Annotated in this window: 52 protein-coding genes, 1 tRNA gene and 1 pseudogene (2 of these 54 only partly in view); 25 read left to right on the top strand and 29 right to left on the bottom strand. The window is 58.4% G+C overall.

The window, feature by feature from the left end:
* From PVA48_RS14625 to PVA48_RS14605, 5 genes are all read left to right on the top strand, one after another.
* Positions 1 to 241, top strand: partial view of a CynX/NimT family MFS transporter gene (locus PVA48_RS14625; RefSeq protein ID WP_022396058.1) — the end only. 917 nt of this gene lie to the left of the window's left edge; the window shows 241 of its 1158 coding nt (coding positions 918–1158); its start codon lies off the left edge, out of view; it ends in the stop codon at positions 239 to 241.
* 167 nt (positions 242 to 408) lie between these two features.
* Positions 409 to 1434 carry a phenylalanine--tRNA ligase subunit alpha gene (pheS, locus tag PVA48_RS14620; protein ID WP_102728801.1) on the top strand — a complete coding sequence of 342 codons (1026 nt, stop codon included), beginning with the start codon at positions 409 to 411 and terminating at the stop codon, positions 1432 to 1434.
* A gap of 18 nt (positions 1435 to 1452) precedes the next feature.
* Positions 1453 to 3009 (top strand): phenylalanine--tRNA ligase subunit beta, encoded by a 1557-nt coding sequence (gene pheT / locus PVA48_RS14615; RefSeq protein ID WP_423231958.1) that lies wholly within the window; start codon positions 1453 to 1455, stop codon positions 3007 to 3009.
* A 20-nt stretch (positions 3010 to 3029) separates the two neighbouring features.
* Positions 3030 to 3971 carry a hypothetical protein gene (locus tag PVA48_RS14610; protein ID WP_423232539.1) on the top strand — a complete coding sequence of 314 codons (942 nt, stop codon included), beginning with the start codon at positions 3030 to 3032 and terminating at the stop codon, positions 3969 to 3971.
* A gap of 58 nt (positions 3972 to 4029) precedes the next feature.
* Entirely contained in the window at positions 4030 to 5031 is a 1002-nt protein-coding gene (locus tag PVA48_RS14605; protein ID WP_102728803.1) for a DUF4105 domain-containing protein, read from the top strand.
* Between the two features lie 10 nt (positions 5032 to 5041).
* On the opposite strand, the gene PVA48_RS14600 is transcribed toward PVA48_RS14605, so the two are convergent.
* On the bottom strand, positions 5042 to 5635 hold the full coding sequence (locus tag PVA48_RS14600) for a M15 family metallopeptidase (protein ID WP_102728804.1): 594 nt from the start codon (positions 5633 to 5635) through the stop codon (positions 5042 to 5044).
* 152 nt (positions 5636 to 5787) lie between these two features.
* Between PVA48_RS14600 and PVA48_RS14595 the strand changes: the two genes are divergently transcribed.
* Positions 5788 to 7251, top strand: a complete 1464-nt coding sequence (locus tag PVA48_RS14595; RefSeq protein WP_102728805.1) for a tryptophanase — start codon at positions 5788 to 5790, stop codon at positions 7249 to 7251.
* A 114-nt stretch (positions 7252 to 7365) separates the two neighbouring features.
* Here PVA48_RS14595 and PVA48_RS14590 read toward each other — a convergent pair whose 3' ends face one another.
* The 4 genes from PVA48_RS14590 to PVA48_RS14575 all read right to left on the bottom strand — a co-directional run bounded on the left by PVA48_RS14590 (position 7366) and on the right by PVA48_RS14575 (position 11525).
* Complete coding sequence (locus PVA48_RS14590) at positions 7366 to 8268, bottom strand: hypothetical protein (protein ID WP_102728806.1); 903 nt, start codon at positions 8266 to 8268, stop codon at positions 7366 to 7368.
* 2 nt (positions 8269 to 8270) lie between these two features.
* Complete coding sequence (locus PVA48_RS14585) at positions 8271 to 9290, bottom strand: hypothetical protein (RefSeq protein ID WP_102733160.1); 1020 nt, start codon at positions 9288 to 9290, stop codon at positions 8271 to 8273.
* A 159-nt stretch (positions 9291 to 9449) separates the two neighbouring features.
* Positions 9450 to 10499, bottom strand: coding sequence for a serine/threonine protein kinase (locus PVA48_RS14580; RefSeq protein WP_102728808.1), 1050 nt, complete (start codon positions 10497 to 10499; stop codon positions 9450 to 9452).
* 78 nt (positions 10500 to 10577) lie between these two features.
* A complete protein-coding gene (locus PVA48_RS14575; protein WP_022396066.1) occupies positions 10578 to 11525 on the bottom strand; it encodes a hypothetical protein in 948 nt (315 codons plus the stop codon).
* Between the two features lie 108 nt (positions 11526 to 11633).
* Between PVA48_RS14575 and PVA48_RS14570 the strand changes: the two genes are divergently transcribed.
* From PVA48_RS14570 to proC, 4 genes are all read left to right on the top strand, one after another.
* The gene (locus tag PVA48_RS14570; RefSeq protein ID WP_146018202.1) at positions 11634 to 12551 is read left to right on the top strand and encodes an ABC transporter permease; all 918 of its coding nucleotides are present in this window, start codon (positions 11634 to 11636) and stop codon (positions 12549 to 12551) included.
* Positions 12552 to 12562: 11 nt separating this feature from the next.
* Entirely contained in the window at positions 12563 to 13144 is a 582-nt protein-coding gene (locus PVA48_RS14565; protein ID WP_102728810.1) for a DNA-3-methyladenine glycosylase I, read from the top strand.
* A gap of 157 nt (positions 13145 to 13301) precedes the next feature.
* Positions 13302 to 13607, top strand: a complete 306-nt coding sequence (locus tag PVA48_RS14560) for a pyrroline-5-carboxylate reductase family protein (protein ID WP_423231957.1) — start codon at positions 13302 to 13304, stop codon at positions 13605 to 13607.
* Positions 13573 to 14106, top strand: a complete 534-nt coding sequence (proC, locus tag PVA48_RS14555; RefSeq protein WP_423231956.1) for a pyrroline-5-carboxylate reductase — start codon at positions 13573 to 13575, stop codon at positions 14104 to 14106. Before PVA48_RS14560 ends, proC begins: the two co-directional genes overlap by 35 nt.
* A gap of 59 nt (positions 14107 to 14165) precedes the next feature.
* On the opposite strand, the gene PVA48_RS14550 is transcribed toward proC, so the two are convergent.
* The 6 genes from PVA48_RS14550 to PVA48_RS14525 are packed head-to-tail and all read right to left on the bottom strand — an operon-like array spanning position 14166 to position 21165.
* Positions 14166 to 15593 (bottom strand): hypothetical protein, encoded by a 1428-nt coding sequence (locus PVA48_RS14550; protein WP_102728811.1) that lies wholly within the window; start codon positions 15591 to 15593, stop codon positions 14166 to 14168.
* 10 nt (positions 15594 to 15603) lie between these two features.
* The gene (locus PVA48_RS14545; RefSeq protein ID WP_102728812.1) at positions 15604 to 17046 is read right to left on the bottom strand and encodes a hypothetical protein; all 1443 of its coding nucleotides are present in this window, start codon (positions 17044 to 17046) and stop codon (positions 15604 to 15606) included.
* Complete coding sequence (locus tag PVA48_RS14540) at positions 17036 to 18058, bottom strand: prenyltransferase/squalene oxidase repeat-containing protein (RefSeq protein WP_240454316.1); 1023 nt, start codon at positions 18056 to 18058, stop codon at positions 17036 to 17038. Before PVA48_RS14540 ends, PVA48_RS14545 begins: the two co-directional genes overlap by 11 nt.
* Before the next feature lie 34 nt (positions 18059 to 18092).
* Entirely contained in the window at positions 18093 to 18758 is a 666-nt protein-coding gene (locus tag PVA48_RS14535) for a hypothetical protein (protein ID WP_022396073.1), read from the bottom strand.
* Positions 18755 to 19834 carry a hypothetical protein gene (locus PVA48_RS14530; RefSeq protein WP_423231955.1) on the bottom strand — a complete coding sequence of 360 codons (1080 nt, stop codon included), beginning with the start codon at positions 19832 to 19834 and terminating at the stop codon, positions 18755 to 18757. The genes PVA48_RS14535 and PVA48_RS14530 overlap by 4 nt, the downstream gene beginning before the upstream one ends.
* The gene (locus PVA48_RS14525; RefSeq protein WP_423231954.1) at positions 19831 to 21165 is read right to left on the bottom strand and encodes a hypothetical protein; all 1335 of its coding nucleotides are present in this window, start codon (positions 21163 to 21165) and stop codon (positions 19831 to 19833) included. The genes PVA48_RS14530 and PVA48_RS14525 overlap by 4 nt, the downstream gene beginning before the upstream one ends.
* 406 nt (positions 21166 to 21571) lie before the next feature.
* Here PVA48_RS14525 and PVA48_RS14520 point away from each other — a divergent pair, with 406 nt between their 5' ends.
* From PVA48_RS14520 to PVA48_RS14485, 8 genes are all read left to right on the top strand, one after another.
* Positions 21572 to 22201, top strand: coding sequence for a methylmalonyl-CoA mutase family protein (locus PVA48_RS14520; RefSeq protein ID WP_423231953.1), 630 nt, complete (start codon positions 21572 to 21574; stop codon positions 22199 to 22201).
* Complete coding sequence (locus PVA48_RS14515; RefSeq protein WP_423232538.1) at positions 22201 to 23625, top strand: methylmalonyl-CoA mutase family protein; 1425 nt, start codon at positions 22201 to 22203, stop codon at positions 23623 to 23625. The genes PVA48_RS14520 and PVA48_RS14515 overlap by 1 nt, the downstream gene beginning before the upstream one ends.
* 23 nt (positions 23626 to 23648) lie before the next feature.
* The gene (scpA, locus tag PVA48_RS14510; RefSeq protein ID WP_423231952.1) at positions 23649 to 25793 is read left to right on the top strand and encodes a methylmalonyl-CoA mutase; all 2145 of its coding nucleotides are present in this window, start codon (positions 23649 to 23651) and stop codon (positions 25791 to 25793) included.
* 299 nt (positions 25794 to 26092) lie between these two features.
* Entirely contained in the window at positions 26093 to 26986 is an 894-nt protein-coding gene (locus tag PVA48_RS14505; protein WP_102728816.1) for a class I SAM-dependent rRNA methyltransferase, read from the top strand.
* A gap of 95 nt (positions 26987 to 27081) precedes the next feature.
* A complete protein-coding gene (locus PVA48_RS14500) occupies positions 27082 to 27546 on the top strand; it encodes a hypothetical protein (protein ID WP_423231951.1) in 465 nt (154 codons plus the stop codon).
* Positions 27519 to 27692: a hypothetical protein gene (locus tag PVA48_RS14495; RefSeq protein ID WP_423231950.1), complete on the top strand. Its 174-nt coding sequence runs from the start codon at positions 27519 to 27521 to the stop codon at positions 27690 to 27692. The genes PVA48_RS14500 and PVA48_RS14495 overlap by 28 nt, the downstream gene beginning before the upstream one ends.
* Positions 27662 to 28168 (top strand): tetratricopeptide repeat protein, encoded by a 507-nt coding sequence (locus tag PVA48_RS14490; protein ID WP_423231949.1) that lies wholly within the window; start codon positions 27662 to 27664, stop codon positions 28166 to 28168. The genes PVA48_RS14495 and PVA48_RS14490 overlap by 31 nt, the downstream gene beginning before the upstream one ends.
* A gap of 24 nt (positions 28169 to 28192) precedes the next feature.
* Positions 28193 to 29731, top strand: a complete 1539-nt coding sequence (locus PVA48_RS14485; protein ID WP_102728818.1) for a glucose-6-phosphate isomerase — start codon at positions 28193 to 28195, stop codon at positions 29729 to 29731.
* Positions 29732 to 29887: 156 nt separating this feature from the next.
* On the opposite strand, the gene PVA48_RS14480 is transcribed toward PVA48_RS14485, so the two are convergent.
* Positions 29888 to 30151 carry a hypothetical protein gene (locus PVA48_RS14480; protein WP_423231948.1) on the bottom strand — a complete coding sequence of 88 codons (264 nt, stop codon included), beginning with the start codon at positions 30149 to 30151 and terminating at the stop codon, positions 29888 to 29890.
* Between the two features lie 460 nt (positions 30152 to 30611).
* On the opposite strand from PVA48_RS14480, the gene ppdK reads away from it, so the two are divergent.
* Positions 30612 to 33356, top strand: a complete 2745-nt coding sequence (ppdK, locus tag PVA48_RS14475) for a pyruvate, phosphate dikinase (RefSeq protein ID WP_102722298.1) — start codon at positions 30612 to 30614, stop codon at positions 33354 to 33356.
* 129 nt (positions 33357 to 33485) lie between these two features.
* On the opposite strand, the gene PVA48_RS14470 is transcribed toward ppdK, so the two are convergent.
* From PVA48_RS14470 to PVA48_RS14445, 6 genes are all read right to left on the bottom strand, one after another.
* Positions 33486 to 34049: a four helix bundle suffix domain-containing protein gene (locus PVA48_RS14470; protein WP_215709536.1), complete on the bottom strand. Its 564-nt coding sequence runs from the start codon at positions 34047 to 34049 to the stop codon at positions 33486 to 33488.
* A gap of 74 nt (positions 34050 to 34123) precedes the next feature.
* Positions 34124 to 34702 (bottom strand): leucyl/phenylalanyl-tRNA--protein transferase, encoded by a 579-nt coding sequence (aat, locus tag PVA48_RS14465; protein WP_022398223.1) that lies wholly within the window; start codon positions 34700 to 34702, stop codon positions 34124 to 34126.
* On the bottom strand, positions 34699 to 35724 hold the full coding sequence (locus tag PVA48_RS14460; protein ID WP_102728819.1) for an A/G-specific adenine glycosylase: 1026 nt from the start codon (positions 35722 to 35724) through the stop codon (positions 34699 to 34701). The genes aat and PVA48_RS14460 overlap by 4 nt, the downstream gene beginning before the upstream one ends.
* Positions 35717 to 36649: a shikimate dehydrogenase family protein gene (locus PVA48_RS14455; RefSeq protein ID WP_102728820.1), complete on the bottom strand. Its 933-nt coding sequence runs from the start codon at positions 36647 to 36649 to the stop codon at positions 35717 to 35719. Before PVA48_RS14455 ends, PVA48_RS14460 begins: the two co-directional genes overlap by 8 nt.
* Before the next feature lie 162 nt (positions 36650 to 36811).
* The gene (locus tag PVA48_RS14450; protein WP_102728821.1) at positions 36812 to 37519 is read right to left on the bottom strand and encodes a DUF5131 family protein; all 708 of its coding nucleotides are present in this window, start codon (positions 37517 to 37519) and stop codon (positions 36812 to 36814) included.
* Positions 37520 to 37623: 104 nt separating this feature from the next.
* Positions 37624 to 41172: an adenosylcobalamin-dependent ribonucleoside-diphosphate reductase gene (locus PVA48_RS14445; protein ID WP_423231947.1), complete on the bottom strand. Its 3549-nt coding sequence runs from the start codon at positions 41170 to 41172 to the stop codon at positions 37624 to 37626.
* Positions 41173 to 41588: 416 nt separating this feature from the next.
* Between PVA48_RS14445 and PVA48_RS14440 the strand changes: the two genes are divergently transcribed.
* The gene (locus PVA48_RS14440) at positions 41589 to 41816 is read left to right on the top strand and encodes a hypothetical protein (protein ID WP_146021168.1); all 228 of its coding nucleotides are present in this window, start codon (positions 41589 to 41591) and stop codon (positions 41814 to 41816) included.
* Between the two features lie 86 nt (positions 41817 to 41902).
* On the top strand, positions 41903 to 43276 hold the full coding sequence (locus PVA48_RS14435; protein WP_146021169.1) for an NADase-type glycan-binding domain-containing protein: 1374 nt from the start codon (positions 41903 to 41905) through the stop codon (positions 43274 to 43276).
* Between the two features lie 103 nt (positions 43277 to 43379).
* On the opposite strand, the gene PVA48_RS14430 is transcribed toward PVA48_RS14435, so the two are convergent.
* A complete protein-coding gene (locus PVA48_RS14430) occupies positions 43380 to 44099 on the bottom strand; it encodes a TIGR02206 family membrane protein (protein ID WP_022398231.1) in 720 nt (239 codons plus the stop codon).
* Positions 44100 to 44389: 290 nt separating this feature from the next.
* On the opposite strand from PVA48_RS14430, the gene PVA48_RS14425 reads away from it, so the two are divergent.
* Positions 44390 to 44674 carry a thioredoxin domain-containing protein gene (locus tag PVA48_RS14425; RefSeq protein ID WP_423232537.1) on the top strand — a complete coding sequence of 95 codons (285 nt, stop codon included), beginning with the start codon at positions 44390 to 44392 and terminating at the stop codon, positions 44672 to 44674.
* 251 nt (positions 44675 to 44925) lie between these two features.
* On the opposite strand, the gene PVA48_RS14420 is transcribed toward PVA48_RS14425, so the two are convergent.
* Complete coding sequence (locus PVA48_RS14420) at positions 44926 to 45051, bottom strand: hypothetical protein (protein ID WP_257229062.1); 126 nt, start codon at positions 45049 to 45051, stop codon at positions 44926 to 44928.
* Between the two features lie 112 nt (positions 45052 to 45163).
* Between PVA48_RS14420 and PVA48_RS14415 the strand changes: the two genes are divergently transcribed.
* The 3 genes from PVA48_RS14415 (at position 45164) to PVA48_RS14405 (ending at position 46730) form a co-directional block, all read left to right on the top strand.
* A complete protein-coding gene (locus tag PVA48_RS14415; RefSeq protein ID WP_423231946.1) occupies positions 45164 to 45643 on the top strand; it encodes a PA14 domain-containing protein in 480 nt (159 codons plus the stop codon).
* Positions 45644 to 45705: 62 nt separating this feature from the next.
* Entirely contained in the window at positions 45706 to 46041 is a 336-nt protein-coding gene (locus PVA48_RS14410) for a hypothetical protein (protein ID WP_423231945.1), read from the top strand.
* A 188-nt stretch (positions 46042 to 46229) separates the two neighbouring features.
* Positions 46230 to 46730, top strand: a complete 501-nt coding sequence (locus tag PVA48_RS14405) for a hypothetical protein (RefSeq protein ID WP_423231944.1) — start codon at positions 46230 to 46232, stop codon at positions 46728 to 46730.
* Between the two features lie 202 nt (positions 46731 to 46932).
* Here PVA48_RS14405 and PVA48_RS14400 read toward each other — a convergent pair.
* The 9 genes and pseudogenes from PVA48_RS14400 to PVA48_RS14360 all read right to left on the bottom strand — a co-directional run.
* Positions 46933 to 48148 (bottom strand): annotated as a pseudogene (locus PVA48_RS14400) (aspartate kinase).
* Positions 48149 to 48169: 21 nt separating this feature from the next.
* On the bottom strand, positions 48170 to 49498 hold the full coding sequence (locus tag PVA48_RS14395; RefSeq protein WP_022398237.1) for a homoserine dehydrogenase: 1329 nt from the start codon (positions 49496 to 49498) through the stop codon (positions 48170 to 48172).
* Positions 49499 to 50156: 658 nt separating this feature from the next.
* Positions 50157 to 50231, bottom strand: a tRNA-Gln gene (locus PVA48_RS14390).
* Between the two features lie 95 nt (positions 50232 to 50326).
* On the bottom strand, positions 50327 to 50830 hold the full coding sequence (locus tag PVA48_RS14385) for a threonine/serine exporter family protein (protein WP_022398238.1): 504 nt from the start codon (positions 50828 to 50830) through the stop codon (positions 50327 to 50329).
* Positions 50827 to 51603 (bottom strand): threonine/serine ThrE exporter family protein, encoded by a 777-nt coding sequence (locus tag PVA48_RS14380; protein WP_022398239.1) that lies wholly within the window; start codon positions 51601 to 51603, stop codon positions 50827 to 50829. The genes PVA48_RS14385 and PVA48_RS14380 overlap by 4 nt, the downstream gene beginning before the upstream one ends.
* A 31-nt stretch (positions 51604 to 51634) precedes the next feature.
* Positions 51635 to 52408, bottom strand: coding sequence for a vitamin B12 dependent-methionine synthase activation domain-containing protein (locus PVA48_RS14375; RefSeq protein ID WP_423231943.1), 774 nt, complete (start codon positions 52406 to 52408; stop codon positions 51635 to 51637).
* Between the two features lie 63 nt (positions 52409 to 52471).
* The gene (gene metH, locus PVA48_RS14370; RefSeq protein WP_423231942.1) at positions 52472 to 55393 is read right to left on the bottom strand and encodes a methionine synthase; all 2922 of its coding nucleotides are present in this window, start codon (positions 55391 to 55393) and stop codon (positions 52472 to 52474) included.
* 1555 nt (positions 55394 to 56948) lie between these two features.
* Complete coding sequence (locus PVA48_RS14365) at positions 56949 to 57107, bottom strand: hypothetical protein (RefSeq protein WP_423231941.1); 159 nt, start codon at positions 57105 to 57107, stop codon at positions 56949 to 56951.
* A gap of 67 nt (positions 57108 to 57174) precedes the next feature.
* On the bottom strand, positions 57175 to 57348 hold the final stretch of the coding sequence (locus PVA48_RS14360) for a PA14 domain-containing protein (protein WP_423231940.1). The gene runs 216 nt beyond the window's last position; only the last 174 of its 390 coding nucleotides appear in the window; its start codon lies beyond the right edge, outside the window — the gene reads right to left on this strand; the stop codon is at positions 57175 to 57177.

Genomic DNA, 57348 nt, shown 5'->3' with positions numbered 1-57348 from the left:
AACCGTTTTCAGCCGCGGAATGGCGCTGATGGTGGAACGGGCCAGAACCCCGTCGGAGGCGATCAGGCTTTCCGGCATGTCCCAGGGCATCGGCTTCACCATGGGCGCCGCCCTGAGCCTGCTGTTCACCTCCTTCCTCCACCAGGGCGGTTCCTTCCTGCCGTTCTGCCTGGTTTATACCTTTTTCTGCGTGCTCGGCATGATTTCCGGCCGCATGTCCGCCCAGCCGGGGTATGTGTGATATGTTCAGGGAGATGTTAGATGTTAAGAATTAGCGGTTAGATGGAGGGAAACGGTGGTTTTCCCCTTCTTCTTTCCGCTTCCTGCCTTTTGTTTTTTGGAGAAGGGCCGCCGTCCGAAGGGCTTGACGCTGGCGGGGGAGGGGTAAGCTCTTGCCCGTCAAATTTTATGAAGGAAGAGATTGTACGCATTCAACGGGACGCCCTGGCGCGCATCGCCCAGGTGTCTGACAGGCGCGGCGTGGAAGACGCGCGCGTAGCCATCCTCGGCAAGAAAGGGGAACTGACCATGGCCCAGACGGGCATGAAGGACGTTCCCAGGGAGGAAAAGCCCGCCGTCGGCCAGTTGCTTAACGAGGCCCGCAAGGCCATTACGGAAGCTCTGGACGCCAAGCTGGAGGAAGTGCAGGCCCTGGCGGACAAGGCCGCCGTGGCCGGCGTTGACCTGACGCTTCCGGCCCGCTCCCTGCAGCCGGGCGGCCTGCATCCCCTCACAATCGTGCGGGATGAAGCCATCCGCATTCTGCGCCACATGGGCTTTGCCCTGGCGGACGGCCCGGAGATTGAGGACGAGTTCCACTGCTTTGACGCGCTGAATACGCCGGAGGACCATCCGGCCCGCAATGAGAAGGATACGTTTTACTTTGATTCCGGCAAGCTGCTGCGTACGCACACCTCCACCGTGCAAATCCGTTCCATGGAGAAGCAGACGCCCCCCGTGCGCGTGATTTCCCCCGGCTCCGCCTACCGCCGTGACGAGATTGACGCCACGCACCTTTCCGCCTTCAACCAGCTGGAAGGCCTGTATGTGGATACGGACGTTTCCGTAGGCGACCTGAAAGGGACGCTGGAATATTTTCTGCGCGCCCTCTTCGGCTCCGATACGGAAGTGCGCTTCCGCCCCCATTTCTTCCCGTTCACGGAACCCAGCTTTGAAATTGACGTGAAGCTGAAGGTGGACGGCCAGGAACCGCGCTGGGTGGAGATCGCCGGCTGCGGCATGGTGGACCCGAATGTTTTTGAAGCCGTGGACCGCGAACTGGGGCTGGAACCCGGCGTGCAGGCCCGCTATACGGGGCTGACCGGATTTGCCTTTGGCATCGGCCTGGACCGCCTGGCCATGATCCGCTGGGGCATCCGGGACATCCGCGCCCTGATTGAGAACGACATGCGCTTCCTTGCCCAATTCCAATAATTTTTACCTTACCCAGATATGAAAATTTCCCTTAACTGGCTTTCCCAGTATATTGACCTGGCCGGCCTGAGCGTGGATGAAATGTCGGACATGCTGACCTTTGCCGGCATTGAAGTGGAAGACATCCGCCAGCAGGGCGTGGACTCCCCGTACGTGGTGGTGGCCCGCGTGGCCTCCGCGGAACAGCATCCCCAGGCGGACCGCCTGAAGGTCTGCCAGGTGGACGTGGGAGACGGCACGCTGCACCAGATCGTGTGCGGCGCGCAGAACTACAAGGTGGGGGACAAGGTTCCCTGCGCCCTGCCGGGAGCGGTGCTGCCCGGCAACTTTGAAATCAAGGTGGGCAAGCTGCGCGGCGTGGAATCCCGCGGCATGCTCTGCTCCGCTTCCGAACTGGGGCTGCCCGACAAGGAGCACGGCCTCTGGATTCTTCCGCAGGAGCTGGAAATCGGCACGCCGATCTCCCAGGTCGTCAAGGCGGATACGATGGTGGAAGTGGAAGTGACGCCCAACCGTCCGGACCTGCTTTCCCACAACGGCATGGCGTATGAACTGGCCGCCATCTCCGGCCGGGAGTACAGGCCCGTTTCCATTGATGACGCCGGGGTGGAGCTGGAACCCGCCGGGGACTTCGTGCGGCTGGACCAGCCGGACCTGAATCCGTACTACACCGCCGTGAAAATCAGCGGCGTGAAGGTGCAGGAAAGCCCGGAATGGCTGAAGGAACGCCTGGTCGCCATCGGTCTGCGCCCCATCAACAACATCGTGGACGTCACCAACTACGTCCTGCATGAACTGGGCACGCCCCTCCACGCGTTTGACGCGGCGAAGGTGCAGGGCGGCATCGTCACCCGCACCGCCTACGAAGGGGAAACCTTCAAGGCCCTGGACGGGCAGGAATACACCCTCAACTGCACGGACCTGGTCGTTGCGGACCAGTCCGGCAAGGCGCTCGCCATCGGCGGCGTGATGGGCGGGGAGGAAAGCGGCGTGACGGACGCCACTACGGACGTCATTCTGGAATCCGCCTGGTTCAAGCCCTCCTCCGTGCGCGCCACGTCCCGCAGGCTGACCCTGTCTTCCGACTCCTCCTACCGCTTTGAGCGCGGCACATCCGCCTGGAACGTCCTGCGCGGTTCCGTGCGGGCCGTGGAACTGATTCTTCAACTGGCGGGCGGCACGGCCTCCCAAACGTATGTAGCCGGGGCTCCCGTTCCCAATCCGGCCCATGCCTGCATGCCTTCCTGCGGGGAGCCGGACGGCCCCGTTTCCGCGTTCGCTTCCCTGAAGCAGGGGAAGGGCGCCGCAGTGACCAATGAACTGGGTTTCGTGAAGCTTCCCTGGGAGGCTCTGGACCAGATGTCCGGCGGTTCCATTTCCCATGAGGAAGGAGCGCGCATCCTGGCGGCGCTGGGCCTGACGCAGGTTCCGGACGCCCCGGAATGCTGGCTGATCCCCCCCACCGCCTGGACCTTACGCGCCCGTGCGACCTGCTGGAGGAAATCGTGCGCGTCTTCGGGCTGGACGGCATTCCGTCCCGCTTCTCCGGCCCCTTCGTCGCGGAATCCCCGGTAGACGTGGCCCACAATTTCCAGATGGGCCTGCGCCGCAAGCTGGCGGCCCTGGGGTTCTATGAAACCCAGACCATCAAGCTCATCGCCTCTGAAGCCGCTGACGGCACGATTGCCCAGGTGAAGGACGCGCTGCCCCTGCGCCCCCTTCAGGACGGTGACCTCATCCGCGTGTCCCTGCCGCTCAGCGAGGACCACTCCGTGCTGCGCCCCGCGCACACACCCGGCCTGATTGCCGCCGCCGTGCGCAACAGCAACCAGGGCGTCTCCGGCCTGCGCTTCTTTGAACTTGGCCGCGTTTTCCGCAATACGGGCGGCGGCAAGGGCCGGGACATTGAAACGGATACCCTGGGCATCCTGGTTTCCGGGGACCGCACGGCGCGCTCCTGGGCGGACCCCAGGCCGGAACAGGCCTCCTTTGAAGACCTGCTGGCCGTGATGGAAGCGCTGGCTCCGGGCCACCGCTTTACGCTGACTCCCGCCAAACCGCGCGAACAGGCCGCCCTGGGGGCGGACGTGCAGCTTGACGGGAAGGCCTGCGGCTACTTCGCCCGCCTGTCCCTGGCGCGCTGCCGGGAGCTGGGTCTGGACCAGCCCGTTTACGTGGCGGAACTGGACCTGCGCAAGATGCAGGAAGTCCTCACCGCGCCCGTGAAGGCCGCGGAATTGCCCCAGTTCCCCGGCTCCTCCCGTGACGCGGCCATGGAACTGCCCCTCTCCACGCCCAATGCGGACATCGTGAAGGCCATTGAAGCCGCACGGGAAAAACTGCTCGCCGGCTACTCCTGCTTTGACGTATTCACGGACCCCTCCGGTGAAAAGCTCCCGGCGGACCGCAAATCCATTGCCTACACCTTCCTGTACAGGGACCCGGCCAAGACCCTCACGGCTGCGGAAGTGGACGCCGCGCACCAGCGCGTGCTGAAAGTCCTGGCAGACAAGGTAAAGGGCCTTTCCTTCAGATAACCCCCCAACAGGCCGCGCGTTTCATGAACCGGAACGCGCGGCCTCCTTTTTATCTTCCATGCACCTGCCTACCCTGCGCCATGCGGGCCTGATAGCTGCCCGTGTCCTGATGTTTGCGGCGTGGTTCGGCCTGTCCGTGTGGGCGGCCGGGGTAGTGTTTTACAATGTATGGGGCGGCGCCGTTCTGGTATGGCTTTACGTAGCCGCCATGGCCTGCGCTTTTGTTTTCCGCAGGAAGCGGCCCGTATTCTGGCGCGCCTCCTGGGGTGTGCTGGCCCTGCTGCTTGTGTATTACCTGTGCATTCCGGCGACGAACGGCAAGAAATGGCAGCCGTCATGGAGCCGCCTGCCCGCCGTGGAAATCAACGGAAATGAAATCCTGGTGAAGGACGTGCGCAGCTTCGTTTACCGGACGGAGCAGGACTTTGACGTGCGCTACGTGACGCGCCGCTTTGACCTGGACAAGCTGGCCACGCTGGACTTTGCCGTGAGCCACTGGGACGGCATGGAATTTGTGGCCCATACCATGCTCTCCTTCGGCTTTGAGGATGGGAAGCATCTGGCCCTGTCCGTAGAGACGCGCCTGCCGGAAGGGGTGGAGCAGGGGACCATCCCGGGCCTCTACAAGCAGTTCAACGTGATTTACATTCTGGCGGACGAGGAAGACCTGTTCGGCTTGCGCACCACCTACCGGAAGGAGGACATGTACCTATACCGCATCAACATAGACAGGGAGAACCTGAAAAAGGCCTTCCTGGGGTTTGCGGAGAAAATCAACAGCCTCCATGAACGCCCGCGTTACTACAACACCGTCACTGCCAACTGCACGACGGAACTGGTGGATACGTTCAAGAATTACCTGGGCGTGCGCCGCTGGCAATGGACTCCCGTTTTTAACGGCATGTGCGACCAGGACGCCTATGACCGGGGAGAGCTGCTCCATCTGCCCGGAGAAAACTTCCGTGAACTGAAAAAACGCTCCTTCCTGGGGCATGGCGGGGAAGGGCTGGACTGGGCAGCCCTCCGCCGCCGCTGGGAGGAGGGCTGGCGCACGGAATAAGCCGCACCGGTTAAAGGGTGGCGAACTGGAAGTGCATCCAGTCGTAATCCCGTGCGCGCCCCAGGGATACGGCCCCCTCCGCCTCCACGAACTGCCAGAAGGCCGCGTACTCCGGTCCGGACAGTACCGCTTTCGGTGCAGGGATGTTCAGGCCGTTCCTGTCTGGGTCCATGTCCACGGCGATGCCCCAGGCATGCATGGACGTGGCCTTGCCGCCGATGATGGAGCGGTTGTTGAAGCAGCCGCCGTACAGGTCCAGCCCCAGTTCCCGCACCTTCTCCATGCCGTAATGGTCCAGGGTGGCCTGGAAAATGCGGGTGAGCGGTTCCGCCACCAGCTTGTGGCAGCGCATGGTGGAAACGGTCGTGTCCCTGTCCCACGCAAGTCTCATGATGTAGGGCAGCCTGACGCTGGTCAGGTTGCTTTCATCCCCCGCCCGGCCGAAGATGGATTTTCCGGAGCGCACCTCCTCCTGGCTGGGCCAGGAATGTTCCGGCTGGCGGATGTCCAGTTTTTCCATCAGGGCCTGCGCCGTCCGGGGGCCGGGGATGCCGTCCGCATCCAGTCCCAGATGCTGTTGAATCAATTTCCAGTGTTCTTTCATAGGAGTTCACGCTAGGGGTTTCCTCCCGTAAGTTCCACATTTTTCCTGCCAGCGGCATTCCTGCCTTTCCGGAAGGGGAGAAAAAGAAGCGGGGTGTCTTTTATGTTGCGGAAAGGACTCATTCTGCTACACTTTTATTCACCTTTTATTTTATGAATTCAGAACCATCCAACGTTGTCAAATTTTACAATGGGGAACAAATTCCCCTGGAACTGCATAAAGTCCGCGTGGTGCAGAAGCTGCATCTTGTCCCCGTGGAACGCCGTCTGGAAGCCGCGCAGGAAGCCGGGTTCAACACGTTCCAGTTGAGCACGAACGACGTTTATCTGGACATGCTGACGGATTCCGGCGTCAACGCCATGAGCGACAACCAGATCGCCGCCATGTTCCGTGCGGACGACGCCTATGCCGGTTCCCAGAGCTTTGACCGCCTGAAGCAGGCCGTATGGGACGTCTTCGGCAAGGAATACCTGCTTCCCGCCCACCAGGGCCGCGCCTGTGAAAACATCATCGCCCGCACCTTCGTGAAGCCCGGGGACGTGGTTCCCATGAACTACCATTTCACCACCACGCACGCCCACATTGACCTGAACGGCGGCAAGATTGAGGAACTGGTGGCGGATGACGCCGTCAACCCGGTCAGCACCAACCCCTTCAAGGGCAACCTGGACCCCGCCAAGCTGCGCGGCTGCATCGCCCGCCATGGGGCGGACAAAATTCCCTTCGTGCGCATGGAAGCCTCCACCAATTTAATCGGCGGCCAGCCTTTCTCCATTGCCAACATGCGTGAAATCCGCGGCATTTGCGACGAATTCGGCATCATGCTGGTGCTGGACGCCTCCCTGATCGGGGAAAACGCCTACTTCATCAAGATGCGTGAAGACGAGTTCAAGGACTCCTCCTGCGCTGACATCCTGAAAACCATGTGCGGCCTGGCGGACCTGGTATACTTCTCCGCCCGCAAGGTTTCCTCCTCCCGCGGCGGCGGCATCTGCACGAACGACCGCTCCATCGCCAAGAAAATGGAGCACCTGGTTCCCCTGTTTGAAGGCTTCCTGACCTACGGCGGCATCTCCGTGCGTGAAATTGAAGCCATGGCCGTGGGCCTGTATGAAACCACGGACCTGACCGTGATTTCCCAGAGCCCCTCCTTCATTGAATACTTCATCGGCCAGATGGTGGACATGGGCATTCCCTGCGTGACCCCCGCGGGCGGCCTGGGCGCCCATATTGACGCCGGGCGCTTCCTGCCCCATATTCCGCAGGAGGACTATCCTGCCGGGGCCCTGGCGGCGGCCTTCTTCATCGCCTCCGGCGTGCGCGGGATGGAACGCGGCACGCTCTCCAGCGTCCGCGACGAAAACGGCGACGACATTCTGGCGGATGTGGAACTGCTCCGCCTGGCCTTCCCGCGCCGCGTCTTCACGCTGTCCCAGGTCAAATACGTGGCGGACCGCATGAAATGGCTCTACGACAACCGCGACCTGATCGGCGGCCTGGAATTCGTGGAGGAACCGCCCGTGCTGCGCTTCTTCATGGGCAAGCTCCGCGCCAAGAGCGACTGGCCTGAAAAACTGGCCGCGAAGTACCGCCAGGACTTCGGGGAAAGCCTGTAAAAAAATCTCACGATCTACTGGAATAAAAAACAAGGCCGGATCCACGCGTCCGGCCTTGTTTTTCTAAAGAAAAATAATTTAAAAAATATTTTCCGTTTTTTGATAAAAGAAGTGTTAGCGCAAGTCGTTTTTACGGAATCCCTTGTAGATGAAGTCTGTCTTTGGGCCGCGGCCCACCGTCCTGTCAAACAGATCTACCATTTCCCCGTCCCGGTACCCTGCCATGCGGATGAATTTAAGAATATCCGCTTTGCTGTTGGAAAAATGCTTTATAAGAATTGTCATCCAGAGTTTTTCCATGCGTTCCAGATTAGATTTTGCACTTAACTGGCGGTTTTGGGCAGTGACATACATGTCACTGTAACGTCTGCGTGCTTCAAACTGTCCTCGGATATATTCTTTCCCGAATATCTCGTCTTCCGTTGGGAATGTATCGCTGAATCCGTTATTGGCTACGGAACGGAACTGCTTAATATAAGCTGAAGCATAGGATGCAGTAAGAAGATTTATCTCCCTTTCTCGAATATCAAGTTTTGATGCGATCTTTGAATGATCTAGGAAAAGCATAGAATCAAATACCCAATGCTTTAGTAGAATATCGTTTTTGGAACCGATGAAAGGAGAAATATTTTCCTTAGAAGGATGGCTCAGGTCTTGATAACCAATAGGAGCTGCTCCCAAATAGTAGAAGAGCCATAATTGATATGAAATCATTTCTTTACTGGCGGAAGTCTCATTTATACAACCGATTTTTCTGTATAATTTCTCAGCCGTATTATAGAAACTCTTCATATCGCCCTGGCTGAGTAATTTTTCAAATTCTTTGAATTCTTCAGGGCGCGGAGGAAGATTTTTTAAGGATGACGGTGGCTTCAGGAATGGATCAAGCTTGACAGGATTGAGCTTGGCAGGCTCTGGATTAACGGGAACAGGATGAACGGTCTTGATCTTGACGAGATTGGCGTTTATCGGTTCGGTCATACCCAGAGCAAGCAAAATGAAAAAAATACTTTTCATGATCAGTTATTTAAATTATTCGGAATAGGGGTTGTTTTTTGTACCTTAACCGGATTTTTCTCAGAGTGGAATTTATCAATTTCTATTGTAATATCCTTATTTGTTTTGGAAATACTGCAATTCATAATACCACGTGCGACGCCCGCACATAACTCTGGATCATTACCGTTTGATTGTGCCGACACTAACCTGAACCAGCATTTGTGTCCCCATGTCATCGGGTTTTCCTTATCCAGAATGTTTAATTGATCTTTGGTGATCGGCAAATCAAGAGCTATTTCGTCCTTAAACTGGTTAGTCTGCTGAATTTCCACGGGCTTGGGATTGGGGTTATGTGGTGGACGATTGTTTTTATTATGCTGGGGATTGACATATCCTTCGTCTATTTCCTTGATTTTCATTTTTGAGAAATTTACGTCAAGAGGATGAATGGTTAATTGGATAATCATCCAGGCTGAAGCAAAGGGAACTCCCGGCATTTGTTCCTGAATTTGAGGAGGAGTATCCTGGCCTTCCTTGAGTTTTTGTACCTTTGCTCCCTCAGGGATGACAATCTTAAGAGAATATGGTTTGGATACTAATCCCCCTTCTGTTTTTACTGTAACCGTAACCTGTCCGTTTTTTTCTGCTGTTGGTTTAGCTTGAGCATCAAAAGATGTGATTCCTTTCATTTTTTCAGGAAGAATCAATACACCTTCTTCATCCGTGACAATCCATTCCAGTTTTTTAGGGTCTCCCATCAAGGCTGGTTTCGCTTCCAAACTAATGGTGATTGTTTCTCCTACTCCAATGGTTTGGCGTTTTAGGTCATCTTCTTTGGAATCCTTGCTGATTCCCATATTGAATTTTGCGGAATGAAGTTCCGTCTTCGATACAATTTTAAGACCTTCTATTTCTTCGTTTTCAGCATCTTCTGCCCCAGCTGTCGACCATAGAACAAATAGAATGAGAATCTTGCAGACATATTGTATAGTAATTCGATTACTATTGGTGTAACATATTGGACGAGAAAACATAGTCATTATGAGAAGGCAAAGGCTAAGAAAAAATGATGCATTGATCAATATAAAATTTCATCAATAGTGAATGTATAACATTTGCCCCGGCGAAGGAATCACCCTTTTTCTGTAATAACAGAGGCGATTTTTATTGTTTTTGACAATAAAAAGTCAGGATAGGATTTAAAATTGAAGCAGGCCCTGCTTCCAGCATATCCAGACGGCCGCCGCCGCGATGAGAAGGATGATGACGAAGGCGGTGCCTGCGGAAGATTTCTTTCTGGCCTTGGGCAGGGCTTTCCGCGCCACTCCTCCGGCTTGCAGGGTTCCTGCGGCCGCCATGGCGTTGATGTAATCGTTCCATGCTTTGGCGGAATGGAAGCGGCTGCGTTCATCCGGAGACAGGGCCTTGTCAATCCCGGAAAGGAAGTTCATGGGGTATGTCTTCCGCAGGGCCGCGTAACTGGTCACCTTCGGGTTGCGGTCCACCACGGAACGCTGGTCCGCCGGGTGGGGAACCTGGCCCGTAAGCAATTCGTAGAACGTGGCGCCCAGCTCGTACATGTCGCACCAGGGGCCGATTTCGCTCCGGCGTCCGGGGTAGAATTCCGGCGGCGTGTAGCCGGGAGTGATCTGGACGAGGCCCTGGTGCTGGAGGGTCTTGGTGCGCACGGCGCCGAAGTCGATCAGCTTGGGCGTGCCGTCCGGCTGGATGAAGATGTTTCCCGGCTTGATGTCGCAATGGTAAACTCCCATGGCGTGAAGGTAGTGCAGGATGTCCAGCAGGCGGAACAGAAGGTCCGTGGCCCGTGCCGGCTCCATGCTCTGTCCGGTGGCGTGCATGGTGGTCATCAGGTCGAACAGGGTCTGCCCCTGGATGTTTTCCATAACGTAATAGCAGGTGCCGTTGGCATCAAACATGTCGAACACCTGCACGATGCCGGGGTGGTTGAGCTGGGCCAGGACGGAAGCCTCCTGCCGGGAGTTGGAAATGCTCTGGGCGAAGTTGACGGCGGCCTGTTCGTCCCGCGGGTGGACGAAGCCGGTTTCCATGTCCCGGAAGGCGTAGGCGTCCGGCATGCATTCCTTGATGACGACGTACCGGGAATGGGGATTGTCCAGCGCCAGGTACGTAATGCCGAAGCCTCCGGCGTTCAGCACATTCAATATCGTATACTTGTCTTGCAGAACGGTATTGTTCGCAAGCGGGTAAACCAGGGTTTCTTGTTCCATGTCAGGGGGAGGGCGGGTTGGGGCCGGGAAAATCTTTAATTCAATACGCAAGTTCTGTCAAGAATCTCTCTGCCGTATTCAATAACAGGAAACCCGGAATTCGTATTCCTCCACGCTGCCGCGTTCCAGGCAGGCGGCCAGCCAGTCGAACAGGGCGCCGAATTCCCCGCCCAGGGTTTCCCCGGTATCGGCCTCCAGCGCCTTCAGGCGGCTGGAAGCCAGGCGCACGGGCGTCAGCTCCGCCAGCAGGGCGGCGCATTCCTCGTCCCCTGCCTTGAAAATCTCTTCCGCCCCCGGCAGTTCGCACAGGCGTTCGTCTGCAATTTCCAGGCACACGACGCCTACGCCGAATTCGGCGGCCAGTCCGCGCAGGGCGGCGCATTCGGAATCATCCGGAAGTTCCCCCACGATGACCAGTTCCCCGCACTGCGCCCAGCGGGACGTGGCCAGGGTCCTGAAAAACTCCCTCCTGCCGTCTTCTCCTCCGGGCATGCGGGCCACGCAGACGCTGCGGATGCCCATCATGGGCGCTCCGATCATGCGGCGGCGCTGGAGCGCGCTTTGGTCGAAGACCAGCGCGTTCCCCTCCCATTCCCCATCCGGCCATTCCACGACGGCCAGGTCCGGCTTCACCCATGAGGTTCCCGTTTCACTGGTGCTGAACACGAAAACCCCGCGGCCCGTGGTATCATACTGGCGCACGGCCAGGGCCAGCGCCTTGGCGCGGCAGTTCAGCGCGTCCGGTTCGTTTTCCCCCAGAAACAGGGGCAGCAGCCCCCTGGCCGCCGGTTTGCCGTCCCGGTCCCGAACGCGCCTGTAATAGCCCTGGCCGCGCTCCACCTTGGCGATTTCCGAGTCCGGCTCGGAGGCCATGAAGGAGAAATGGTAGCGCAGGGAGGCGTCTGAATACTCCTCACCCAGCCTCAGGCGCACCAGGCGGATGAGTTCGGTCCCCTTGATGGCCTGGGCCGGGTCGGAAGGCAAAAGTTCCGGAAGCAATTCTTCCAACTGGGATCGTAGACTCATACGCGCCCCATGAGAACACGGGAGGGAAGCTTCTTCAAGGCGGAAGGAGTTCAGCACATGAAATAAAAAGCTCTTTTATTTGTTCCGGAATACGGCAAGATGGTCCGCATGGCATGGATTACCTCCGGTTATATACCTTCGCCCAGGCGCATGGCCGTAATCGCCGGTACCACCTTCACGCAGCTCGTGCGGATGAAGGTGTTTCTCTTTCTGGGCCTCTTTGCCGTGGCTCTGCTGGCCCTGAGCTCCTTCCGCCTGAGCGCGGTGCTGGGGCCGGAAACCGGGGGAATCAATGAACTCGTTCTGCTGAAAAACTCCGCTTACGGCGCCATGCGGGTGTTCGGCCTCTTTTTCTGCGTGGCGGCCACGGCTCTGATTATCCCCAAGGACGCGGAAGACCGCATCCTGTACACCATCCTGTGCAAGCCGGTTCCTCGCATCGACTACCTGATGGGGAAGGTGCTGGGGGTGCTGGCCCTCACCCTGATCGCCGTGCTGCTGATGGACGCCGTGATGACGCTGGTGCTGTGGCTGCGGACGGATACGGTGGTGGCGGAGCAGATCGCCTCCCTGAAAGGCCGCTATACGGTGGAGGAAATGCAGCCGTACCTGGACAGAATCCGCCTCCAGGGCGCTACCTGGAACGTGCAGACGGGCCTGGGCGTCATGATGTGCGAATTCGTGGTCCTCTCCTCCCTCACGCTGCTGATGTCCTGCATGACGAACGGAACCATCATCAGCGCGCTGCTGACGTTCATGGTCTATCTGGCGGGGCTGTTCCAGACGCAGGCGCTCTCCCTGTGGGTGGGCTCCGGAACGGGAGGCATCTCCTGGTGGGAAATGGCGGGCAGCAGGCTGTTTGCCCTCATCTTTCCGAATTTCCAGATTTATTCCGTAACGGATTCCGCCCTGAACGGGCAGACCATTCCCCTTTCCCTGTTCGGCAGTCTGGCCCTGATTACGCTGGGGTACTTCGTCTTTCACATGACGCTGGCCGCATGGCTGTTCAGGAAAAAGGAATTTTAACCTGGAAAAGTATGGAAGACATCATCAATGCACGTTGCGGTTGGGCCGGAACAGACGAACTATATATAAAATACCATGACGAAGAATGGGGCAAACCCGTTACCGACGACAAAACCTTGTTTGAATTTCTGGTGCTTGAAAGCGCCCAGGCAGGCTTAGCCTGGATTACTATCCTCCGGAAACGCGAAGGATACCGGGAAGCCTTCCATGGCTTTGATGTGGAGAAAGTAGCGCAAATGACGCCGGAAGACATCGACCGGTTGATGCAATTTGATGGAATCGTCAAAAACCGTTTGAAAATCAATAGCACAGTCAATAACGCGAAACTGTTTATGGTTGTTCAGAAAGAATTCGGCAGTTTCTACCAGTATGCCCTTTCATTCTTCCCCGGCCGTCAGCCTGTTGTTAACAATTTCAAGACCCTAAGCCAAATCCCCGCCACATCTCCCGAATCTGACGCCATGAGCAAAGACATGAAAAAGAGAGGCTTCAAATTCTTCGGTTCAACGATGTGCTACGCTTTTTTCCAGGCGGCCGGCTTTGTGAACGACCATGTGGAAGGCTGCTTCTGCAAAGTAAATCAGGCGGAATAGACTGGAGCGTAACCGTTTACAATTTTTACGAATAATTTGCCACTGAAAGCTGGAGGAAACAGGTGCAAAAGTTTATCTTTCACTTTCACAGGTTGTAATTAATATCTTTATTTTCTATAAACCGTTTATATTTTTGACCGCAAGAAAATCATCAACCATGAAAACAGGTATCATTGGACTGGGAAAAATGGGCGGCGCCCTCCTGCGCGGCATGCTGAAAGCCGGAGCGGTGTCCCCGGAGGAAGTCTGGGTGTACGACCACCACCATGAAAACGTGCAGGCCCTTCAGCAGGAATACCCCGGCGTGCATGAAGCGGCCACGGAGGCGGATGCGGCGGACGCTGTGGAGGCCCTGATTCTGGCCGTTAAGCCGCACGGCGTACTTTCCCTCATTTCCTCCCTTTCCGAACGGGGAGGAGCTGCCGCTGTTGATCTCCATCGCTGCCGCCATCTCCCTGGATGACATGGAAGCCTGCGCCAGCGACGGAACGCGCATCGTGCGCGCCATGCCCAATACCCCGTGCATGGTGCTGGCCGGGGTCATCGCCTACAGCACGGGAGCCGCCGTGACGGATGAAGATGAGGAGGCGGCCCGGCGGCTGCTCTCCGGCTGCGGCTCCGTCTACAAGGTGGAGGAAGCCAGGATGAACGCTGTTTCCGCCATTTCCGGCAGCGGGCCCGCCTACATGTTTACGGTGCTGGACGCTCTTTCGGACGCCGGCGTAGCCATGGGACTGCCCAGGAAAACCGCCCTGGAAATGGCCGTGGAAACCATGCGGGGCTCCGCCCTCATGCTGGAACAGACCGGGAAGCATCCCATGGCGCTCCGGGATGAGGTGACTTCCCCCGGAGGCACCACGATTGCCGCCCTGAACGCGTTGGACGAATGCGGATTCCGCAATGCCTGGATTCAGGCGGTGAAAAGCGCCGTGCGGCGGGCGGAGGAAATGGAGGAGCATTGACGCATGCGCTCTTAAACGCTCCCGGGAACCGGATTGGCTAAAACGCGTGCGGCGCGCCTTTACCTGTTCCGGAACGGCGTTTCCCTCTGCTTCCGGAGCTCCGGGCTTTGCAGGTTGAACTGGACTTTCCGGATGGATTTCAGCGGGATTCTGACTTTTCCCAGCGCTGCGGAACGCCCTTCCATGAAGCCGTTCCTGAGGGTCTCCAGGTTCAGTGAAAGGATGCTCTGGTCCGTCAGGAAAACGCGGGTGTCCGCGCCGTCCTCCGGCAGTTTCTTCTCCTCCTGGCTTTTCTGGTCCAAGGCGCGCACCTTGGCGGTGGGGATGGTCACGTCATAGTGGTCCGACTTGATGCGGATGGAGCCGTTTTCCTGGAGGGAAATGGCTCCCCGGAGCACGTCTCCGTTCACCAGCAGGGCCTTGTCCCTGGAGGCGTCCGTGTCGTACTTGGAAATGATGTCCTGTTCCTCCGCCAGGTAGGGGAGGGCGCCGTTCCAGTCAAACACGTTCAGGTTGAACACGGCCATGTTCAAGCCGTCGTAACCGCTCACGGCAAGAGTATTGCCCGGTTTGAATTCATGCTTTTTGGAGGCTTCCCCGTCTTCTTCCTCATCGTCCCCGCTTTCATTCTCAAAGATATTGTCCATGTCCTTGACCTCCTCCCACCGGCCAACCTGTTCTCCGTTGACGTATAGGTAGTAATTGCCTTTTTCCGGGTCGGCGTAAAAATGAACGTCGGAACGCTTGACGCTCTTGTCGGCATACCAGTTCCGCTCCGTGTTCCTTTTGACCCTCCCCAGCGTCCGGTACTGGCCAGAACTATTCTTGGAGAGCTCCGCCTTTTCCAGGGAGAGGCCCAGGTCAATGCTGCTTCCGGAGTTGGAGTCCTGCCAGAGGGAGAGATTGATCCGGAACGTATTGGTATGGTAAAGGGAAAACTGTACATGGAGGCGGGACGGCATGGGGAAGGAGGTTTGCAGTTCCGTATTGTTGGAGCCGCGCATGATCCAGTACCCGTTGCGGCATTCCGGGAGCATGCTGTTGGCGGAGGACTTCCAGCCCTGGAGGGATTCCGTCGCGTTGCGCAGGTAGGCTTTCTGGGAGTCGAACCCGATGTGCCGCACGTACTTCCTGTTGACGGGAAGCAGGCCGCCCCACGCGGTTTGCAGTTGAAGGCTCTCCGTATCCAGCGCCTTCAGGGTGCCGTAAAACTCGTCCCCGTTGGCGAGCCTGATGACGGAAAACTGCTCCGGTATCTCCAGCGGACGGGAAGAAACCAGCTCGTCCAGCTCCTCTAGGTTGACATCCACGGGTTTGGAAAGAATGCTGGAGCGGACTTTCAGGTACGGGCTGTCCAGCGTGTCCAGGCTGCCCGGCAGTTTTTCCCCGGATTTAAGCGTAATGACCCCTTCCGCCCGTGAGCCGGGCGGAAGGACGGCGGCCAGCAGGGCGCAGGCGCCCAGGAAAAGCGTTATTGCTTGTTTCATGGCGGATATATCAGGGGGTGGAGCGGGATGGCTGTGCGGAATTCAGAAACTCCACGCGGGTGATGTTTTTCAGGGGCAGGGAAATCTGCCCGAGCTGCGGATGCCGCAGGATGATTCTCAGGGAATCCATGCTCAGGATGTTGCCGTGCAGGCGGGAGCCGTCCTTCATCAGAATGCTGTGGCATGCCGCAGAGCGGGAATCGTCCTTCTTGTTCTGCTCCGCGAAAAAGACGGTATCCAGATACTTGGCGGGGATGGAAAGCTCCCGGGGAATGCCCGGATATTCCTTGTCCGTGGAAAGAGTCAGCGTCTTATTCCTGCTGTTGTAGCTGCTGATGGAACCGGGAATGGCGTCCTCCTCCTTCGTCAGGACAAGGTCCGTTGCGGCATTTCCATTCTTGGTCACGGATTTGGCGCTCAGGGTAATGGAGGAAAGGGCCAGCCTGCTGATGGTCAGGGAGACGTGCCCTTCCATCTGGAGGCCGAAGGCGTCCCCCTGCAACGGTTGTTCCGGGGGGCTGGGGTCCGTCATCAGCTTGGGCGGCAGGTCTCCCACCAGCAGCTCGTAAACCTGCTCGTTCTCTCCCTGCCGGGAGGCCGTCAGCCTGATATCCACGCCTTCCGTCAGGGTAGGGGTGGGGATGTCCACTTCCCCCAGCACGATGATGCCGGACTTCTGTTCCCGGAGAAGGATGCATTTGCCGGGAGCGATGCTGAGCATGAGCCTGTTCAGGCTGCTGCCGGAATTGGACCGGAAGGGAATGTTCTCGTTCCCTCCGAAGCAGAAGACAATGCCGGCGCGATCGTTGTTGCCGTCCATCGTCATGGTGGTGCGGAAGGTGAAGGAGGAAGGATCCAGGCCGATGTTCTTGTACAGGGGAATCCAGGTGGGGTAGTCGCTGTTGCCCAGCCGGTACTGGTACTTGTCTCCCTGGATTTTCGGTTTCAGGGCGTTCATCAGTTTTCTTCCGGACTGGGTGCGGTAATCGTCCTCCCGGTTGCCGGAATAAACCCAGCTGTTGTCGAAAATCAGGGGTTCCTGCCAGAAGCCCTTTTCCTGGAGCGTATCCAGCCGGAAGCCGGCCACCTGGTCGCGGGGGATGGAACGCTCGTTGCCCAGCATGTCCCGGTACTGCACCTTGTCCTGCGTGATGGAGATGATGTTGCACGGGATGATGTCCCGATGTCCCGTAGCCATGAAAATCTTGTCCCTGGCTCGCAGGTCCGGGGAGGAGGTGCCTGTGAAATAAAGCGCGCGGATTTCCGACGGGAGGATGACCGCGTTCTGGCGCATGGCCGGGTGCTTGATGACGATGCCCTGTTTGCCGTAGGAGACGATTTCCCCGCGGAGGCGGTAATTGCTGTCCGTGACCACGTCCACAACGGAATTGGCCCAGGCGGTCAGCAGGCAGGCCGGAGCCAGCAGAAGGGAAAGGCGGATTCTATTGTTCATAGATGGGTAAAAATCTGTAATTGAGCGCCAGGGAAAGCAGGGCCGCGGAGGTGGAATACGCTGCGGAATGGTCTGAGAGCCAGGAACCGTTGGGTGCCTGGGAGGCGCCCAGGTAGCGCATGTTCTTGTAATTCCATTCCTTCCATACCTCCTGGTCCGCATGGAACAGGGCCTGGGACATGTAATACTCAAAATAGAAAGGGTAGGAGGAATCCCGGTAATTCAGGTTCTTTTTCAGGTAGGCCAGGGAATCCTTGAAGGACGGGTCCGTCTTAAGGCGTGCCAGGGACAGCGTCAGGGAGCCGATGGCGGTGAGGGTGACGCGGGGGCCCGCCGGGCCGGTATAGCCGTAGGCGCCCTTCTTGTCACGGCAGGAAGCCATATACTTGAGGCCGCGTTCAAAGGCCTCGTCCGGCACGGGAATGCCCGCGTTGCGCGCCGCGAACAGGGAGACGATCTGGCAGCCGGTCACCGTGCTGTCCGCATCCGTGGACTCCGGGGAATAGCGCCAGCCTCCCGTCTTGTTCTTCTTCTGGGCGGTCAGCGTCAGGGCCACGGCCTTCCGGAGGGCGGGGCCTATGCGGTCGTCCCTCACCATGCCGTAGGCCTCCGCCAGCGCCAGCGTGGCGAAACCGTGGTTGTACATGGAATCCCCAATGTAGCCGGATCCCCTGTTCTGCTTGGAAAGGATGTAATTCACGCAGCGGCGCACCATGGTGGCGTACGGCCCCGTGTTCGGGTCGTCCCCGTGGGCCAGCACGGACATGAGGCAGAAGCCGATGATGCCGGGCTCCTGCCCGTAGGTGCCATCATAGGTGCCGTCCGTCTTCTGGGCGTTCTGGAGGTAACGGAGTCCCTTCACGTACATCAGCTCTACCTGGGGCGGCACGGGGGAAGACGTTCTCATGGAGGATTGGGCAGCGGCGTTCTGCGGCGCGGCCGCCATGCAGCAGAGAAGAACGGTAAGGAGGATGAGGGCCTTTTTCATGGGGGAAAGGGAGTTATTGTTCATTCACGGGCGGGAGCCGCCCGGCGGGCGTGCATGTTTACTTCTGAAGGGTTTTGTTGTAGGCGTCCAGCGCCTTGCGGAATTCGGAGGGCATGTCGTCCGCGGACATGCCGGTGGATTTGGGAACGGAGCGCGTTTCCGTAGCCATGTCCGGATTGGAAACGCCCTTCTCCTGGGTGGAGGCCATGTTGGATTTTCCGTCCGCTCCGTGTCCGGGATTGTTTCCCTTGCCTTTCTGGGAGCCGTTCTGTCCTTCTCCTTCGCCTTCTCCCTCCCCGTCCTGCTGTTCCGCAGACTGGGAATCGTTGTCCATGCCCAGTAGCTGGCGCAGCATGTCCATCAGGGCCTGTCCTCCGGGCTTGGGTTGTCCGCCGGCTCCGGTCATCTTGGCCTTGGCGGCCTGGTAGATCAGCTCAATCACGTCCGACTGGGCGGCCAGCGTCTGGCCGCCCGTATTGTAAACCTCCAGCAGGTCCACGGCGTCATTCATGGCATGGCGGCACTTTTTCAGCAGGTCCACCACATTCTCATTGGTTTCTCCCAGGATCAGGTCGGAGGTGTCCGCCTGGAGTTCGTCCTGTTGTCCGGCCAGCTTGGAGGCCGTTTCCTTGTGCTTGGCGGAATATTCCGGAGCGGGCTCCGGAGCGGCGGCGCAGGGCAGGGAAACTGCCAGAATCAGGGCGGAAAGGTTCACGGTATTCATGGGGCTGGCGCAGTAAGGGTTTTGCGGTGTTCCTGCTCGGCGGCGCGGGTGCGCATGCGGATGTCCTGTTCCTGCTGGATCATGCGGATGATTTTCAGCATGAACTCGAACTCGGCGTCGGAAATGGAGGCCTGGTCGCCACCGCCGCTTCCGCCACCGCCGCCGCGGCTCTTCTTGTAATCGTCTATCAGCTTGGCCCAGTGGCGCAGGGTGGAGGCATACAGGCGGGATTCGTCAATGGAGCGGGCCGTAATCGCGTTTAGGATGTTGCCGTGCACCAGGTCCAGCTTTTCGCGGAGGGAGAAGGCGCTCATCTGGTTGTACAGGTCGCTGTAAATGCGTTCCCCGGTGCGGGACTTGTAATAGCTGAGGTCTTCCAGAATCCAGCCGATGTCCTGCGTGGAGGCGTTTTGAAGGGTGGCGATGGTTTCCATCTCCCGTTTGGTGGAGGGGTCAAGTTCATCCATGGTCATGCCCACAATGATATTGATCTGGCCAGCAAGCGCGTTCGCGATGGAATCCTCCTTGGCGGCGGCCTGCTTGAGCCGCGCCACGAAGGTGCTGGCCTCCATGTCCTGCGCGGACTTGGAAAGCTGGTTCATGGCGTCTTTAAGCGCCTGGGTGGCGTCCGAATGGGAGCTCTCCCCGTCGTCCAGGTCCTTCCGGCTCTCCTGTTCGGAGCGGTTCTCGGAGGCGGAATCCCGGAACTGCTTCTGCGCCTTCTTCATGGGGCCGTTGGGAATGGGCTTGAGCATGGAGATGCCCTTCATGAACTCCTTCATGCCGGAGGGGTCTATCTGGGGGTTGCGGGAAGCCTCCTTGAACAGGTCCTCCGAGCGGTTGAGCAGGTCGCTCAATTCGCGCCTGTTGGTCTGTTCTTCATCCGCCAGGGCGTGCAGGCGTTCCTGGGACTCCGCCTTTTTCAATTCACTGCCTTCCATTCCTTTCAGGCGCTTCGCCTCGTCCGTCATGGCGTCCATGCGGCGGATCATCCCCTCCAGCTCGCTGGTGATGCGTTCCAGTTCATTGCGGATCATCTGGGCATGCTCTGATTTGGAAAGGACGAAGATGATCATGGGTTCCGAATAAACGCGTTTTCCCCGGGCTTGTAATCCTGCGTGAACCCGCGCACGACGACGCGCTGGGGGGACAATTTCAGCGCCCTGGCCTGGAACAGGTACGTCTCTTTCAGGCTGGCCTGGGTGGGATGGCCGTCCGCCAGAACCTTTTCCCCGCGCAGGCCGGGAACGGGCTTGCCTGCCTTGGCCGGGTCCGGAGCGGCGGTGTTCTCTTCCTCATCGTCATAAAAAGATTTTTCCCCCTGCCATTCCACCCCCATTTCCCGGAGGCCGAAATCGTCCGCCGCCTCCACCTCCAATTCAATGCTGGTGTCTTCCAGCACGTAGCGGTCATTCTCCCCTCCTCTCAGGTAAATGGAAGGCTGCTTGTCCTCAATGGGTTCCAGGCGTATCCGCACAGGCTGGGAGGTCGCAAGGCCGTCGCTGTCCGTCCAGGTGAGTTCTATTTCCCTGGGGTCTTTTTCCAGGCGGATATCCGGAATGACAACGCTGCTCCCTTCCACGCGGAGCGGCTTACCCTGCGCGTCCGCCGCGGATGCCAGGTTCTGGGAGGCAGTCACCTTCAACGTCAGCGTGGAGCCTTCCGGGGCGGAAATGACGCCTGCGCGCATGGCCTCCTGCCCGTCGGGGCGCGCCATATAGGCGGGGTAGGCCACGGTGGCCGTAGCGCCCAGCAGGGAGGGGCGGGCCTTCGGAATGATTTTCAGCCGCCGCACGACGTCCCCCGCGAAAAACTCCAGCCTGTCCGCCTGCTGCATGGGAGGAATGTGGATTTTATACACGCCGTCCGTCAGGGGGGCCTGCTGGCGCACCCTGTTGCGGAAGAAATACTCTGCCGTCTGCGGGCGGGACTTGGTGGCGTTCGCCAGTTTGAGCTCATACAGGTAGCTTTCCCCCAGGGGAATGACCAGGGAATCCGGCGTAGGGTCCAGCTGGGTGAACGTATAGCGTTCCGGAGGATTGAACGGTTGGAGCCAGCGTTCCAGGGCGTTCCCCGCCGCTTCCGGGCTCACCAGGCATACGCCTGCCGTGCATAAGGCCAGGATGGCCAGCAGGACGAACAATTTCTTGTGGCTGGGCCTGGGGATATTCACCGTCAGATCCCGCGCGGACACTTCGCGGGCCACCTGTTCCATGGCGGCCGCTTTCAATTTTTCAGAACTGTACTGGCGCCCGTACTTTTCGGAATCCAGTTCGATGACGCCCAGGAGCCGGTCCCCCAGCGCCGCATCCGTCCGGGAAATCAGGCGCGCCAATTGGGCCTCCGTGCGCCTCTGCCACACCCACCGGAAGCTCCACCACGGGATAAACACCGCCAGGCCGGCCATGGCGGTGAAAAAGAATCCAGCCCACGGCGGAGGGCGTTTCCCACAATCTGTCGGAGAGGTACAGAAGAACGTAGGAAAGGATCACGGCAATGCCTGCAAGGCATACGGCTTCCAGCATCTTAACCGTTCTGAGGCGGCGGCGGAAGGAGTGAAGCTGCCTGACCAGCTGGGCAGGAAGTTTGACGGTAGTTGAAGGGGGCATGCTTAATCCCGGTATTTACGCTATTTACATCGTTTTTGCAAGCTCGCCGCGCGTGATGTGGTAAATTCGCGTTCATTGGGCTTGGAGTGTTTTTCTCGCTGGACTTTATAGTTTGATTTCCTAAAATAACGCTGCGCTTTAAATCTGGCCTGGTTTGCGCATGACTAAAAACCAACATATTAGGCCTTACCCATTGACTTCGCCATGCAACAGGGAAACAAAACAACGGCTCCGGAGGTTGACTTCGGAGAATTCGCACCAGCCACATACGCCGAATGGCGTGAGGCAGCCGTCGCTGCCTTGAAAGGGGCTGACTTTGACAAGAAGCTTTTTACCAAGCTTGTGGAGGGAATCACTCTGCATCCCATCTATAACAAATGGGATGAACACGCTCCGGTGGCGCCTGCCGGGCAATTCCCGTACCGCCGCGGAACGCGCGCCCTGGGCTATATGGAAAAGCCCTGCGAAATTGCCCAGAGCATTCCCGCCTCCACTCCGGAAGATTTCAACGGCAAGCTTCTGCACGATCTGGACCGCGGCCTCACTGCCGTGAACGTCCAGCTCAACTGCAAGTGCGGCTTGAAGCTGCGCAAGCAGGCCGACTGGGATACCGCTCTCAAGGGTGTGCAGCTTGACAAGCTGCCCGTGTACATCACGCCCGGCTCCTGCGGCCTGGGCACTTTCTCCATGTTCCTGAACACGTACAAGGCGGCCGGATTCAACACGGCGGACCTCAAGGGCGGCGTTCTGTACGACCCGGTGGGCAAGGCCGTGATGAAGGGCTCCCTCTGCGGGGGAAGGGCATCTGCGCCTACTATGACCAGATGGCGGTGATGACCAAATGGGCCGTCGCCAACGCTCCCGCCTTCCAGACCATCGGCGTCAGCGGACTGCCTTATGCGGACTCCGGCGCTTCCTCCTTTGAAGAAGTGGGCTCCATGCTCTCTACCGCTGTGGCCTACCTGCGCGCCATGGAGGAACGCGGCATCTCCGTGAATGAAGCTGCCGCGCACATGCGCTTTACGGTCTCCATTGGAGCCAACCTGTTCCTGGAAATCGCCAAAATCCGCGCCCTGCGCGAACTCTGGGCCATCATCGTGAAGGAATGCGGCGGCAGTGAGGAAGCTGCCAAAATCAAGCTTCATGCCCGCACCTCCTTCTGGACCCTTTCTAAGGTGGACCCGTGGGTCAACCTTCTGCGCGGCTCCGCCCAGGCCTTCTCCGCCATCATGGGCGGCGTGGACAGCATTGATGTGCTGCCCTTTGACGCGGCCGTGCGCATGCCGGACGAATTCTCCCGCCGCATCGCCCGCAACTGCCCGCTGATTCTGCTGGGCGAATGCAACCTGGACAAGGTAGTGGACCCCGCCGGCGGTTCCTGGTACCTGGAAAACCTGACGGACGAAGCCTCCCGGAAAATCTGGGACGTCTTCCAGGGCATTGAAAAGGAAGGCGGCATCATCAAGGCCCTCAAGGCCGGTTCCATTCAAAAGAGCGTGAACGCTACCGCCGCCAAGCGCTATCAGCTGGCCGACCAGCGCCGCCAATCCATCGTGGGCGTCAACCAGTACGTCAACCTGGCGGAGAAAAAGCTGGAAACGCCGGAAGGCGCCGCCTGCGCCGCTCCCAAGGGACACGGCTGCTGCAAAAATGCGGACGTGCAGCTCCCGGAAGTGGAAATGAGCGTGGACTCCGCCTGCAAGGCCGCCAGTGAAGGCTTCTCCACCTGCCTTATCAACAAGGCTCTCGTGGCCGGCGCCGACTGCAAGTGCGGCGAACCGCTGGAAATGGAAGCCCTGCCGAAGCGCCGCCTGGCGGAACGCTTTGAATCCCTGCTTGCCAAGGCCGATGCCTGGGTGGAGGAAAAAGGCTCCCGCCCGATGGTATTCTTCGCGAACATGGGCCCGCTGCGCCAGCACAAGGCCCGTGCGGACTTCTCCCGCGACTTCCTGCGCGCCGGCGGCCTGGACGTGGTTTACCCGTCCGGCTTCCAGACCCCGGAAGACGCGGCCAGGGCGGCTGCGGAAAGCGGCTGCGCCGTGTGTGTGATCTGCTCCACGGACGACACCTATCCGGAAATCGTTCCCGCCTTCTGCAAGGCGCTCAAGGAAATCAAGCCGGACATGATGGTGGCCCTCGCCGGTTATCCGGCCGACCATGTGGAAGCGTTCAAGGAAGCCGGCGTGGATATCTTCATCCACGTCAAGGCCAACTGCTACAACACCGTTGAAGCTATCCAGAACAAGATCGGCCTCTAACAACCACCAACCTATTTCATTCAATGAGCAATATTCCTGATTTTGCATCCGCCTCCTATCCTGAAATCAAGGCCGGCGCCCCGGCCACGGCTTCCGGAACGGAAACCTGGATGACCAATGAACAGATTCCCGTGCCGCCCACCTACTCGGAAAGCGTGTACGACGACTGCCTGCACTTGGACTTCACGGCCGGTGTGGCCCCCAACCTCCGCGGACCGTATGCCACCATGTACGTGGCTCGTCCCTGGACCGTGCGCCAGTATGCCGGCTTCTCCACGGCGGAGGAATCCAACGCCTTCTATCGCCGCAACCTGGCGGCGGGCCAGAAGGGCCTCTCCATCGCCTTTGACCTGGCGACGCACCGCGGCTATGACTTCGACCACCCCCGCGTGGTGGGTGACGTGGGCAAGGCCGGCGTGGCCGTGGACTCCATCCTGGACATGGAAATCCTCTTCAAGGGCATTCCGCTGGACAAAATGTCCGTTTCCATGACCATGAACGGCGCCGTGCTGCCCGTGCTGGCCTTCTACATCGTGGCCGCCCAGGAACAGGGCTGCACGCTGGACCAGCTCTCCGGCACGATCCAGAACGACATTCTCAAGGAATACATGGTGCGCAACACCTACATCTATCCGCCTGATCCCTCCATGAAGATCATTGCGGACATCTTTGAGTTCACCTCCAAGTACATGCCCAAATTCAACTCCATTTCCATCTCCGGCTACCACATGCAGGAAGCCGGCGCTACGGCGGACCTGGAAATGGCGTACACGCTTGCGGACGGCCTGGAATACGTGCGCACCGGGATCAAGGCCGGCATTGACATTGACGCCTTTGCCCCGCGCCTCTCCTTCTTCTGGGCCCAGGGCAAGAACTACTTCATGGAAGTGGCCAAAATGCGCGCCGCCCGCGTGCTGTGGGCCAAGCTCATCAAGCAGTTCAACCCCAAGAACCCGAAATCCCTGGCCCTGCGCACGCACTCCCAGACTTCCGGCTGGTCCCTCACGGAGCAGGACCCGTTCAACAACGTGACCCGCACCTGCATTGAAGCCCTGGCCGCCGCCTGCGGCCACACGCAGTCCCTGCACACGAACTCCCTGGACGAAGCGATCGCCCTGCCGACGGACTTCTCCGCCCGCATCGCCCGCAACACCCAGCTCCATCTTCAGGATGAAACCACCATCTGCAAGGTGATCGACCCGTGGGGCGGCTCCTACTACGTGGAATACCTGACCAATGAGCTCATCCGCAAGGGCTGGGCCCACCTTCAGGAAGTGGAAAAACTCGGCGGCATGGCCAAGGCCATTGAAACCGGGCTGCCCAAGATGCGCATTGAAGAAGCCGCGGCGCGCCGCCAGGCCGCCATTGACTCCGGCAAGGAGCCCATCATCGGCGTCAACAAATACCGTCTGGAACAGGAAGCCAAGATGGACATTCTGGAAGTGGACAACACCACCGTCCGGGACGCCCAAATCGCCCGCCTGCAGAAGCTGCGCGCGGAACGTGACTCCGCCGCGTGCGAAGCTGCGCTGGAAGCCCTGTCCGAATGCGCCCGCACGGGGGAAGGCAACCTCCTTGACCTTGCCATCAAGGCGGCCAAGGCCCGCGCCTCCCTGGGTGAAATCTCCTCCGCCCTGGAAAAACACTTCGGGCGCCACAAAGCACCAATCAAACTCATTACCGGCGTGTACGCTCAAACCTATGGTCAAGATCCGCTGGTGGAGGAAGTCCGCAAAATGACGGACGACTTCGCCGAACGCACGGGGCGCCGTCCCCGCATCCTCGTCGCCAAGATGGGCCAGGACGGCCACGACCGCGGCGCCAAGGTGGTCTCCTCCGCCTATGCCGACCTCGGCTTTGACGTGGACGTAGGCCCGCTCTTCCAGACGCCGGAAGAAACCGCCAAAATGGCGATTGAAAACGACGTGCACATGATCGGCATGAGCTCCCTGGCCGCCGGCCACAAGGTGCTGCTGCCCGCCCTGGTGGAGGAACTCGCCAAGCAGGGCCGTCCGGACATCCTGGTCTTCTGCGGCGGCGTCATCCCCGCCCAGGACTATGACTTCCTGAGGGAACACGGTGCGGTGGCCATCTTCGGCCCGGGCACCAACATCCCGGAAGCCTCCAAGGAAATCATGGAAGCCCTCAACGAGCAGTACGCCGACTAAGGCCCTCGTTGGAAAAACAGCATCAATCATCAGGGAGCCGGATCACGGGATCCGGCTCCCTTTTTTGTGAGCTCCCCGGACTCTCTCCATAGGGAGCTTTCATCCGGAATGGCAGTGAATGGACCTGATGAACAGAGTGGACTTAATCTTTACTTTGTCCATGAAGTCCATGAAGTCCATGAAGTCCATTTCCGCGGCAATGGAACAACACTGCCTCCACAGAACCCTCTGGTCCAAAACCCCCCTTTTCTTGCTTTTGCATTGCCCCTTGCGGTCAAATTCCGTAGTCTCGTCCCGCCGTGAGCCGCACCTACCGCCATTGCCTGGACTGCAAAAAAGGATTGATTCCTGCCGAGACCGACATCTTCCGCGTGATTGACGGGGAAGGGGACGGGCGCCTGGGCGTATTTGTGGACCAAATGGGGGACCGCGTTCTGGTCTCCACGCGGGACTGCCCCATCCCCACGGATTTGGAACGCGAACTTCGTGAACTGGGCATGCCCGTATTCCACAAAAAGCTGGAACAGAACCAGAAAGAAGCGCCCGTGCAAATAGCCGGACCGGAACTCCCCCTGCAATTTACGGTCACGGAGCAGGGCGTGCGTTTCAAAATAGACATGTCCACCGGTTATTCCCAGGGAATCTTTCTGGACCAGCGCGACCACCGCCGCCAGGTGAGGGAACGGAGCAGACCCGGCATGAGGGTGCTGAACACCTTCGCCTATACCGGGGCCTTTTCCGTATATGCCGCCCTGGGAGGGGCTCAGACGACCACGCTGGACCTGGCGCAGCCCTGCCTGGACTGGGCCAGGGAAAACTTCAGCCTGAACGGCATTGATCCCTCCACCCAGTACTTCTGCAAGGGGGACGTCCGCCGCTGGCTGGAACGGTTCGCCAGGCAGGGCCGCTCCTTCCACGGCATTATTCTGGACCCCCCCACGTTCTCCCGGGATGACCGGGGAAGGGTGTTCCGGGTGGAATCCCACTACGGGGAACTGGTGGCCCAGGCGCGCGAATGCCTGGAACCCGGCGGCTGGATGCTGTGCACCAGCAACTGCCGCAAGCTGAGCCATGAGGACTTCCGCAGGATGGTGGCGGAGGCTCTTCCCGGCTTCCGGCTGACCCATGATCCCATGCCTCCGGACTTCACCGGAGAGGATTATCTGAAAAGATTGTGGATAGATTGGAAATGAATATTTTATGAAAAATTTTCCTCACCTCCGCTGACGCATTTTATCCTTTTGAAAGCCCTCCCGGTCTGGTAGGAAACCGCCCAATTACTTTTTCTATGAAAAAACTAGCCTATGTTGCGGGACTCTTCGCGCTTACGTGCGCCCCTCTGCTTGCCGCCCTCTATGAAAACCTGGAGGTGGGAATGGACAAGGACCAGGTGCTGAAAACCCTGAGGCAGAGCAAGCAGCTTGAAGGGCCGCCCACGGACGCCCTCCTTTCACGCACCGGCCTCAACGGCGTATTTAAGACCAAACAGTCCATCGGCGGCCAGACCTTTTCCCTGAACTTTGACTATGACCCCTCCGGCGGCTTGAGGGCCGTTGTCTTCTACTCCCGGAGCAAATGCCGCGGTTCCGAGTATGAAACCAAATTGAAATCCGCCTACAAGGCTCTTCTGGTGGGCCTGACGGAAAAATTCGGGGAACCGGCGAACATGCCGGAATGGGTGGCCAAGGAATCCCTTCAGGAAGGCCGCATCCAGTACATGCACATGTGGAGGGTATCCCCGGCGTCTTCCTGATGTCCGGCCTGGGCAACATGGGAGCCATGGAAGGGTATTTCCCCCTCTTCCGCTTTTCCGGGCCGTCCGGCATGCCCCCCAAATCCAAAAGGGACCGGGAGGAACTGAAGAGGGAATGGGCCGCCATCCCGGAATTCCCGGATTGAAGGAGGCGGAACTCCACATCTCCGATGCCGTGCGCGCCATGGGCACCAAAAAATATGAAGACGCCTTTGAATGCTTCCAGCAGGCGGCGGAACTGGGCAGTCCCCGCGGCTACTGGGGCATGGCGTTCCTGTCTGAGCTGGGCAAATACGGCGTGAAGCGGGACAAGAAAAAAGCGGATGAAATGAACCGCAAGGCCGCTGCTGCGGGCTATGCCGCCTCCGCCTCCAAATTTGGCGCCACGTGGCCGGATGCCGCGCGGGCCCTGGGCCTCTCCGCCACGGCAGCCAGGGAACAGCTCCATATGCGCCAGCGGGCGGCTGCGGAAGGCTATGCCTCGGAACAATACAACATGGGCATCATGTACCACACCGGTTTTGGCATGCCCAAGGACCCTGCCAAAGCCCGTGAATGGTTCCAGAAGGCGGCGGACCAGGATGACGTGCAGGCCAAAAGCATCCTGAAAAAACTCCAGTAACTCTTTTTCCAATCCATTACTATCATGAGCCTATACGCACAACAACTCGTTCGCTACCCTGAACTGGGCATCTCCCTTGACTTTTCCAAACTTCCTCTGGACGACGCCTTCCTGTCCTCCATGCAGGGGCGGATAGACAGGGCGTTCGCCGACATGAAGGCGCTGGAATCCGGCGCCATTGCCAACCCGGATGAAAAACGCATGGTGGGCCACTACTGGCTGCGCAACTCCGCACTGGCTCCCACGCCGGAACTGAAAGCCGCCATTGATGGACCTCTGGCGGACGTCAAGGCCTTCGGCCGGGATGTTCTGGACGGCAAAATCACGCCTCCCCGCGCGGAACAATACTCCGCCGCCCTCGTCATCGGCATCGGCGGTTCCGCCCTTGGCCCGGAACTGGTGGCGGACGCCATCCCTGCCGCTGGGCTGGACATGTTCTTCCTGGATAACACGGACCCGGACGGCATGTACAAGGTGCTGGAATCCCTGCCGCTGGAAGAAACGCTCGTCGTCGTCATCTCCAAATCCGGCGGCACGCCGGAAACCCGCAACGGCATGCTGGTGGCCCAGGACTTCTTTAAAAAGAACGGTGTGGAATTCGCGCCCCAGGCGGTTGCCGTCACGGGGGTGGGCTCCAAACTGGACAAAACGGCTGAAGCGGAAGGCTGGCTCAAGCGCTTCCCGATGGAAGACTGGGTGGGCGGCCGCACGTCCGTCATGTCCGTGGTCGGCCTGGTTCCCGCCGTGCTTCAGGGCGTGGACGTGGATGAACTGCTGGAAGGCGCGCGCCTGATGGATGAAAAGACCCGCCAGGACTGCGTGAAATGCAACGCCGCCATGAAGCTGGCGCTGGCCTGGTACAAGGCCACCAACGGCAAAGGGGAAAAGGACATGGTGGTTCTCCCCTACAAGGATGCCCTGGTGCTCTTCTCCAAATACCTTCAGCAGCTCATTATGGAATCCCTCGGCAAACGGCTGGACCTGGATGGCAACGAAGTCTGCCAGGGCATCTCCGTATACGGCAACAAGGGCTCCACGGACCAGCACGCCTATGTGCAGCAGCTCCGCGACGGCGTGAACAACTTCTTCGCCACCTTTATCGAAGTGCGGGAATGTTCCGCGGACGCGGTGGAAGTGGAAGCGGGCGCCACCTGCGGAGACTTCCTCCAGGGCTTCCTGCGCGGCACCCGCCAGGCGCTGGCGGAATCCGGCCGTTCCTCCATCACCATCTCCATTCCGGAAGTGAACGCCAAAACGCTCGGCATGCTGATCGCCCTGTTTGAGCGCGCCGTCTCCTTCTATGCCTCCCTCGTGAACATCAACGCCTACCACCAACCCGGCGTGGAGGCCGGCAAAAAGGCCGCGGGGACCTTCCTGGCCCTGCTGGGGAAAGTAAGGGCGGCCCTTGGCTCCACCCCGGAAACCGCCGCCCAGGTAGCTGCCCGGCTGGATGCGGACCAGGAAGCCGTGTACCACTGCCTGGTGCATATCGCCTCCAGTGATTCCTCCGTCAAGTGGGTCCAGGCCGCCTGCGCGGATGAAGACACCTTCTGCAAGGCGTAAAAATAAAAAACATATTCCTTCCGGCGGACGCTTATCTGGTTGATAAGCGTCCGCTTTTTATTTACAAGGAAACGCCCCTGTGAAGCCTGCCACCGCTGCCGGCGTCCTCGTGAATCCTTAAAGCTGTCTTGAAGAACCCCAACTTCAGTCGGAGACTTATACGTTCCGAAAAACTCGGATTAATTTAATATTCTCTCTCAAAATCATGAAACCTATTCTTCTGGCGGGAAGCTCCTTGCTGGTTCTTTCCTCCTGCTCCATTACCCAGGAAAGCCCTGTGAACATAAAAGGCCTTTCCAACGTTTTGTCCTCCACAGCCTCGCAAGAATTGCAGAGGGCGGGGAGGAAGCATGCCGCAAGGCCGGGTACAGCAACTTCAGTTCCAATATTCTGGTTTTTTCCACGGATGTATCCTACCATTTTACGGGCCGCGCAATCCTGGACATCGACCGGGTGACAAGGAAGCAAATTCAGGATATCTGTTATATTTCGGAACCTCCCAATGTGCGGATCAAGGGTAAAATGACGGTAGCCCGCACCCGGAACTATAGAATCCCGGGGATCATTCTTCCATTACTCCGTTGGACGGGCGGCACCATTTATGTGGAATGTCCCGTAGATATCCTTTATTACGAGCCGGATTCCTCCTTCCGGGAATCGCTTTGAAAAATGCAGCCGGGAGCACGGAGACGGGGAGAAAAAGCGGAAGATATTTTTCCCTAAAAAACATAAAAAACATTTCCGTTTTCCGTACAATTTCGAGTTGACAAAGCGAGGGGCGGCGGGCATCCTTACTCGACCCTAACTCGCTATCGGGTCTTTTGTTGGCTCCTGTGGTTGATGTTTGGGCAGAATCATTAATTCGACTACAACAATCGATATGTCCACCAATTCCTGCGCATGCAGCGCATCTACTGACAAATTCGTCTATTCCTTCGGCGGAGGGTCCGCCGACGGCAATGGCAGCATGAAAAATCTTCTGGGCGGCAAGGGCGCCAACCTTGCGGAAATGGCCCGCATTGGCCTTCCTGTTCCTCCCGGATTCACCATCACCACGGAGGTCTGCACTTACTACTACGATCACGGCTGCACCTATCCCGCCCAGCTTGACGCGCAGATCAAGGAAGGCATTGCCAGGATGGAACAGATCCTGGGACGCAAGTTCGGCGATACGGAAGCCATGCCCATGCTGGTAGCCGTACGTTCCGGCGCCCGCGAATCCATGCCCGGCATGATGGACACGATTCTAAACCTCGGCCTGAATGAAAAATCCGTGGAAGCCATGGTAAAGGCCACCGGCAACCCCCGCTTCGCATGGGACTGCTACCGCCGCTTTGTCCAGATGTACGGCGACGTGGTGCTGGGCGTGCAGAAGAACCCGGATGAAGACCACGAACCCTTTGAAGCCGCCATCGCCGCCATCAAGGAAGAACGCTACGGCAACGCGGACGTGGAAGACACCAAGCTCTCCGCGGATGACCTGAAGGAACTGGTCTCCCGCTTCAAGGCGCTGGTGCTGGAACGCACCGGCCATGAATTCCCGGAATGCCCCTGGGAACAGCTTCAGGGCGCCATCGGCGCCGTGTTCGGTTCCTGGAACAATGACCGCGCCATCGTTTACCGCCAGAAATACGGCATCCCGTCCGAATGGGGCACCGCCGTCAACGTGCAGGCCATGGTGTTCGGCAACACGGGTGAAGAATCCGGTTCCGGCGTGGCGTTCACCCGCAACCCCGCCTCCGGGGAAAACGAATTTTACGGTGAATTCCTGATGAATGCCCAGGGTGAAGACGTGGTGGCCGGCGTGCGTACGCCTGCTCCCGTAGCGGCCCTTCACGACGTGATGCCCGCCGCCTTCAATGAACTGATGCGCATCCGCGAAGTGCTGGAAAACCACTTCCACGACATGCAGGACTTTGAATTCACCATTCAGGACCGCACCGTGTACATGCTCCAGACCCGCAACGGCAAGCGCACCGGCGTGGCCGCTTTCCGCATCGCCTGTGAAATGGTGGAGCAGGGCCTGATCGACTGGAAAACCGCCGTGCGCCGCATCCCCGCGGACCAGGTGGACCAGCTGCTGACCCCCATCTTTGACCGTGAAGCCATCAAGCAGGCCAAGATGCTCACCCGCGGCCTTCCCGCCGGCCCCGGCGCCGCCACCGGCCGCATCTACCTGAATGCGGAACGCTGCGTGGAAGCTGCGGACAACGGTGAAAAAGTGCTCCTGGTCCGTCTGGAAACCTCTCCGGAAGACCTGCGCGGCATGATTGCTGCTGAAGGCATCCTGACCGCCCGCGGCGGCGTTTCCTCCCACGCGGCCCTCGTTGCCCGCCAGATGGGCAAGGTCTGCGTCTGCGGCGCTGATGAAGTCATCGTGGACTACAACAACCGCACCGTCACCGTTGGAGGCATGACCTTCAATGAAGGCGACTACATGTCCATCGACGGAACGAGCGGCCTGGTGTACGCCGGCAAGGTGGAAACCTCCCCCTCTGAAATCATCCAGGTGCTGATCTCCAAGACCATGAAGCCGGAAGACAGCCGCACCTACCAGAACTTCGCCAGGCTCATGCAGTGGTGCGACGACTGCACGAAGATGAAAGTGCGCACCAATGCGGACTCCCCCAAGCAGACGGAAACCGCCATCGCCTTCGGCGCTACCGGTATCGGCCTCTGCCGCACGGAGCACATGTTCTTTGAAGGGGATCGGATCGACTTCGTCCGTGAAATGATCCTTTCCACCAAGAAGAGCGACCGCGTGGCCGCCGTTTCCAAGCTCCTTCCCTACCAGAAGGGCGACTTCAAGGGCATCTTCAAGGCGCTCAAGGGCCTGCCGGGCACCATTCGCCTGCTGGACCCGCCCCTGCACGAATTCCTTCCCCAGACGAAGGAACAGCAGCTTGACCTGGCTCAGAAAATCTGCATGCCCGTGGAAGTCATCATGCGCCGCGTGGCTGAACTCCACGAGTTCAACCCGATGCTCGGCCACCGCGGCTGCCGCCTCGGCATTGCCTATCCGGAAATCACGGAAATGCAGGCCCGCGCCATCTTTGAAGCCGCTGTGGAAGTCTCCCAGGAAGAAGGCTTCGCCGTGGTGCCTGAAATCATGGTTCCCCTGGTGGCTTTCAAGAAGGAGCTGGACATCCAGAAAGCCATCATTGACAAGGTGGCCAAGCAGGTATTTGAAGAAAAGGGCGCCAAGGTGGACTACCTCGTCGGCACCATGATTGAAATCCCGCGCGCCGCCGTCACGGCTGACGAAATCGCGGAAACCGCCCAGTTCTTCTCCTTCGGCACCAATGACCTGACCCAGACGGGCCTGGGCATGAGCCGCGACGACTCCGGCTCCTTCCTGCCGCAGTACCAGGAACTGGAAATCATCAAGAAAAACGTCTTCGCCTCCATCGACCAGGAAGGCGTCGGCAAGCTGATGAAGATTGCCGTGGAACTCGGCCGCTCCACCCGTCCGGACATCAAGCTGGGCATCTGCGGCGAACACGGCGGCGACCCTGCTTCCGTCAAGTTCTGCAACACGCTGGGCCTGACCTACGTGAGCTGCTCCCCCTACCGCGTCCCGACCGCCCGTCTGGCCGCCGCCCAGGCAGCTTTGGAACAGGCGTAAGCCTTTTTTGTTAAGGGTTAATAGACAGCCCGTGGTTCTCCGGAACCACGGGCTTTTTTGTGGAGACGGGGGAGGGATGGACTAAAGGGACTTGATGGACGGAGTGGACCAAAATATTAAATAAGAAGATTATTTGCCTCTGTGTTTGCGCTGTTCCAGCCGTGCGCGGGTCATGCGTTCACGGATGCCGCCGTTCTGCATGAAATCCTTTTCCTGGGCTTGAATCAATTTAGCAAGCAGGCCAAGGGCTACGTTAATGAGGATAACGGCTGTATTTGCTCCAAAATGGTCCGAGCGGAAATTCCTGTGCTTGCCCACCCACCGGATAACTTCCTGTGCAGAAGAAAACCTGGCCCTGATCAGCTCTTGCGCGTAAAGACTGTTGTTTTCCCACTGTTCCAATCCCCGCTGGCGCAGATAGGAAAGGTAGTCTTCCTTTAGTTCCTGAAGGCTTCCCTTGGCAATTCCCGTCAGTTTCAATTCAGACGCTTTGCTGACTCCTGAATCCACGCTCCCTTCCGCGATATTCTGCATGCCGGAATGGGCTGCCTGAACCATCTGGTCATAAGTCCGGCCTTGATTTTTCACGTATTTATTGCAGAACCGGAACGTGAAATCATAAATGATCTCCGCAACCCGGTATACCACCAGATTCCGGTATCCTCCATGCTTGGGAATAAATCCATGAGACATTCCGTCCATGGAGTTCATCCTGTTCATTTATTCCCATTTTGTCCATTAAAATAAATAAACTCCAAATTTTCTCCTCACCCCTCCAGCGCCCTCTTCAGCAGCTTCCGGTATTCCCCCGCCGGAACCTCGTACGTGCCGAACTTCAGCAAATGCGGCGTAGTCCACTGCGTATCCAGAAAAAGGAACTGGTGGGCCCGCAGGTACTGAACCAGGGCTACCAGGGCAATCTTGCTGGCATCCGTTTTCCGGTGAAACATGCTCTCCCCGAAGAACGCCTTCCCCAGGGAGACCCCGTAAAGGCCCCCCTGCAATCCTTCCTCATCCCAGCACTCCACGCTGTGGGCAAATCCCATCTCGTGAAGCCTGCCGTACACTTCCTCAATCTGCCCGTCTATCCATTGTTCCTCCGGTTCGTCCGTCCGGGCGCAGGCATGGACCACATCCGGAAAAGCGGTATCCATCCGGAGTTCAAAAGGTTTTTTATTCAGGACGCGCTTGAGACCGTGAGGGATGTGGAAGCGTTCGTCCAGCGGAATCAGGGCGCGGGGATCCGGTTCGTAAAAGGAAATTTCTCCCGTTTCCGGGTCCGCCATGGGAAAACACCCCTGGCAGTAGGCGGAAAGAACCAGTTCCGGTGTCAGTCTGGGATTCATCTGATATGGTCCAGCAGTTTGCCGAGGACGGGGGAATTCAGGGCCTTGCGGTCCGGGGAGGCCATGGGCAGCTCGTGCACCTTATCCAGAGGAACCAGTTCCTCCCCCTCCAGAAAAGCCGGGGATTCCGTCACATGGTGGATGTAGCGGGTCACCTTGTAGCGGGTGACGCTGTAGGTCTGTTTCAGCACATGGGGCAGGGAAAGGGTATGGTCGTCCTCCCGCTGGGGGAAACGGTACATGCCGGCGTGGCGCTTCCCTTCCGGGCATCTTGCCAGCAGGATGGATTTACCGCGGAGGTAGAGAACGTCGTGGTGTTCCACCCGGGTAATTTCCGGCTTGGGATTCTTGACAGGCAGCATTTCCGGCTGCTCCGCGGAGCAGAAGGAGCGGACGGGGCAGAGCAGGCAGTCCGGCGCGCTGATCCTGCAGTAGGTCTGCCCCAATTCCATGATGGCTGAATTGAATTCGCGGGCATGTTCCGGATCCACCAGATTTTCCGCGCGGGTCCACAGGTACTTCAACCCTTCCGTGGAATCCACAGGCACGGAATAATTGTCAATGCGGGCCAGCACGCGCGCCACATTGGCGTCTACGATGGGGGCGGCCTTGTTGAAGGCGAAGGAAAGCAGGGCCCCAGACGTATACGGGCCGATGCCCGGCAGGCGTTTCAGCCCTTCCGGGTTGTCCGGGAACTCTCCGCCGAATTCGTGGACAATCTCCCTGGCGATGGCCTGGAGGGAACGCACGCGGCGGTAATACCCCAGCCCCTCCCAGGAGCGCAGGGCCGTCTGTTCGTCCACGGAGGCCAGGTGCCCGGGAGTGGGGAACTGGCGCATCCACCGTTCATACCTTCCCAGAACGGTGGGAATGGTGGTCTGCTGCAGCATCAGCTCGGAAACCAGGATGTGCCATGGGTCCGTGGTCCGGCGCCACGGGTAATCCTTCCCCTCCCGCCGGAACCACTCCACCAGCGCGTTCCGGAAAGCCCGGATGTCAAAATCGGGTTTGGTGTCAGGCATGCTTTTGTTCAAGGGCTTGGCGCATGACGGAAATGTCCGGCTTGATGCCGAACCAGCGTTCAAAGGAAAGGGCCCCCTGGTGAATCAGCATGGAGAGGCCGTTGGAGACCCTGGCTCCCTGGAAGCGGGCTTCCATCTGGAAAGCGTCGTCATGCGTCTGTAAATCATACACCAGGTGGTGGGCGGAAAGCAGGGCGGACGGCACGGGGGACGGGTCCGTAGGTTTCAGTCCCAGGGACGTGGCGTTGACAATCAGGTCCGCTTCCGCCACGGCGGAATTGAACCGCGGCGTGTTGTTCAGGTGGGCCGCCAGACGGTCGGATGGTCCTTCCAGCCTGTGTTCGTCAATGAAAAAGGAACTCAGTTTGTCCTTAAGGGCCTGGAGCTTTTCTTCTGACCTGCCTGCCAGCGTCAGCCGCTCGCAGTGCTGCATGGCGCAGGTGTAGGCCAGGGCCAGCCCGGCCCCGCCGCAGGCGCCCAGAAGCACTACCTTCAAATCGCGCAGGTCCACGGAAAATTCTTCCCGGATGGCGCGTCCAAAGCCCGGACCGTCCGTATTGAAGCCGGAAACGGAGCCGTCCTTTTGAAAGACGAGCGTATTGACGGAACCCGTAGCGCGGGAGAGGGCGTCCGTATCATGGCACAGGGAGCAGGCGGCCTGCTTGTGGGGCACCGTGACGTTGGCTCCCAGGAATCCTTTTTCCCGGAGCAGGCGCACCACGTCCGCAAACTCTTCCGGAGAAGCCTGGATGCGGATGTAGCGCGCACGGATGCCCGCGGCATCCAGAGCGGCTTGCTGCATGGCGGGAGATTTGGAATGGGCGATGGGGAAGCCGATCACGGCCAGTCTGGCGGGAACGGATTCTCCGGCATCAAACGGATGTTCTTCATCCAGAAGATCGGCCAGGGTGTAGTAGGGTTTCATGGAAAGATAGAGGAACGGGCTCAGGCGTTCACGCTGTACTATGAATGAAATTACGCCGGATTTCAAGGCAAACGCCTATCATTCCTTCTTCCGGGTGTTTTTTGCCGGTGGCCGGAACGCGTGAAGACGGCGCTGTTTTTTAGCCGCACGCCGGGCGGGAGGTCAGCAGTTGATCCCGGCTTTCTTAGCCTGGCTGCATAGCTGCCTGACGTGCAGACGGTACATTTTCCCGTCTTTGATGAAGTTGGTCCCGCATTGCCTGAATTCAAAATGGACCTTGTTCCGGATGCATTGTTCCCGGATGGATAAGACCCATTCGTAGTTCAGGGGCCTGGCGCAGCTGTTGGATTCCCCGCCTGCGACAACCAGTTCGATCTGCTGTAAATACGGGGCCAGGTCCACCTGCTCAAGAAGCGGCTGGCAGATGATATTTTTATGCTTGATGGGCAGACTGTTGAAGATGGGGAGCCTGAAATCCGCCCTGTCCTGGTTTTCCACCGTGCAGCCTACGGTGACGTTGTCATAGCCGTCCCCCCAGTCACCGGGGAGGCATTCCATGAACCGCTCTATTCTTTTGGTCAGGAAAATAAAGTTCAGGTCCCGGCGCTCCCGGATCATGTCCCAGCATTCGCCGCGCCACGGGTCCGCCTCCCGGATGAGAAAATCCGTAGAGAAGCCCAGATACACGGTCTGGCCGGGTTTCATTCTGTAATCTCCCTTTTTATTCTTCAGCACGGGGGCATGAAAATTGTCCGTTTTCACGATCTCGTCCGTATCCATTCCCCGCCGTCTGTCGGCCTGATGGATATAACAGAATTTGCACCCGGCGCTGTACCGGTGGCATCCGCGCCATGGGTTCCACATAGCCATTTGATTACTTCCGATTAATTGGAGCTGGGGAAAGCATCAGCAAGGCGGAACCCGGAAGTTGTCCGGGTTCCGCCTTGAAATAGGGGGGTACGGGAATAATCCGTTTACCGTTTATTCCCCGCAGCCGCCGTCCTTGTAGCCGCAGGAACGGCAGGACTTGCACTTCCCGTCCTGCACGTAGGCCAGGGAATGGCACTGCGGGCACAGGGAAGCGCCGTTGAGCATGGTGCCTTCCGGCGCCTTGCCGGCGGTAATCTCCGGAAGAGCCGGGGTCTGGGTGTGAACCGGAGTGGTGATGATGCGGGGGGCAGCACGCTCACCGTGGTGTCCGGAGCCTGGCCGGGCAGGCTGACGCTCGGGATGGAGAACACGTCCCGCAGGCGGTAGCCGTTGCTTTCCGGGAAGAGCCACGCCAGAATCTTGGCGATCAGGTCCACCACGGAGGCGCAGGAGCGGATTTCCGTGCAGGTGTCCGCCTCCGTATCGTCCCCCACGCGGCAGAAGCCGGAGGGCTCAAAGGAGTAATTGCGGAAGCCCTTGACCACTTCCTTGAGCGGCACGCCGAACTGGAGGGCCGTGGAGAGCAATTTGCAATAGGCTTCAAACATGCCGGAGGCGAAGGAGCCCACCTGGCCCAGGCGGCCGAAGACTTCCCCGCAGGTACCGTCCGCATACACGCCCACCGTCAGATAGCCCGTCAGCTGGCCGCCCACGGAGAACTTCACGGTCTGGCCCAGGCGGCGGCCGGGCAGCTTGCGCTGGCGCGGCTTGGACGCTTCCGCAATAATTTCGTCAATGGCTTCCGTTCCGGCGTTCACCAGCTGTTCCCATACATGGTTGGCCTTGAACATGCGGGTTTCTGGCGTGTCTACCACGTAAACGGCGTTCGCCTTGGAGCCGGCGCGGAAGATGGCGATGCACTTCACGCCCAGGTCATGGGACATGATGAGGGAATCGTAGACTTCCTGCACGGTGGCGGAGACGGGCATATTCACCGTCTTGGAGCACGCCCCGGAAATGAAGGGCTGGAGGGCGCCCAGCATCAGCACGTGGCCGGCGGGGGAGATGGCGCGGATGCCGTTGCCGTTGGTGGCGGCGCAGTCAAAGACCGGAAGGTCCTTCTTGTCCAGCCACGGGATGGACTCAATGTGGGCGGAGCCATTGATGACGGTCAGTTCATCCGCCGTCAGCACGGACATGTTGGCCGGGTTGCTGATATAGGCCACCTTTTCCTGAATCTCGCTGCGGGATTCCGTGCCGGAGAGCAGGCGGCGCCACGCGAGGCGCACGGGTCCGGCCTGGTCGTTGCAGGGGTCCACGATGAGCTGGTTCACGACGGCGTCCATATTCCCCTGGAACGCGGAAATCAGGCCGTCCAGGCCGGCCACTTCCAGGGCGGCTTCATTGACGAAGTCTTCCGCATAGCCCAGGGAGCGCAGGCCTTCCAGGGCCAGGCGGTTGAACATTTTCAGGGAGCCTCCGCCCGCAAGTTGCTTCCATTTCACCAGCGTGTAATCCGGTTCAATGGAGGTGGTGCCTTCATCATAACAGCCCAGCGGGGCGGAGATGGTGCCCGTGGGGGCCATCACGGAAACGAAGGCGTTGCGGTGCGCCGTAGCCTTGGCGACCTTGGCCCACATCCCGGAGGCGGCTTCCGCCAGCTTGGCGGCGGGGGCGATGCGCTCCTTGTTCATCAGGGTTGGAGCCTTGAAGCTCTTGAGATAGGCGTGCAGGGCGTAGGAGGCGGTCAGCCCCTGCGCTTCCGGCAGCACTCCGCCGGCGTTGGCGATGATGTTCTCAATCAGGTCGTCCAAAGTCTTGGAATCCTTCTGGGCGGGCAGGGCGGTCGCCAGCTTCTGGGCCGCGTTATGCAGGCGCAGCACGGCCAGCAGGTCCTTCTTGCTGGCGGGGTATTCCACGTAGGAACCCAGCTCCGCGCCCATCTCCGCGGACGCCGTCCAGCAGGCCGCCGTCAGGGCGCTGCAAAGCTGGGAGGCAATCCAGCGGCCTTCGTCGGAATCGTACGGAACGCCCAGCGCCATCAGGGAGCCGCCCACGTTGGCGAAGCCGATGCCCGTGGTGCGGTACTTGTAGGTGCCTTCCGCGATTTCTTCAATCGGGAAGCCGCCGCGTTCCACGTTCAGGTCCGCGCAGACCATCGCCAGGCGCGCGGCATGGGTCAGGGCGTCCGCGTCGAAGACGGGCTTGCCGTCCTCATCCTTCGTCAGGAAGCGGTAGGCGTTGAAGGAGGAAAGGTTGCAGCTCGTATTGTTCAGGAAGACGTACTCGGAGCAGGGGTTGGAGGTAGTGATGGAGCCGATGGACTTGACGGGGTTCCAGAGGTTGATCACGTCATTGTTGTGCACGCCGGGCTCCCCGTTGTCCCAGATGGACTTCGCCATGGCTTCCAGCAGTTCCTGGGCCCGGAAAGTCTGTTCAATGTGGGCCGGGTTCGTGACCCAGCGCGTGTAGGTATTGCCGTTGTTGGCGAGGGCCTGCCAGAAGTCGCCTTTCAGGGAGACGGAATGGTTCGCGTTCTGGTGGGAAAGCGTTTCCCCGTACAGCAGGGCGTCCATGTGCGGGTCAAAGCTGTTCCGGGTAGCCAGGGGCAGGGAAAGAATGAGGCGCGCGGCGGCTTTTTCCGCCGGGGTTCCCGCCACCAGCTTGGTTTCCGCAATCTGCTTCAGCTCCACGTGCACGTTATGCTCGCGCAGGATCACCTTGGCGATGTCTTCCTGGCGGTTCTTCGTGCTGATGAACTCGAAAATGTCCGGGTGGTCGCTGAACATCAGCACCATGCGCGCGGCGCGGCGCGTCTTGCCGCCGGACTTGATGGCCCCGGCCATGCAATCCCAGCCGCGGTCAAAGGAAATGGGGCCGGAGGAGCGTCCCTTGCCGCTGATGGGTTCCTTGGAGGAACGGAGGGTGGAAAGGTTGATGCCCACGCCGGAACCGGACGCGAAAATGCGGCCTTCCGTGGTCAGGTGATCCAGGATGTCCTCCATGCTGTCCCCCACTTCCGTCAGGAAGCAGGCGGAGCACTGGGGATATTCATACGTGGACTGGACCGTGAAGGTCTTCAGGTTGTTCTTGGTGCCCTTGGTGTGGTAGGCCTTGTTGCCGTGGCCGGTATAGCTTTCCCGCAGGTCCGGGCGGCCCCAGCGCCACTGTTCCCAGTGGCCGATGTTGAACCATACGGGAGAGTTGGGAGCCCAAATCTGCTGCACCAGCATGGCCTTGATTTCCTCGTTGAAAATCTCCGCGTCCTCCAGCGTGGCGAAGTAGCCTTCCTCCCAGCCCCATACGGTGTAGGTGTTGGAAATGCGGTCGTAAATATTGCGGAAGCTGTCTTCATATTCCAGGGACCCCGGTTCACTGCCGAAAAGGTACTTGTCCGCCGTGATCTTGACGGCGTTGTCATCCCAGTGCGCGGGCGCTTCCAGGCCCAGGCGCTCGTAAATGGTCTTGCCGGTCTTCCAATCCATGATGCGGACGTCGCGGCGGGTCCAGTCCACTTCATCATAGGGATGGACTTCGTTGTGGGAAAATCTTCTGGTGAATTTCAGACCGCCTAGAAGGTCCTTCCTCTGGGGGAGGATGATTTCCTGTCCTGTACGCAGTTTGAGTATGGTTTGCGAGTTGTCTATAGTCATGGCTTGCGAAGTAGAAAGCGTTTGGGAGAAATCCCGTGAGGCAGCGCTCCGTCGCGGGGTTGGGGCGGCGCGTAGCGTTTGCATTATCTACTGAAAAATAATCGCGATGAAAAGGAAATATTGTACAGTCTTTTTTTCTGTATCCCACATGTTGTGTTTTATCCCGGTTTCCGAGAACTTTTGCTCCTGTCTTGCGTGAATTTTTTTTGTCTGCCTGACACTCCATTTTTTTTGCTTGACGGGCGCCTTCCTGCAGAACGTTATTCGCCTCTCGCGGAGGGGGCTTTTCCATGGGAAACCCCCGGCAATAAGAAGGCGTTAAGGGGCCGGATGGATGGGTATTGCAGCGTGTATTTCCTGTTATGTGAAAATTCCTGTTGATTATTACCAGTGAATGAATTTTATTGATTAATAACATGGTAAAGCATCTGATGTCCATGCCGGTTTTCTATCCGGTTGGGAGCGGCCTCCTTCTGCTCCCCTTCATAAGGGCGCCGCTCTTCACCCATCCGGCAAAAAGTCGTTCCGGAAAAGTCTCAACAAGCCCTTTTAAAAAACATGGGACAACATTCCTGGGCTTGAAACGAATGCCTGCCGGCTACGGATTTTACGGATTAAAAAATGGCTTCTCCCTTGTTTTTTAAGGCGGGAAGCAGGAGGAGGAAAAGGCTTTTCCATCTGCCTCAAATGAGCCTTGATGAACGTGCTGCAAGGCGTTATTTTAACGGCCATGAGATTGGCTACCCTGATCTGGTTGACCGGCGCCGTGTGCTGCATGCCGGTTCTGGCCGCAGACCCTCAGCATAAGGAACAGAGCGCCGCAGAAAAGGCCCCGCAGCCCCGGTCGCGGAACGTCTCCCTTCAATGCATTGCTCCGGCGCCCGGCTTGCCGGTCCCCATGGATTTGACGCAGGCGGACGGAATCCGGCTGAACGCCCTGGACGTTACCGTGTCCCTGAAACAGCACCAGGCCTTTCTGATTTACACCTGCGCGCTGGACATCCCCAAAGGCGTCAAGGGCAAGACCATCTCCGTGGGCGTGCCGTTCCAGTATGATCCGCCGGATGAACAGGCCAATGCCGCAAAGCCGGAGCCCATACGCAACCTGCCTTTTACGAAGGCGGTGCAGGACGTCGTGACGTCCGTGGACGATTTGAAATGTGATTCCTCCCTGGTGGAAGGACGGCATCTTCAGGCGGACGCTCCCACCATGTCCCCCGTTGCCGGAATCACCCACTGGCTGGTGGCCCAGGTTCCCAACAAGGCGGGTACTCATGTGCTTACCTTCCAGTTTTCCGTGCCTTATACGCAGGATATTGCCATTACGCCGGAACCGAAGGTCAACATGGGGGAACCCCGTCTGACGCTGCTCGCCTCTCCGGTGATGACCTGGACGGGAGGCACCCCCAGGGCGGTCGTGAATGTATACAGCTCGGAGATGACCAACCAATCCGTCAAGCTGGACCCGTCCGCAGATGCCAAATCCATTGTGACTACGCCCAAAGGCGTTTATACCTGGTCCCTGCTGGGAGCGGACGGCAGGCCCTATGCTTCCTCCGTGGTGCTGACGCCCGGCCCCGGCTGGGTGCTGGACAAGGACGGCCAGGTCACCATCCGCGGTGAAAAGGGAACCCTGACGGACCAGTATGATGTGACGGCCAGCTCTACTCTGGAGAAGGACCCCTACGGCGCACTGTGCTCCCCGGATAACCTGAAGAACGGCACCGGCTATTGGGCGGAAGGCGTTTCCGGAGACGGGCAGGGGGAAACCCTGGAAATCAAGCTCAAGAATCCGGGACGGCTGCTGGGCATCATGCTGGAAACCGGCATTTCCCCGGTGACCAATCCGGAAAGGGATACGGAAGCGCGGCGGCATCCGAACATAGCCTATTCCATGTTCAGCCGCCCCAAAGTCATCCAGGTAACGCTGAACGGTAATTACACCTTTGACGCCACGCTGCGGGATGACTGGACGCCCCAGATCGTCGTGCCGCCGTACTACAGGCAGCCTGTGCACACCATCAAGATCAGGATAGATTCCATCTATCGCGGAACCGGAACGTCGGACACCTACATCGGCATCCTCAAGCCTATTGTCCAATAAAAGGCTCGTTCCGGCCCTTCTTGTCCGGAATCGGGAGTCCGCGCCTTTCCTCTTTCGCAGTAGTTCCGGCATGAACAGCCTGGCGCGGATGGTGGGGCCTTTCTCAATGATGGAACAGGGAACTGCCCGTGCGTCCTCTGGGATAATGGCGGAAGGGAAGCGTGAGCAGGTACATCAGCACGAGCGCCGGAATCTGCATCCACAGCAGGTACCAGGGCCACGGCCCGAACAGGTCCAGCACGGAGCCGCCCGCAGGCGTAGCCACAGTGAACCCGTAATTGGTTTCCAGAAGCATGTTGACGGGGTGGACGGCGGCCAGATATACGTTCGCCAGCAGAAGGGCCCACAGGAAATCCCACCGCGCCGGCTTCCATTCCAGGGCCAGCGGCAGGTAAAGGGCCGTGATGACCGTTACGCCGTGGGACAGGAAAAAGGCGAAGTACGTCCACGACGGGAAATCGTGGGCCACGGATGGGGTGAGCAGCCCCTGCAAGGTGGCGCACAGCACGCAGTAGTACACCACGGAGCGCAGCAGGCGGGAGGGAATCCACAGGCTCAGGGCGCAGAGCACCTGCATGACGGAGCAGAAATGCAGGGGAAGCATCCACGTCCAGCTCTTTTCCGGTTCATCCGCCAGCATGGCGGCCAGGTCCGGAACCAGGCTGAACAGGCAGGCGACTCCCAGCCAGAACGTGGTGCGGTTCCTGACGGTTTTCTTGTAGGACTGCCCCAGTTCCATGATGCAAACTCCCGCCGCCAGAAGAACGGCCAAAGCCGCCCAGTGGGAAACCCCTGCAAATTCCAGTGGAGGGACGCCGTTCATGCAACGGCTACCATAACAGAGAAGGGGGGCGGGGGCAACGCGAAAAGCGGGACGGGTTTCAGTCTTGCAAATTCGCCTTCCCCGGGCATACTTGCCTGCGGAATGAAACAGGGCTTGTTCATATTGGTCAGCGGCCTGCTGATGGCCGGCCTGACCGGATGCGACGATTCCAGCGAACGGCGCGCCCGCTACGCGGAGAAGAAGCCCGCTCCGCGCCCCCTGGAAAGAACGTTTGACCCTCCCAAAAAAGTTCTCCCCCCGCGGAGCCTAAAAAGAAGGCCCCCGTGTGGATGGACTACAAGGGGGAGGACATGCGGCAGCTCACGGAACTCTCCGGCCGCAAGGTGCTGATTGTCTTTTATGCCCCTTGGAGCCGCCCGGCCACGGACTACGTGCAGGCGGTCAAGTCCTACGCCGCGGCGCAGGACGGCAAGGCGTTCGCCGTGCTGATTGACGCAGACGCTTATCCGGACGTGGCCCGCAAGTACGGGCTGGAAGCCGTTCCGCTAACGGTCCTGTATCTGGAAGGCATGAAGCTGAAGGAAATGGTCGGCGGCGTTTCCGCCCCCGCCTGAACGAACTGATTGAACAGACCATACGGGTGCAGTAAAGGAATTTCCTTTGCGGCCTCTGCATGGTTACAGGGAAAAATGACCAATTCCCTGTAGATGAACACTCGTCAATAGTCCGGAGAGGTATATTCCTTCTGGAGGCGCCTCTTATATTTCGTATTGGAGACGGTTTGGCAAAATTCCGGAATGTGCAGGCGGAAGGCGCATTTATTTCCTCCCGGGACGGAGAGATTGGAATGTTTAATTATTGGCCATCAATGCTTGTATTTTTGATGCCCTTTATTTTCACCTGATTCCTGCGCCGTTTCGGCCCTTTCCCTGTCTGCCGAATACGCGTTGAACGTGTTGATGGGGAGAAGGAAATCTTTCAAGGTGACCATGGACTGAATGACCAGTTCATTCAACAATAAATGAATTGAAAACATAAACACTATGGCTATATCAACTATACCATTTCACCCGCTCGACGCTGAAAATAATCCTCGTTACAAGGTGAAGAAAAAAGACGCTCCCAAAATCGTCTGGCACAAGACGGAAGAAACCGGCGTCCATGACTGGGAAGGATACATCCGTATCCCCTTTGACAAGGAATATGCCTTTACCATTCAGATGGACGACAACGGCTACCTGGAAATAGACAACCAGAAAGTGGTGGAACTCAAGGACGGCAACTCATCCAAGAAGGCGGAGGGCAAGAAGGAACTCAAGCAAGGTTACCATTACGTCAAGCTCCATCATGAGAACCTGAAGGTTCCGGATGCCATTGCCCCCTATCCCAATGCGGAAGAATTCGTTCCTCAAATGGATGGGGCTGACCTGGAACTTTGGGAAATTGATGCCCCCGTCAATCTTTGGAAGACGGAGGATGCCCAAAAACTGCTGAAATGCTACAATGTGGTGGATTATGTCACCATGCCCAATCCCGGACAGGTTTGGTCCTACATCGGGGGTGGCTCTATCAGGCCCACCTGAAGGAAATTGAGGACAATGTACCTGAGCAATTGCGCAGCTATTATAACAGCTGCGCCCTGCGCATGAGTATCGCGCTGAGTTCCTTCGGAAAGGACTTGAAGAACGAAGCAGGGGCGGAGCTCATCGGAGACAAGGCGAATGCCGGCGCATTGGGAGGTAAAACCCACGTGATCATCCGTGCAAGGGACATGGCCGCTTATGTGCAAAAGCTCCTGGGCGACCCGGACTATGCCGACGGCCAGGATACAGGCTATTGCAGCCCGCAGCCGGGCGACATTATTGTGTTTGCCGGAAAGGGTCACGCAGGAATGTGTCCGGGAGACAACATCTCCATTGGCAGTTTCCTGACTGGCCCCATTTGGTTAATCAACCGGGCGACATTGAAAGACGCTGAATAATTCATCAACTTCTTTTTTACGGAGCGAATGCTTTAAAAGCATTCGCTCCGTTTTTGAACATAATGGGAAAGAAAGTAATCTACCCATTTCTATGGATAAAACACCACTCTTTTGTTGTTTGTTTTCCGGACTGATACCCGTATCGGCCAGCGCAGCGCCATCTTCCCCCCTTTCCCACGCAGGCTGAAGTGGCCGCGGATGCTTCTCTTTACAGCCCGGCCATGTACCTGCGGAGAAGCGACATTCTCCTGGCGGTTATTATTTATAAGACGGTAGAAACGGACCAGGAGATAACGTACTACGCCCGCGTCGTCCAATCTCTCCGGGGAGACATTCCTGTGGAGGCTTTGATCCAGTGGAGCTGGGCTGCCCATAAACACTCTGCGGTCAGCTTCTCCAAACCGGAACCGGGCAGCTCCCCTAAAACGGAACTGTATTCCGGTAATTATATGTATTATACCCTTGCCTCCTCCAAGGAGGTAAAAAAACTGCCGGACACGCCGGAATCTTTTGCTCCGGCGGACAGTATCCCGGGCCTGGATTCCTATGATCTGGGAGACGACGTCATTTACTTCCCGATGACGGAGAGTGATCGGGGCCGAGCTATAAGGAAACTCCTTCATATCGAACCCGCCAGGATCACCGCAGAATCGGAGGCCGCCCGCTTCCGGCCCTCTTCCGGCAAGTAACGCCTTACTCTTTTTTCTTTCCCTCTTTCCGGCAGGCCCTTCCTTGTTGCCCGGGCATGTTTCATCTCCCCGTCCGGTTCCTTTCAGGAAGCAGGCCTTTTTTTGTATTTCAGCATTCCCCTCCCTGTCCCGGACAGGGGGGAAATACATGAAAAAACCGGTTCACGTTTCCGTGAACCGGGCCTGAAAAAAGGGGGAAGTGTTAGACGCCCAGGTTGAACGCCCTGTGCACCACCCGGGCCGCTTCCTCAATGTCTGACTCGTCCACCATCACGGCAATCTTGATCTCCGAGGTGGAAATCATGCCGGTCTTGATGTTGGCGTCCGCCAGGGCCTTGAACGCGGTAGCTCCCACGCCGGAGTGGGAGCGCATGCCGATGCCTACCAGGGAAAGCTTGGCAAGACCCGCTTCCGTTTCCACCTTCACGGTGGAACCCAGGGCGGCCATGACCGGCTTGAGGGCAGCCTGGGCGCGGCCCAGTTCGTTGGAGGGCATGGTGAAAGACTGGCGGACGTAGCCGTCATGAGCGGTATTGGCCAGAATCATGTCCAGGTTAATTTCCGCTTCTGCCAGGGCGCCCAGTATCTGGGCCGTGTAGCCAATCTGGTCCGGAATGCCGGTAATGGTAACGCGGGCCTGGTTGCGGTCAATGGAAATGCCGCGGATGACGACGGCTTCCATGGAGGGAGTTTTCTTGCACGATTGTACCGGGGTTGGTGTTCATGGAGTTGCGAACTTCAAAGACGACGCCGAATTTTTTGGCGAATTCCACGGAGCGCGACTGCATCACCTTGGAACCGTTGGAGGCCATCTCCAGCATCTCGTCATATGAAAGGGTTTGTATCTTCTTGGCGTCTTTCACCACGCGGGGATCACAGGTGTACACGCCGTCCACATCTGTAAAAATCTGGCACACGTCCGCTTTCAGCGCGGCCGCGATGGCGATGGCGGAAAGGTCGGACCCCCCGCGGCCCAGCGTCTGGACCATTCCTTCTTCCGTGGCTCCCTGGAAGCCGGCGCAGATGAGGATGTTGCCTTCCAGCAGGTACTTGTTCATCAGCGTGGGGTTGATGCTGTGGATGCGGCCACGCGTATGGCTACCGAAGGTCGTGATGCCCGCCTGCGCCCCCGTGAAGGACATGGCTTTTTCCCCCAGCTCGTGCAGGGCCATGCAGAGCAGGGCGATAGACTGCTGCTCTCCGGTGGCCATCAGCACGTCAAGTTCGCGTTCGCAAGGGGATTCGGACAACTCTTTGGCCAGGCCGATCAGCTTGTCCGTCACCCCGCTCATGGCGGAAACGACGGCGACCACCTGGTTGCCGTCTTTGGCGGTGTCATGGATGCGGCGCGCCACATTGCGGATGCGGTCAATGGTGCCGACGGAGCTGCCCCCGAATTTTTGAACGATAAGAGCCATGTAACAGGATGATGATATAGGTTAGGATTGAGGAAGAAGGTGTTCGATGCGGAGTACGCGGGGTTCCGCCGCCACGCAGGAAATGCGGGCAATTTCCTCCAGGGCCTTCTGAAGCTGGCCCCACGGGCAGGAATGGAGGATGAAAACGAGGTCGTTCCACTGGGCTCCGTCTTCAGCGATATGGCTGGGAGCGGAGGAGGTGGCGGAAATGCCGATGCCGAAGGTGGCCAGAATGCGGGCTATCTCCGCAATGACGCCGGGCTGGTCCGCCACCTGGAAGCGGACGTAATACGGGGTGACCGTATCATTGATGTGCATGATTCCGCAGGACTTGGCATACGGATTGAACCCCGTATGGTATTCAGGATAGCGGCTTTCACGCATGGCGGTGATCACGTCGCTGATGACGGCGGAGGCTGTGGGATTTTTGCCCGCTCCGCGGCCGTAAAACAGCGTTTCCCCTACAATGTCTCCGTTGACGGAAATGGCGTTGAATACGCCGTTCACGGAGGCCAGGATATGCCAGTCATGGACAAAACAGGGCTGGACGCGCAGTTCCAGGGCGTCTTCCTGCCCTTCATGGTAGCGGATGACGACGAGGAGCTTGATGGTATACCCCAGCTTCCTGGCGAACTCGAAATCCCGGCTGGTGATGTTCTCAATGCCGCTGACGTAAATCTTGTCAGGGGAAATAGTGGTTCCGTACGCCAGCATCGCCAGGATGAGGGCCTTGTGGGCGGCGTCCCAGCCGTTGACGTCCAGGGAGGGATCTTCTTCCGCAAAGCCCAGCTTCTGGGCCTGGACCAGGGCGTCCGCGTAATCGGCCCCGTGTTCCCCCATGGCGGAGAGGATGTAATTGGACGTTCCGTTGATGATGCCGACAATGGAATTGATATGGTTGCAGATCAGGGAATTCTGCAGGCTCTGGATGATGGGGATGCCGCCTCCGGCGGAAGCTTCAAAATAAATGGGCGTGCCCATTTCCGCGGAAAGCTTGAAAATCTCCGCGCCGTACTCCGCCAGAAGAGCCTTGTTTCCCGTGACGACGGGTTTCCCGGCGCGGAGGGCCAGCGTCACCAGCTCGTAAGCCTGGCGCGTGCCGCCGATCAGTTCGATGACGATGTCTATTTCCGGGTCATTCACCAGGTCCTGCCAGTCGTCCGTCAGCAGCTCCTGGGGAACGGCGGTTTCCCTGGGTTTTTCCAGATTGCGCACGGCGATGCGCTTGATTCTGAAAGGAATCTTGCTCCGGGCTTCCAGAAGGGAGTGGTTGCGGCACAGCGTTTCATAAACGCCGGAACCGACCGTTCCCAGCCCGGCAAGCCCAAGTTGTATAGGTTTTTCCGTCATTCCTGCCGGGGGATTATGCAAAAAAATCCCTGTAACGCAAGAGCTTTTACCGTCTGGAAATGCCACGTGACCCTCGTCCGGAGGGCGTGGAAACGGGGGAAAGTGGAAAGGGTGGCCGTTACTCCGTTCCCCTGGCTCCTCCGGATAATCTCCGGAAGTGCCCGTTCCGTTTTCTGTTCCAAATTTTGTAAGGGGGAAATCCTTCTGTATTCTCCAGAAATAAATGGAGTGGGGGGGACGCCATGTTCATTCTGCCGTTGCCTGGGAATGGAAGCTTGATTAGTTCCTCCTGAGCGCTTCAAGCTATCCTTTCTGTCCACCAGGCTTGTCTGGTTTCCTGGCTAGCGTATTTAAAACATTTTCCGCAGCACAGCGGCGGGGAATTTCTCTCTTTCTTTGTGCCGTCCGGAGTCTAAAGGGGCCGGAACCCTTATTCCCGGCGCACGGCCGTGAATGAACATGCGGGAAGGACGGCTTCCTTACGCCCGGTGGCATCCCTGGTGCGCTGCAGGTTCACGAAGGTTCCGCCAGGACAACCGCCGTGCCGCAGGCCGGCAATTCACTGGGGCCGGGGGAAATCTCACTGCTGGCGAAATCGGGCAGGGAAACGGCGCCGGAAAAAGGCAGCAAAAAACCCTCCTTGAAGAGAGGGTTGGATTGGCAGCCCCACCAGGACTCGAACCTAGAAATACTGAACCAAAATCAGGTGTGTTACCAATTACACTATGGGGCTGTCTTGCACTGGCATTCCTGCCGTTGCGGGGCGTAGTAAACCATACGGGGCGTAGTCTGGCAAGAGAAAAATGTCCCGGTTCCGGCGTTTGGCGGTCAATGTTCCGGCTTGATGATGCGGGTATAGCTCAACCGTTTGAACATCAGCATGGGAATGGCTACTCCGATCACCAGGGAGAAGATGATGAAGAACGCCGTGATGCCGTTCTTGCAAATCTCTACAATCAGCCGGTTCATGGTGGCCGTGTCCTGGTTCTCCTGCATGAACTGCATCAGGGCCAGGATGGTCTTGTAGGCGTACACGCCCGGAATCATCGGCAGCAGGGAGGGGAAGGCGAAAATCTCCGCCGGGCACTTCACCAGCTTGGCCGTCATGACGCCCAGCATGCCTATGGTGAAGGCGGCGATAAAGGTAGCGCTGGAAATGTCAATGGACCAGGAATGCAGCATGTAAAACCGGAAGGCGTGGCCGATGGCCGCCAGCAGGGCGGAAACGGCAATGGCGCGCTTGGGCGGATTGGAGATGACGGCAAACCCCGTGGCGGCAATGGCGGCCATCAGGCCGTCCAGGAGGATGGAGGAAAGAAAATCCGGACTCATAAGCTGTTTACCCCCACGATGAGCATGGTTGCGGAAAGGCCGATGGTGATGCAGGAAATCATCATGATGGAATGGACGCCGCGTGAGATGCCCATCAGGATGTGGCCGTGCATCAGGTCCATGATGGAATTGATCATCTGAACGCCGGGAACCAGGAACAGGACGCTGGTGGCCAGGGCGATCTGAGGCGTGGAGCCGAGCTGGAAGATGACGGCGCACGCGGCCGCCATGGAAGCGGCGAAGGCGGAAAGGATAATGACGCCCAGCGGATTGTACTTCAACCGGGAAAGCTGCTGTTTTACCAGGAAGCCCAGCAGGGTGGCGGCGAACACGGTCAGCATGGCCCACAGGTCCCCGTTGAACAGGCGGCAGAAGGCGGCGTTGCCCACGCTGACCAGAAGCAGGTCCGTCCAGCGGGAAAACCTCTTGGTGCGCACGATGGAGCGGAACGCCTGCTCCATCTCCGCAATGCTGACGTTGTTGTCCACCGGGAGCCAGCTCAATTCGCTGAGTTGCTGGATCAGGTTCAAGTTGAACGCCAGGGGCTTCAGCTTCCGGACGGAGGTGCGGCGCAGCGTCTCGTCATCCTTGCAGATCAGGCTCATGGTGATATTGCGCTGGAAAATGGTCATATCCGCACTGTACCCGTACGCGGCGGCAATGCGGGAAATATTGCGCACGGCGCGGTTGGTGTGCACCCCTGCGCCCATAAGCGTGGTGGCGTACTCCAGCAGGAACTCTGAAAGGGCCTGTATTTGGTCGGTATGCTGCATAAAGGGGAAAGGCGGAATAAAAACGGGAAAGTCAGGAATGGGCGGCCTGTCTTCTGGCGGCGTAATCCTTCTGCTGGTCCTCCCCGGTGACGCCCACGGAAAAATAGGTGCTTTCCGGGTGGGAGAACACGAGGGCGCAGACGGAGGAAACGGGCTGCATCATCCAGGTCTCCGTCAGGTTCATGCCCGCTTCCTCCCGGGCATGAAGCAGGCCGAACACGGTTTCCTTCTCCCGGTGGTCCGGCTGGCTGGGGTAGCCGCAGGCGGGGCGCACCCCTGACTCTTCCGGAATATTCCACAAAAGGCGCAGCTTGCCATGGGCGATGGAAGCGAAAGCCTCCACCAGGCGGTCCGCCAGGGAGCTGACCAGCAGGGCGCGGTAGGAATCATTCCTGGCTTCCCATTCCTTCGCCCAGCGCCTGGACCCGTGAATGCTGACGGCCATGGCCCCCACATAATCCTTCACCCTCTCGGGAGCGATGAAATCCGCCAGCGCCAGCCTGGTCTTTCCCTGCTTGTTCAACTGCTGGCGCTGGGTCAGCAGGATGGCCTGCGGAACGTTTCTGGATTCATCCGTCCAGACGGTGATGTCGTCATGGCTGGCCGTGGAATTGGCCGGGAAAATGCCGATGACGCCGCGGGCCTGGTAGCGGTTCTCCTTTACGGCCTGTTCCAGCAGGTCGCGGGCGTCCTGGTACAGGGCCGCGGCCGCCTCCGCCTTGGAAGGATCCTTCGTCCGGAATTCCTGGGCGGCGCGGTTCCAGGAGCCGTGCAATTCCCAGGCGTGGAAAGGGGGTCCAGTCAATGCGCTCAATCAGCTCCTCCACGGTCACGTAATAGCGCGGATTGTCACTGCAGCAGCCGCAGCTCACGGAGCTGTGCAGACTGCCGATGGAAACCGTCCCCAGCCGTGCGGGCACGGGGGAACGTAGCCGTCCGCCGCCCCCTTCCAGCGCAATTCACGGGCTTCCTCCAGGGGCAGGAGGTCGCGGACGGGCTTGTTTTCATGCCTGTTGCGCAACTCCTCCTGCCGGGCCTTCACGGCGGCGATGTAGGAATCCTTCTTCTCGCTCACCAGGGAGGCGGCCGCGGGCACCACCTGGGAGGCGTCTACCGTGTGCACCACGGCGCCCTTGTAATGGGGGGCGATTTTCAGGGCCGTATGCAGGGCGGACGTAGTGGCGCCACCCACCATCAGGGGAATGGTCATCCCCCGGCGTTCCATCTCCGCGGCCACGTGGGACATCTCCTCCAGGGAAGGGGTGATCAGGCCGGAAAGCATCACCAGGTCCGCCTGTTCCGCCTCCGCCCGGTCCAGAATGGTATCACAATGGACCATCACGCCCAGGTCAATCATCTCAAAACCGTTGCACCCCAGCACCACGCCCACGATATTCTTGCCGATGTCGTGCACGTCCCCCTTCACGGTGGCGATTACGGCCTTCCCCGTCTTGGAGGAGCCCTTGCTGTCCTCTTCAATATACGGGGTGAGCCACGCCACGGCCTGCTTCATCACGCGGGCGCTCTTCACCACCTGCGGCAGGAACATCTTGCCGTCCCCGAACAATTGGCCCACGGCCTTCATGCCGTCCATCAGCGGGCCTTCAATCACGCTCAGCGGGGAACCCAGCTCCTGGAACGCCTCCGCCGTATCCGCGTCCACAAACTCGGTAATGCCCTTGATAAGGGAATACTCCAAGCGTTTGGCGACGTCCTGTTCCCGCCATTCCAGCACGGGCTTCTTCTCCGTTCCGGCCTCCGTCTTCTCCGCAGCCAGCTTTTCCGCGTAATCCGTCAGTCGTTCCGTGGCGTCCGGATCCCGGTTCAGCAGCACATCTTCAATCAGCTTCAGCCTGTCCTTGGGAATATTATCGTACACCTCCAGCATGCCGGCATTCACGATGCACATATCCAGCCCCTGCCGGGTGGCGTGGTACAGGAAAGCGGAATGCATGGCCTCCCGCACCGGGTTGTTCCCGCGGAAGGCAAAGGACACATTGGAAATGCCGCCGGAAATGTGGGTGTGCGGCAGGTTTTGGGAAATCCAGCCCGCGGCCTTGAAGAAATCCAGGGCGTAATTGGCGTGCTCCGGAATCCCGGTGCCGACGGTCAGCACGTTCGGGTCAAAAATAATATCCTCCGGCGGGAACTGCACGCGGTTCACCAGCAGGTCATAAGCCCGTTTGCAGATGCGGACGCGGTCGTCGTAATTGGAAGCCTGCCCCTGCTCGTCAAAAGCCATCACCACGGCCGCCGCGCCGTACCTCTTAATCAGGGCCGCCTTCTTCAGGAACTCCTCTTCACCCTCCTTCAGGGAAATGGAATTCACGATTCCCTTGCCCTGCATGCATTGCAGGCCCGCTTCCAGCACTTCCCACTTGGAGGAATCCACCATGAAAGGGACGCGGGCGATATCCGGCTCCGCGGAAACGAGATTAAGAAAGCGGACCATGGCCTCGGAGCCGTCGATCAGGCCGTCGTCAAAACAGAAATCCAGCACCACGGCTCCATTCTCCACCTGCTGGCGGGCAATGGATACCGCTTCCTCATAATTCCCTTCACGAATCAGGCGCGCAAATTTGGGGGAACCCGCCACATTGCAGCGTTCCCCCACAAAAAGGGTATTCTTCTCCCGCGTATGATTGTACGCCTCATAACCGGACAGGCGCAGCACGGGCTCCTGCGCGGTTGGAACGCGGGGAGCCAGGCCTTCCACGGCAGCGGCAATGGCGCCGATATGTTCCGGCGTGGTGCCGCAGCAGCCGCCCACGATATTCAGCAGGCCCAGGGACGCGTACTCCTTCATGAACCGGGCCATGTCCTCCGGAAGAAGGTCGTAGCCGGTGGGGCTGAGAGGGTTGGGAAGCCCGGCATTCGCGTAAATGGACACGTAGCAATCCGCCAGGCCGGAAAGCTCCTCCGCAAAGGAGCGCATCAGGTCCGGCCCCAGGGCGCAATTGATGCCCACGGAAAAAGGGCGGACGTGACGAATGGAATTCCAGAACGCTTCAATCGTCTGGCCGGACAGCGTGCGTCCGGCCTTGTCCGTCAGCGTGACGGACACCATGACCGGAACGGCGGCCTCCGGCTGTTCCTCAAAAATCTCTTCAATGGCGAACAGGGCCGCCTTGGCGTTCAGCGTGTCGAAAATCGTCTCCACCAGCAGCATGTCCACTCCTCCTTCCAGCAGGGCCAGAACCTGGTCGCGGTAGGCTTGCCTCAGCTGGCGGAAATTCACGGCCCGGAAGCCGGGATTGTTCACGTCCGGGGACAGGGAGCAGGTAACGGGCATGGGACCGATGGAGCCGGCCACAAAGCGCGGCCTGCCGTCTGACGCTTCCGCTTCGTCACATGCCTGACGGGCCAGTGCGGAAGCTGCCATGTTCAAATCCCTGACCAGGGCCTTCAATTCAGGGGCATCCACCACCTCCTGGAAATACTCCTGGTCCTTGCGCCGTCCTTCTTCCGGACGGTGCCAGAAGTAATCATGCTGGCCGATGCTGGTAGCGCCGAAAGTGCAGGTTTCCAGAATATCCGCGCGACCCGTATCCAGAAAGCGGCGGTGAATATCCAGAATGATTTCCGGCCTGGTCAGCACCAGCAGATCGTTATTATTCTTCAGGTCGTTGGGGTAGCGGGCCGCATCCGCAAAACGTTCTCCACGGTAATCCTCCTCCTCCAGCCTGAACTTCTGGATATTGGTGCCCATGGCGCCATCCAGGATGACGACCCTCTTGCGCAACTGGTCTTTCAGATAATCAAGGCGTTCTATTCTGGATGCTCTGGTCATACGGCGCGGAAAATCTAACGTTCGTCCGTGTTTGGAACAAGGACAATTGGCGTCACACATCCTCTGAAGAAGCCTTCCCTGGAATGTACATTTAAAATCCCCCTTATTGGCCCTCATTCTGTGCCGTGGAAATGAATGGAAAACCGTATTCAAGGGAACAGGAAGCTGATGGCCGATGACATGCCTGTGGTAAATAAACAAACGCTGCAGGGAGTAGCTGGCTTCCTTCTTCCGCTAAAGAGGAGGTGACGGGAAATTCCATATATCCGGTGCCCGGAAAAGATTTTTTTCCTGGCTTCCCGTAAATAATGGGGCAGTTACGGTATATTCTTTTGGGCGGGCATGTGGTCGTAGCTGGCACCGGCAATGCTTTAGAAAACGGTTTTTTTGGAGTAGGGAGAGAGATGAAAAATCACTGCGGAAAAGGCTACAAGGAATGAAAAGGGAAACCGATTGAATGGTGGATTGCTGACCGGAAGCTTACTCCGTAATTTTAGCCTGTGGCGGCAGGAGTGGAGGAATTGGCGCCGGAAACAAACGCTTCCTGGCATTTCTCCCTTCTTAGGCCATGAGAGGAAATGAGGGATGATGGAAAACAGTTTTCCTGCCTTTCTCATTCTGTTGTTGAGGGAGGGTCTTGAGTGAGAATCTGCTGTTCCTTTCCCGGATAGCCTTTCCGTATTTCACGATTTGCCGCCGTGGAAAAGAAGTTCAAGTTCTGGACAAAAGAAAAAAAAGAAATGTAAATAGAATGTGAATAACAGGTGTATAAATGAAATGGAATATCTGTAAAAAAGTTATGGAATAATCATAAAATAAATGAATTGGATAAATCTTGACCAGGCTTGCAGAAAAGCCTGGTGCCGTTTCCGGTTCAATGCCGGAGAAATTACCCGTGCCGAGCACTAAGGCCCCATTATTCCTTTTCGTTACATATCTTATTGAGCAGCACAAGAAATTGCCGCACGGCAAGCAGGCGTTTAAGTAACCGGAATGAAGACGGATTTCTAATCCGTGGTCAAGTTCCTACCTTGAAGGGAAAGGATTTGAGAAAAAATTCCCGATGGTTCAAAGACATCCATCTGGGAACGGAAGCCTACCGGTTTCGTATGAAACGTAAAATCCCAAGGGAGAGGGAAAGGAACATTTTCCTTCTGTTAGCGTACTTTTCAAGGGCCGGGAGGCCCTTATTCCCAGGACTTTCCTCTTCTTTATATCCTGGGGGGATGGTAGCGCTCCCCGGAGAAGAAAGGCTTCTCTGCCGAAAAACCTTACAGGGCTTATGTGACCACGGATTAGAAATCCGCTAAATTGGTTTCAGTGGGTGTTTTGGCATTTTTGGTGTCAGGCCGCTCCAATTAACTACATGATATACGACGAGAAAAACCGGACTTCCCTGACGTGGGGAGGTCCGGTTTTTTATCATGCCAGGGGAAGTTATTTCCTTTTCCGGCAATGGAAATTCATGGGAAACACTCCTTTTCCTAATGATAAATTGGTCATGTGCCTTGAAAAAATATAGAGGAGCAGGAAGGGGAGGAAATGGACAGGCTTCTCAATCAGCCGCTGCCGGAGGCTGGGGCTTGTCTTCCGGCAAAACGCCGGGAGGCACGAACAGTGCCGTGGACGGAATGATGACCGGAGAGGGAATGTCCGGACCGGACCAGGCAACGGACATATGGTCCGGACCTCCGTCCTCCTTGTGAATCACCACCAGAAAATAAAATCTGCCCGCTTCCAGTTGAACGGGTTCGGAAGCCTGGTTGGGCTGGTTGCTCCAATTATGGGGATTCTGAATACCCCTTCACCGTAGCAATGCAGGCCATATCCTTCTGGGTGGCGTCCTTGCCAAGCCACAGCTCCGCGGAATCGTCGGAAGACAGATAAAGACGGTACTTGCCGCTGACGGGTACCCGGAGCAGGGCGGAATAACGGGCTCCGTACTGGTCGCCCAG

This window comes from Akkermansia sp. JRP_AM1 (genome assembly GCF_049262625.1).
GTDB lineage: Bacteria > Verrucomicrobiota > Verrucomicrobiia > Verrucomicrobiales > Akkermansiaceae > Akkermansia > Akkermansia massiliensis.
This window is presented reverse-complemented; position numbering and strand designations above follow the sequence as displayed.

Coding starts and splice junctions, on each gene's coding strand:
- PVA48_RS14470 (WP_215709536.1), bottom strand. CDS start 34,049: ATGTCTCATGGATTTATTCCCAAGCATGGAGGATACCGGAATCTGGTG.
- PVA48_RS14520 (WP_423231953.1), top strand. CDS start 21,572: ATGCAACAGGGAAACAAAACAACGGCTCCGGAGGTTGACTTCGGAGAA.
- PVA48_RS14500 (WP_423231951.1), top strand. CDS start 27,082: ATGAAAAAACTAGCCTATGTTGCGGGACTCTTCGCGCTTACGTGCGCC.
- PVA48_RS14565 (WP_102728810.1), top strand. CDS start 12,563: ATGGAAGACATCATCAATGCACGTTGCGGTTGGGCCGGAACAGACGAA.
- aat (WP_022398223.1), bottom strand. CDS start 34,702: ATGAATCCCAGACTGACACCGGAACTGGTTCTTTCCGCCTACTGCCAG.
- PVA48_RS14560 (WP_423231957.1), top strand. CDS start 13,302: ATGAAAACAGGTATCATTGGACTGGGAAAAATGGGCGGCGCCCTCCTG.
- PVA48_RS14385 (WP_022398238.1), bottom strand. CDS start 50,830: ATGAGTCCGGATTTTCTTTCCTCCATCCTCCTGGACGGCCTGATGGCC.
- PVA48_RS14585 (WP_102733160.1), bottom strand. CDS start 9,290: ATGACTATGTTTTCTCGTCCAATATGTTACACCAATAGTAATCGAATT.
- PVA48_RS14380 (WP_022398239.1), bottom strand. CDS start 51,603: ATGCAGCATACCGACCAAATACAGGCCCTTTCAGAGTTCCTGCTGGAG.
- PVA48_RS14600 (WP_102728804.1), bottom strand. CDS start 5,635: ATGAAAGAACACTGGAAATTGATTCAACAGCATCTGGGACTGGATGCG.
- PVA48_RS14580 (WP_102728808.1), bottom strand. CDS start 10,499: ATGGAACAAGAAACCCTGGTTTACCCGCTTGCGAACAATACCGTTCTG.
- PVA48_RS14480 (WP_423231948.1), bottom strand. CDS start 30,151: ATGGTAGGATACATCCGTGGAAAAAACCAGAATATTGGAACTGAAGTT.
- PVA48_RS14515 (WP_423232538.1), top strand. CDS start 22,201: ATGACCAAATGGGCCGTCGCCAACGCTCCCGCCTTCCAGACCATCGGC.
- PVA48_RS14445 (WP_423231947.1), bottom strand. CDS start 41,172: ATGACTATAGACAACTCGCAAACCATACTCAAACTGCGTACAGGACAG.
- PVA48_RS14610 (WP_423232539.1), top strand. CDS start 3,030: ATGGGCCTGCGCCGCAAGCTGGCGGCCCTGGGGTTCTATGAAACCCAG.
- PVA48_RS14590 (WP_102728806.1), bottom strand. CDS start 8,268: ATGAAAAGTATTTTTTTCATTTTGCTTGCTCTGGGTATGACCGAACCG.
- PVA48_RS14430 (WP_022398231.1), bottom strand. CDS start 44,099: ATGAACGGCGTCCCTCCACTGGAATTTGCAGGGGTTTCCCACTGGGCG.
- PVA48_RS14395 (WP_022398237.1), bottom strand. CDS start 49,498: ATGACGGAAAAACCTATACAACTTGGGCTTGCCGGGCTGGGAACGGTC.
- pheT (WP_423231958.1), top strand. CDS start 1,453: ATGAAAATTTCCCTTAACTGGCTTTCCCAGTATATTGACCTGGCCGGC.
- pheS (WP_102728801.1), top strand. CDS start 409: ATGAAGGAAGAGATTGTACGCATTCAACGGGACGCCCTGGCGCGCATC.
- PVA48_RS14540 (WP_240454316.1), bottom strand. CDS start 18,058: ATGAACAATAACTCCCTTTCCCCCATGAAAAAGGCCCTCATCCTCCTT.
- PVA48_RS14460 (WP_102728819.1), bottom strand. CDS start 35,724: ATGCCTGACACCAAACCCGATTTTGACATCCGGGCTTTCCGGAACGCG.
- PVA48_RS14525 (WP_423231954.1), bottom strand. CDS start 21,165: ATGGCCGGCCTGGCGGTGTTTATCCCGTGGTGGAGCTTCCGGTGGGTG.
- scpA (WP_423231952.1), top strand. CDS start 23,649: ATGAGCAATATTCCTGATTTTGCATCCGCCTCCTATCCTGAAATCAAG.
- PVA48_RS14490 (WP_423231949.1), top strand. CDS start 27,662: ATGGGCCGCCATCCCGGAATTCCCGGATTGAAGGAGGCGGAACTCCAC.
- PVA48_RS14545 (WP_102728812.1), bottom strand. CDS start 17,046: ATGAACAATAGAATCCGCCTTTCCCTTCTGCTGGCTCCGGCCTGCCTG.
- PVA48_RS14535 (WP_022396073.1), bottom strand. CDS start 18,758: ATGAATACCGTGAACCTTTCCGCCCTGATTCTGGCAGTTTCCCTGCCC.
- PVA48_RS14455 (WP_102728820.1), bottom strand. CDS start 36,649: ATGAAACCCTACTACACCCTGGCCGATCTTCTGGATGAAGAACATCCG.
- PVA48_RS14420 (WP_257229062.1), bottom strand. CDS start 45,051: ATGGTCACCTTGAAAGATTTCCTTCTCCCCATCAACACGTTCAACGCG.
- PVA48_RS14450 (WP_102728821.1), bottom strand. CDS start 37,519: ATGGCTATGTGGAACCCATGGCGCGGATGCCACCGGTACAGCGCCGGG.
- PVA48_RS14595 (WP_102728805.1), top strand. CDS start 5,788: ATGAATTCAGAACCATCCAACGTTGTCAAATTTTACAATGGGGAACAA.
- PVA48_RS14440 (WP_146021168.1), top strand. CDS start 41,589: ATGGTAAAGCATCTGATGTCCATGCCGGTTTTCTATCCGGTTGGGAGC.
- PVA48_RS14410 (WP_423231945.1), top strand. CDS start 45,706: ATGAGTATCGCGCTGAGTTCCTTCGGAAAGGACTTGAAGAACGAAGCA.
- PVA48_RS14435 (WP_146021169.1), top strand. CDS start 41,903: ATGAGATTGGCTACCCTGATCTGGTTGACCGGCGCCGTGTGCTGCATG.
- PVA48_RS14425 (WP_423232537.1), top strand. CDS start 44,390: ATGGACTACAAGGGGGAGGACATGCGGCAGCTCACGGAACTCTCCGGC.
- PVA48_RS14530 (WP_423231955.1), bottom strand. CDS start 19,834: ATGATCATCTTCGTCCTTTCCAAATCAGAGCATGCCCAGATGATCCGC.
- ppdK (WP_102722298.1), top strand. CDS start 30,612: ATGTCCACCAATTCCTGCGCATGCAGCGCATCTACTGACAAATTCGTC.
- PVA48_RS14575 (WP_022396066.1), bottom strand. CDS start 11,525: ATGAGTCTACGATCCCAGTTGGAAGAATTGCTTCCGGAACTTTTGCCT.
- PVA48_RS14550 (WP_102728811.1), bottom strand. CDS start 15,593: ATGAAACAAGCAATAACGCTTTTCCTGGGCGCCTGCGCCCTGCTGGCC.
- PVA48_RS14485 (WP_102728818.1), top strand. CDS start 28,193: ATGAGCCTATACGCACAACAACTCGTTCGCTACCCTGAACTGGGCATC.
- PVA48_RS14605 (WP_102728803.1), top strand. CDS start 4,030: ATGCACCTGCCTACCCTGCGCCATGCGGGCCTGATAGCTGCCCGTGTC.
- metH (WP_423231942.1), bottom strand. CDS start 55,393: ATGACCAGAGCATCCAGAATAGAACGCCTTGATTATCTGAAAGACCAG.
- PVA48_RS14570 (WP_146018202.1), top strand. CDS start 11,634: ATGGCATGGATTACCTCCGGTTATATACCTTCGCCCAGGCGCATGGCC.